We start from the raw sequence: 55027 nt of genomic DNA, 5'->3' as shown, positions 1-55027 counted from the left end.
CGATTGAATCCGTTTCAACGCGACGCGCTTTAGACATGCCGGTCCCGTAATACGGCGGCTTCTCTCGGGCAAGTGCAGGCATTGGCGATTTATCAATCCCTAAAATGTTAAGGTTCCGCGCAAGCCGGCTTCAATGTGCCGGCGCTAAGGTGCGGGTTTGATCCGGGTTGCGGGCTGGGAGTTGCTGTGATGCGTTTGCTTGGAGCGTTCGGTATCGGCCTTTTGGCCATGCACGGCATAGCGCATGCTTCGTCGATCATCGTGCTTGGCCCCTCGACCTCGACGCCGTCGGTGATCCGGCTGAACGCGATCGAGCCGGCCAAATTGTCCGCGGCCACGACGCCATCGGTGATAGCGCTGGGCGATCCGATGCCCGCCGTCACCGACGAAAAGGTCGCGGCAATTCCCGAAAAGTTCGGACGCCAACTGGCTCCGATGATCATTCGCGGCGGGGTCGTCGGCGGCGCTTTCGCAACGCCCGCGGCGACCGCGGCGGCCAAGCCCCAGACCCCCGCGGCAAGCGCGCCGGCCGACGGCACTTCGCCGGCAACGCCCGCCAACGGCACCGCGTCGGCTTCGAACAGCAACGGCAAAGCCGCCAGCCAGCCGGGCGCGACGGCGACCGCGCAGGCTGGAGCGCAGCCACAGGCGCAGCGGCAGACCACCACTCCGCCGCCGCGCGTCGGCAAGGCGATGTAGTTCACATTGAACGCCGCCCCTCCATGCTAGGCGCCTGATCTCTGTCCGATTTCCGTCATCCGGATCGGGCACGATGGATGAGGCGTTTCAAAAGGGGGTTTCCATGACTGTTTCAAAAGCAATCGCCGTTGCCGGCCTGATGGCGGCGACGATGCTGGGCGCGGGTCCGGCGCGGGCCGATGACATGCTCGGCTCTTACACGGCGCGTATCTCGGACCGCGACCATCGCGCCAGCGACGGCTATCCGCTGTCCAGCGCGGCGCAGATGGTGCGGCAGGACCGCGCCAACTGGCACAAGTTCCACCGGCGCGACAGCGACGACCAGGGCGATCCCTGGTTCCGCAGCGACGGCTCGCGCGCCGACCTGCAGCGCATGCTGGAACGCGGCGGCGCCATGAGCAGCGCGACAAGGCGCGCCATCGTCAACGGCGAGCCGCTGATCGAGGTCGATGTCTATTCCGACAGCGTTCGGGTCAGCATCGTGGAAGATTGAGGCGTCAATCTTCCCGATTGACCGATCAATCTTCCCGGAAGATTGAAACGCTGATGAGAAAGGGCGGCGCCTTACGCGCCGCCCGACATTTTTCAGACGATGGGAAACGGCTCAGGCCGCCTCTTCCTTGTCGTCATCGTCGGACTCGTCTTCGTCCTCGGCGTCTTCATCTTCGTCGTCGGATTCGTCATCACCCGAGGCTTTGGCTTCTTCGCCGGCGTCGTCTTCATCCTCGTCGTCCGACTCGTCGTCGGCCGAGGCAGTGGTTTCCTCGTCGCCGTCTTCTTCGTCGCCATCTTCCTCGTCGTCGTCGGACGGATCGGCGGCTTCGACAGCCGCGGCGGCGGCGTGGTCGAGGACGTCTTCGGAAGCGGATTCGGAGGCCTCGGCGGCGGCCGGGGTCTCTTCAATCAGGTCGATATCGTCAACGGAATTCATGGCATGCCTCCGTGGTTGGGGAACGGATCAGTTCTCCCATGCGGAGGTCATCGTCATATGACTGTAAGCCGGCTCCCGCGCATTAAATTTCGGGCGCCAAATTGTTCAAACCTGTCCGCGTCCTAGCGAATTCGAGCAGTGCCGAACGCGCGGTTTTTTTGAGCCGTCAGCCGACGATTTTTGAAAAATCCGCGACCTGATCGGTCGCCGCGCGGATGCGGGCAAGCAGCGCCAGGCGATTGGCGCGCACGGCCTGGTCCTCATCATTCACGAGAACACGCTCAAAGAATGAATCAACCGGTTCGCGCAAAACGCTAAGCGCCAGCATGGCGGTGGAAAAATCTTCGTTTTGAATTGCTTGGCCGGCTTCCTTCTCGGCCTGATTCACCGCGGCATAGAGCTTCTTTTCCGCATCCTCGCGGAACAGAGCCGGCTCAACGGTCTCGGCGACGAGCGTTTTCTTCTTCTCCTCGGCGGCCAGGATGTTGGCCGCGCGCTTGGCGCCGGCGAGCAGGTTCTTGCCATCCTCGGTATCGAGGAAGGAGCCCAGCGCCTCGACGCGGCGCACGATCTGCAAGAGGTCGTCGGACTGCGGCGTGATGACGGCATCGATCAAATCGTACCGCGCGCCCTGGTCGCGGAGGTAGACTTTCAGGCGGTCGTGGAAGAAGGCGAGGAGATCGGACGACTGATCCACTCCGCCTTTGAAGCTGACGAAGGCCTTGGCGAAAACAGACGTCAGCGCCAAACGGATGCGGTTCTCAATGAGAATCCTGACCACGCCAAGCGCAGCCCGGCGCAGAGCGAACGGGTCCTTGCTGCCGGTCGGCTTTTCGTCGATGGCCCAGAAGCCGGTGAGCGTGTCGAGCTTGTCGGCGAGCGCGACGGCTACCGATACCGGATCGGTCGGCACGCGGTCGGACGGGCCTTGCGGCTTATAGTGCTCCTCGGCAGCCGCGGCGACGGATGCATGCTCGCCCTGCAGCAGCGCGTATTTGCGGCCCATGGCGCCCTGCAATTCCGGGAACTCGCCGACCACCTCGGTCTGCAGATCGGCTTTGGCGAGCACTGCGGCGCGAGCGACGAGCGCGGTAATCTCCCCCCTTGAGGGGGAGATGTCGCCGAAGGCGACAGAGGGGGTCGCCTCACGTAGATCGCCGACGCTCCTTGCCGCGGAAGACGCTGGCGCTTCACGCGCGGCGACCCCCTCTGGCCTGCCGGCCATCTCCCCCTCAACGGGGGAGATCGATTTCGCGACCGTCGGCGCCAGTTCCTCAGCTAGCCGTTTGATTCGCTCAACCCGCGCGCCTTGCGTGCCGAGCTTGGCATGGAAGGTGACGTTCAGGTGGTCGAGCCGCGCCATGCGCTGGTCGAGCGGCTTCTTCAAATCGAGGCCGAACTTCGCCGCCGATTCCGCAAGCTGGTCGAGATCCGGCAGATCGCCCTGGTCGGTTTTCCAGAAATACAGCGCGTCGGACAGGCGCGCGCGCACCACCTTGCCATTGCCGCGCGCGATCTCCCTGCCTCCGTCGCTCGCCTCGATGTTGGCGATGAGGATGAAGCGGTTCGAAAGGTCCTCGCCCGCGCTCTGCGGGCGGGTCACAAAACACTTCTGATTAGCCCGGATGGTGAGCCGGATGACCTCGCCCGGAATGGTGAGGAAATCGCGCTCGAATTCGCCCATCAGCACGACCGGCCATTCGACCAGGCCGGAGACCTCCTCCAGCAGGCCTTCATCCTCGACGAGGTCGAGACCGTTGGCGAAGGCGATGTTGCGGGCGTCGGCGAGGATGATTTCCTTGCGCCGGTCGGCATCGAGCACGACCCTGGCAACCTCGAGCTTCGACACATAATCGTCGAAGCGGCGCACGGTGATGGCGCCCGGCGCGTGGAAGCGGTGGCCATAGGTAACGTTGCCGGAGCGAATGCCGTCGATCTCGAGATCGACCACCACCGGCTCCTCGGTCTCGGGGCCGAAGGTGCAGACGATGGACTGCAGCGGCCGCACCCAGCGCAGCGAGCCGGGCTTGGCCGAGGCCGGCCCCCAGCGCATCGACTTCGGCCAGGGAAAGCTCTTGATGATGCCCGGCACCAGCTCGGCGATAATTTCCTCCGCCGCCCGGCCCGGCTTCGAGATGTGGGCAACGTAGAAATCGCCCTTCTTCGGGTCGGAATGAACATGCGCCTCGGCAATCGATGACAGGCCGGCCTTGCGCAGGAAACCCTGCACCGCCTGCTCGGGCGCGGTGGTCGAGGGACCCTTGATCTCCTCACGGATGTCCTTGGAGCGCGCGGTCAGGCGGCGGATGTCGAGCGCCAGGCGGCGCGGCGTCCAATATTCGCGCGCCGCCTCATAGGTGAGACCCGCCTCGACCAGACCGTCGGTCAGCATCTTCCTGAGGTCGCCGGCAGCCTTGCGCTGCATGCGGGCGGGAATCTCTTCCGAGCGAAGTTCTAGCAGTAGGTCAGGCATGATTAGGCTCCCACCCTCCCCTTGATGGGGAGGGCCGGCGCGTCAGCGCCGTAATGAATGGGCGGGAAATAGCAACTCGGCCGGCCGCTGTCACCCCGCAAGCAGATCGCCTCTTCAAGCGATTTCACGGAATTTTCAGGTCCTCTGTCGGGACGCAGCGAAGTCCGTCGTCCTTGGAGCAGAATTTCCCATGAACCGAACGCGGCGCTGAAGCGACACACGCTCAGGCAGAGACCTATTGGCTGAACGACGATGAAAACGGCATCGAGAATCCTGCAGATCCTGGCGCTCAGCGCCTGCTTCGCCGCCCAGATGGACGGCGTGATCACGATGCCGGGGGTGAGGCAGGCCATGCGCACGATGGACGGCGCAACGGTGCAGACCGTGTTTCCGGCCGACGCCGCCGCCGAGACCGTGAAAACCGTAGCGGCTTAAGCCGCCGCCAGCCCGCCCGCCCGCGTCTTCAGGAACGCCTCGCCGCATGCCTTGGCGAGATTGCGCACGCGCAGGATATAGCTCTGGCGCTCGGTGACCGAGATCACGCCGCGCGCGTCGAGCAGGTTGAAGACATGGCTTGCCTTGATGCACTGGTCGTAGGCCGGGAAGACCATGCGGTGCATGGCCAGATCGTCGGTGGGCTTCGGGGTGCCGGCATCGAGCAGCGCCTTGCACTCGGCCTCCGCATCCTCGAAATGCCTCAGCAACATCGCGGTGTTGGCGAATTCGAAGTTATGGCGCGAATATTCTTGCTCGGCCTGCAGGAAGACGTCGCCGTAAGTGACCTTCTCGGCGCCCTCGCGGCCGTTGAAGTTCAGGTCGTAGACATTGTCGACGCCCTGCACATACATGGCGAGCCGCTCCAGTCCGTAGGTCAACTCGCCCGCCACCGGCGCGCATTCGATGCCGCAGACCTGCTGGAAATAGGTGAACTGCGAGACTTCCATGCCGTCGCACCAGCACTCCCAGCCGAGGCCCCAGGCGCCCAGCGTCGGGCTTTCCCAGTCGTCCTCGACGAAGCGGATGTCATGCAGCAGCGGATCGACGCCGATGGCTTCCAGCGAGCCGAGATAGAGCTCCTGCAGGTTCGGCGGATTGGGCTTCAGGATCACCTGGTACTGATAGTAATGCTGCAGGCGGTTCGGGTTCTCGCCATAGCGGCCGTCCTTCGGCCGGCGCGAGGGCTGGACGTAAGCGGCGTTCCAGCGCAGCGGGCCAAGCGCACGCAATGTGGTGGCCGGATGGAAGGTGCCGGCGCCGACTTCCATGTCGTAGGGCTGCAGGATGAGGCAACCATAGTCGGCCCAGTAACTATGCAAGGTCAGGATCAGCCCCTGGAAGGAGCGGCTGGGATGCATATGGGCAGGGATATCGATGGTCACGGCGGCCTCGGCAAGCGCAGGATGACGCTTCCCTAGTTGCCGGGCCGGCAAGCGTCAAGGCGGCGCCCCACATCCGGCGAGGTTGAACGCTTTGGGCCGGCTGGCCCATTGTCGACACGCGGCCGTGATCCTTTGCTCGGTCGAGCTTCACGACAACGAAGGTTAAGCCATGTCCGGCCAACTCACCGTCCGACCCGTCACAAGGCAGGATTACGAGCAATGGCTGCCGCTATGGGATGGCTACAACGCGTTCTACGGACGCTCCGGCCGGGCGGCGCTTGCCGGCGAGATCACCCAGATGACCTGGTCGCGCTTCTTCGACGCCTATGAGCCGGTGCATGCTCTGGTGGCCGAGCGCGAGGGCAATCTGCTCGGTCTCGTCCACTATCTCTACCATCGGTCGACGACATCGGTCGCGCCGAGTTGCTATCTGCAGGATCTGTTCACCACGCAGGCCGCGCGCGGCCAGGGCGTCGGAAGGGCGCTGATCGAAGGCGTCTATGAGCGCGCCGGGCAAGCAGGCTCGAACCGCGTCTACTGGCTGACGCATGAGACGAACCACACCGCGATGCAGCTCTACGACAAAATCGGCGATCGATCCGGCTTCGTCGTCTACAGAAAGATGTTCTGAAAGTGCCGCGGGGCCCTGAAGGGGCCCCGCCAGAAAATCAACAGCGCAACGCTCAGCCCTTCGGCGCGGGCGTCGGGTCCGGCTTGACCTTCGGGGTTTCCTGCGCGGTGTTGGATTCGATCGGCGGCAGGCCCTTGAGCAGCTTCTGCTGCAGGGTAGCGAGCACATCCGGATCCGGCTTCAAGTCGCGCGCCTGTGTCCACTGATAGGTGGCCTCGAGCTTGCGGCCGACGCGCCAGTAGGCATCGCCCAGATGGTCATTGAGGACCGGATCCTCCGGCTTCAGCGACACTGCGCGCTCCATCTCGCGCACGGCGTCGTCGAAGCGGCCCATACGGTAATAGGCCCAGCCCAGCGAATCGACGATGTAGCCGTCGTTCGGCCTGAGATCCACGGCCTTCTGGATCATCGCCAGGCCTTCCTTGAGGTTCATGTTCATGTCGACCCAGGAATAGCCGAGATAGTTCATGACCTGCGGCTGGTCGGGCTGCAGTTCCAGTGCCTTGCGGAAATTGGGTTCGGCCTTCGGCCATTCCTTCAGCCGCTCATAGGCGATGCCGCGCTGGTAGAAGATGTTCCAGTTGGCGGCGGTCGGCGCTTTCAGCTGCTCGACGGCCTTGTCGTAGAGATTGGCGGCCGAGCGGAAATCTTCCTTTGAGCCATAGACGCCGCCAAGCGCCAGATAGGCGCGCATGTCGTCCGGGTGCTTGTCGAGATAGGCCTTGAGGTGCGAAATCGCCTCGTCATGCTTGTCGAGATCGGCAAGGTTGAGGCCGATCTGCAGATCGGAGAGCTCTTTCAGCGGCGAGGATGCCGGAATGCGGCGGTAGAGCGCGACGGCGCCTTCGCCATCCTTCAGCTGCTCGGCAACGGCGGCAAGCTGCACAAGGGCGGCGTCGCTGTCCGGCTTCAGCGCCAGGGCGTATTGCAGGTAGAGCCGCACGAAGGGCTCGCCGCCGCCGCGGTTGAGCGCGGTGGCAAGGTCGAGCAGGATTTCGGACGCGCCGTCGGCCGGGCTGGCAACCAGCGGCTCGATCTTGTCGCCCTTGGCGATGCGGTCGCGCAGCGTGGTGATTTCGAGCTTGCCCGGCGCGAAGGCCTCGGCCTGGTTCAACACCGCCTGAGCCTTCGCCTTGTCGCCTTTGCGCGCGAGGAAGGAGGCATAGGCCTGGGCGTTGCGCATCCAGGTCTCGGGTGCGGAGCCGCCGGCCGCAGTGTCGGCCATAGTGGCGGCGTAGATTGCATCGGCCTTGTCGTTGAGGCCGGCGGCGTCGGCGATCAGCGCACGGTGGAACGACTTGAACAGGCCGAACCAATCCGGGCCCTTCAGCTTGTCGATGGAATCCATGGCCTCGGACGCGTTGCCGGCGCCCTCCTTGGCCCAGCCGTCCATGACGCCGGAGAGCAGCCGGTCGAGGTCGGATTCGAGCGACAGCTTCAGCCAGTACTGCGCCTTGGCGTAGTCCTTCTTGTGGAAGGAATCGACCGCCAGCGCCAGGCGCGAGAAGCGCTCGACATCGGGCACTTCCTTCAGCTTGTCGGCATAGACCAGCGACTCCTCGAAACGGCCCTGCGAGACCAGCGCCAGCATCAGGCTCTGCTGAAGTTCCTTGTCGTTCGGGGCAAAGGCGAGCGCCTGCTTGTAATAGGCGATCGCGTCGTCGAGATCGTTGTCGCTTTCGGCGATATGGGCCGCAAGATAGGCGCCCGAGAAAGACGTGATCTGCAGCGGTTTGGCTTCTTCCTTGGCCTGGACCGGCAGCACCCAAAGCGCCACCCCGGTCAAAAATGCCAGCCTCGTCAGCCAGCGTGCACGTCCTTGCCGCATCGTATCCCTTTCAGCCAGATGCGATCCCGCCCTTGGAGGACCGCCCCACAGACTCGAACTTTTCCGGTCAAAGCATGGCCTTTTTGCGGTCAGGCTTCAATCGGCAAGCGAATCACAATCCAATCATCCCGCTTAACAAACGATGCCAGTCAGCGAAAATATGCGGCGCGACGGCCGAATTTCGACATAAGCGGTCTAAAGCGCGTTCCGCGAAAGCCTTCAGCGGCGACCACGCCGCATAGCTCGAACCACTCGCAGCCCGGGCACGCCTTGCGCGTCAGGCCGGACGAAAACGCCTTGCGCATCCGCGCGAGCGTCGAGGCATCAAGCTCGAGCCGGGCGCCGGCCGGGAGCGGCCGGCCGAGGAGATCGGCGACGTCCTGCGCCGCGACGTCGTCCCGCACGGCAGCGCTTTCGCCCAGGCAGTGCGGCTCGGATTCATCCAGCAGCGGGGCGCAGATGTCGTCCGGCCCGGAAAGGATCAGGATATCCTCGCCGCCGGCCAGGCGCTCCACCACAACGTCGTAGTTGGCGGTGAAGGCCGGCGAGTAGCCCTTGCCGACATAGGTCAGCAGGCAAAGCAGATGATGGGCGCGGAGCCTGACGGTCATCTGTTTCCCGAGATCGCTTGGCGGCTTACCGGGGATCGGCCGTGCGGCTGCCCGAAAACAGCTTCAGCGTCGCCGCGCCCAGCGCCGACTTGAGCAGGCCGCCGACGATGAAAGGCGTGAAGCCGAAGGTGATGGCCTTTTCGGTGCCGATCATAACGGCAAGCCAGGCGGTGCCCAGAACCAGGCAGAGCAGGTTGCCGATCAGCATGGCGGCGAAGGCAAGCAGGACGCGGTTGCCGTTCCAGCCGCGCTCGGCCAGCCAGCCAACGACGGCGCCGACGACCGGGAACGAGAAGAGATAGCCGCCGGTCGGGCCGACGAAATGCTGGAGGCCGGCCGCCCCGCCCGCCAGCACCGGGAAGCCAGCCGCGCCTTCAACCAGCCAGGCAGCAATGGTGAGCGCGCCGAAGCGCCAGCCGTAAAGCGCGCCGACCAGCGTGACGGCGAAGGTCTGCATGGTCACCGGGACCGGCACCATCGGCACCTCGATATAGGAAGACAGCGCCAGGAACAGTGAGCCGAGAATGACGGCGCCGATCTGCCAGGCGAGCGAACGGCTGTGCAGCCGCAGCGGGCTGAAGGAGGGCTTGTAGGTCGAAATGGTTGCGTTGGTCACGGTGTCTTCCCTGGTTCGCGTGAAATTATAGATAATTTTTCGACTTCATCTATTATCGAATCCATATTTTCGCGGAGATGGCAAGCCCGACTGCGACACGGCGCTCGATAAGGCGGCGGATACAGACCATGCAGGTCGTACCGGATGGCGCCGAGGCGGGCATAATGACGAGGAGTGAACGCCGATGCGGTGCCGTCTGCTACCCCACGATGGCGAAGGCGTCGCGGGTCCTGCCGGAGGCGGTCTTGACCGGCTTCTGGCCGATCCATTGGACGTGGCGACCGAGCGTCGCGGCGGCCGATTCGGTGTTGCCTTGCCTAAGCGCGCTCAGGATCGCGCGGTGGTCCTGGTCGGTGCGGATTTCCCACTCGGAACGCCAGGCCGCGAACAGGAAGCGGGCGCTGGCCGCATGCAGGTCGTCGATGGTGGAGAGCAGGCGCGGCATGTTGCAGGGCGCCAGGATCAGCCGGTGGAAGGTGCGGTTGGCCTCCTCCCAGGAGCGAACGTCGCGGGATTTGTCGCCGGCCTTGGTCGCTTCCTCGGCCTGGTCGAGGATCGACGCTGTCAGATGCGGCGCTGCATGGCGCAGCGCCAGGACTTCGAGCGCGGCGCGCATCTCGGCCACTTCCCTGACCTCGCCGAGATCGAAGGAGGCGACGCGCACACCGCGCCTAGGCTCGCTGATTGCCAACCCTTGAGCCTCGAGGCGGCGAAAGGCTTCGCGCACCGGGACATGACTGGTGTTGAATTCCTCGGCGACATGGTCCTGGCGCAGCCGCGATCCGGGCTCGATCGCGCCCGAAATGATGCGGTCCGCCAGTTCCTTGCTGATGCGGACGGCGATCGTGTCTTCTGTGCTGGCCATATTTTATAGATAATTTGCCGGGCCACCCTTTGTCGAGACGATCGGACCGGGATTCACAAGCGCCCTGCCCCAGCGCTCATTGGGCAGGCATTTGGATCCAGGGGCTCAGTTCACCCGGCTGATGCAGAAATCGATGACGTCGATCAGCGCCGACTTCTGGGGCGTCGCCTCCAACGGCGCCAGCGCATCGCGGGCGATCTCGCCGAAATGGCGCGCGCGGCCGATCGTGTCGGCGATGGCGCCGTGGCGGGCCATCAGGCCGATCGCCTTTTCGAGCCCGGCATCGTCGGTGACGTTGTCCTCGATGGCGCGCTTCCAGAAGGTGCGTTCGGCCTTGGTGCCGCGCCGGTAGGCGAGGATCACGGGCAGTGTCACCTTGCCCTCGCGGAAATCGTCGCCGACATTCTTGCCGAGGTCCTTGCTGGAGCCGCCATAATCGAGCGCGTCGTCGATCAGCTGGAAGGCAAGGCCGAGATTCATACCGTAGGAGCGCAGTGCGGCGCGATCGGTGCGCGAGGCCTGGGCGATGATCGGCCCGACCTCGGCGGCGGCCGAGAACAGCGCTGCGGTCTTGGCCTTGATGACGGCGAAATGCTCGTCCTCGGTGGTTTCGAGGTTTTTCGCCGCGGCGAGCTGCATCACCTCACCCTCGGCGATGATGGAGGCGGCGGCCGACAGGATGTCCAACGCTTCCAGCGAACCGACCTCGACCATCATGCGGAAAGCCTGGCCGAGCAGGAAATCGCCGACCAGCACGCTTGCCTGGTTGCCCCAGATCATGCGCGCGGTCTTCTTGCCGCGGCGCAGCGCGCTCTCGTCCACCACGTCGTCATGCAGAAGCGTCGCCGTGTGCATGAACTCGACCGCGGTGGCGAGCTTGACATGGCCTTCGCCGGAATAGCCGAACATCTGCGCCGCGGCGAGGGTGAGCATTGGCCGCAGACGCTTGCCGCCGGAGGAGATCAGGTGGTTGGCGATCTCCGGGATCATCTCGACGTCGGAGCCGGCCTTGGACAGGATGAGCTCGTTGACGCGCCCCATATCGGCGGCCGTCAGATCGATCAGATCCTTGATGGAAGCGGGTTCCCGCTTGCCTTCGATGTTGAGAACGACTCCCACCACAATCACTCCCGTCTCAATTGACGCGCACGACGGCACCCTTAATCCCAACTCGACTCTAGGGCGGCACAACCGGGCACGGCAAGAGGCGAATTGGCGCGGCTTGGCCGACGCTGTGTCCACCCGCACGTTTACACGAACGCCGCAACCTGCGATTTTCATTCCATGATCGAGCTTGTCCGCACCAACGACGCCGTCGTCATCTCCTTTGTCGAATCGCTGATGCGCGACGCCGGCATCGCCTGTTTCGTCGCCGACCAGAATATGAGCGTGCTCGAAGGGTCGATCGGCCTTTTGCAGAAGCGTGTCATGGTCGACGCCGACAAGGCCGACGCGGCGCGCCGCATCCTCAAGGATGCCGGCATCGAGAACGAGATCCGCCAGAAATAATGGCAGTCAGCCCCGCCCCCGTCCCGGATACGCCGGCGCACACGGTCGATGCCTTCCATCGCGGCCGTTTCTGGCTGGTGCAGCCGAGCCGGGGCGGTCATCGCGCCGGCATGGACGCCATGATGCTGGCGGCCGCGGTGCCGTCCGGCTTTTCCGGGCGGCTTGCCGATTTCGGCGCCGGCGCCGGCGCCGCCGCCCTTGCCGTGCTGTCGCGCTGTCCGTCGGCCCAAGCCGTGCTGGTCGAGCGCGCCGCCGAAATGGCGGGGTTCGCGGCTGCCACGCTTTCGCATCCCGGCAACGCGCATCTCGGCGACCGCGCTTCGGTGCTGACGGCCGACGTCACGCTTTCCGGCCGGGCGCGGGCTGAAGCCGGGCTTGCCGACAATTCCTTCGACTTCGTCATCATGAATCCGCCTTTCAATGCCGCCGAGGATCGCTCGACGCCGGATGCGCTGCGCCGGCAGGCGCATGTGACGGAGGACGGGCTGTTCGAGCGCTGGATCAGGAGCGCGGCCGCCGTCGTCAGGCCGCATGGCGGGCTGGCCATCATCGCCAGGCCCGAGCAGCTTATCGCCATCCTCGATGCGATGGAGGGGCGCTTCGGCGATGCCGAGATGCTGTGCGTGCATCCGCGTCCGGACGCGGCGGCGATCCGCATCGTCGTCAGGGCGGTGCTCGGCGCGCGCGGAAAACTGTCGATCCGCCCGCCGCTCACCTTGCACGGACCATCCGGCAATGAGCCGACGGAGCGGACGGAAATGATCAATAACGGGCTCTCATCGCTGTTCGGCGATTGATCATGGCCGCACGATGCGGCATTGCCGTTGGCCGGCGAATTCCTACATGCCAAAGCAAGATGACATCGCCCCAGACTTTACCAACTCAATAGATCTCATCTTGCTTCTTTGCATTCCACCGGAGACATTCCCTCGTGAGACGCCTCTTCAACCGCCTGCTGCCGAAATCCTGGCGCTCGACTGTCGTCACCATTCCGGTCATCCGGCTGCAAGGTGCCATCATGGCCGGCGGCGGCCAGTTCCGGCCGAGCCTGTCGCTCGCCTCGACGGCCGGCCTGATCGAAAAGGCGTTCGGCTTCGACGCGCCGGCGGTCGCCATCTCGATCAATTCGCCGGGCGGCTCGCCGGTGCAGTCGCGGCTGATCTTCAAGCGCATTCGCGACCTGGCGGTGGAAAAGAACAAGAAGGTGCTGGTCTTCGTCGAGGATGTCGCGGCTTCCGGAGGCTACATGATCGCGGTCGCCGGCGACGAGATCTTCGCCGACCCGTCATCGATCGTCGGTTCGATCGGCGTGGTCTCGGCCTCGTTTGGTTTCCCCGAGCTGATGAAGAAGATCGGCGTCGAACGGCGCGTCCACACCGCCGGGCAGAACAAGGCGGTGCTCGATCCGTTCCAGCCCGAGAAGACGGAGGACGTGGAGCGGCTGAAGGCGCTGCAGCTCGAAGTGCACGAGACCTTCATCGACCTCGTCAAGGAGCGGCGCGGCTCGAAGCTGAAAGACGACCCCGACCTGTTCACCGGCCTATTCTGGACGGCGAAGAAGGGCCTGGAACTCGGCTTGGTCGATGCGCTGGGCGATATGCGCAGCGTGCTCAGGACGCGTTTCGGCGACAAGACTCAGCTCAAGCTGATCACCGCGCCGCGCGGCCTGTTTGGCCGTTTCGGCCTGTTCGGCTCGCACTTCGCAGCGCCCGATATCGCTGCCGCTGCCGCAAACGGCATCCTTGATGCGGCGGAAGAGCGCGCGCTGTGGGCACGCTTCGGGCTTTGAAAAAGCCATGATTGCGGATAGCATGATCGCTTGACCGAGCCCATCCGGCCGGCCTTGCCGCGAGAACGCGGGAGGAGTTTTAGATGCCGCAGATCATTTTCTTCGCTGCTGTCGGCGCCGCCGCTTATTTCGGCTACCGCGCTTTCGTGCGTGAGGCCGAGCGCGTGACGGCCAAGATCCGGCGCACCGAGAAACAGGCGGCGAACGGCACGATGGGCACGCTGGTCAAGGATCCGAAGACCGGCGAATATCGTCTCGCCAAGGACTAATCCCATCTCGCCAGCAGCCGACATTGTGGAGCCCGGCACAGAGGTCCGGACGTGGCTTGCGCCTGCCAAGATCAATCTTGCACTGCATGTCACCGGACAGCGCGCCGACGGCTATCATCTCATCGACAGCCTTGCCGTGTTCACCCGCTTCGGCGACCGGCTCGAGATCGAGCCGGCGGAGCACGACCAATTCTCGGTATCCGGCCGCTATGCCGCCGGCCTGCCGCTGGACGGCGGCAACCTGGTGGTGAAGGCGCGCGATGCTTTGCGCCGGGAAGCCGGCGCGCAACATGCGCCGCCGGTCGCCATCCGGCTGGAAAAGAACCTGCCGATCGCCTCGGGCGTCGGCGGCGGCTCTAGCGATGCGGCGGCCGCGCTCAATGCTCTGGCGCGGCTCTGGAAGCTCGCTATCGATGACACTTCGCTGGCCCGGATCGGGCTTTCGCTCGGCGCCGACGTGCCGATGTGCCTGAAGTCAAAACCGCTGGTCGCGCGCGGCATCGGCGACGAGGTGTTACCGCTCTCCGCGTTCCCGGCGCTCGGCCTGGTACTGGTCAATCCGGGCGTCGCCGTCGCGACGCCGGACGTGTTCAAGGCGCTCTCCCGTCGCGACAAGGAGGCGCTGCCGGCGCTGCCGAAGCGGCTCGACTTCCACGCCGTCCGCAACTGGCTGGAGACGACGCGTAACGATCTCGAGCCCCCTGCCCAATCGATCCAACCAGCGATCGGCGAAGCGCTGAAGGCACTCAAGCGTGCCGATGCTGCGTTTGCGCGCATGTCGGGCTCCGGCGCCACATGCTTCGGCCTGTTCGAGACCGGCAATGTCGCTAAGCGCGCGGCGATCGAGATCCGCGCCCGTCACCCCGACTGGTTCGTCGCGGCAACGCGCAGCATGGAGGTGAGCGATGGCGAAGCTTGACGAGAGCCGGCCTTTCATTTCGGTGCGCATCGCGGTGCTGACCGTGTCAGACACGCGCAGCCTTGCCGACGACAAATCGGGCCAGACGCTGGCCGACCGCATCGCGCAAGCCGGCCATACGCTTGCCGCGCGTGACATCGTGACCGACGACCGCGACAAAATCCGCGACAAGGTTCTCGGCTGGTCGAGGGACGAGAATATCGATGTCGTCATCACCACCGGCGGCACCGGCTTCACCGGCCGCGACGTGACGCCGGAGGCGCTGGAACCGATCTTCGAAAAGCGCATGGATGGCTTTTCCGAGGTCTTCCACCGTATCTCCTACGACAAGATCGGCACCTCGACGATCCAGAGCCGGGCGACCGGCGGCGTCGTCAACGCCACTTTCGTCTTCGTGCTGCCGGGCTCGCCCGGCGCCTGCAAGGATGCCTGGGACGGCATCATCGAGGCGCAGCTCGACTATCGCCACATGCCCTGCAACTTCGTCGAGATCATGCCGCGGCTGGACGAGCATCTCAGGCGCGGCGGCAAGCCTGGCTCGTAAGGGAGCGCAGGCTTCACTTCGGCGGCGCGACCCAAATCTCCGCATTCAGCCTTCTGGCGGCAAGGCCACGCGCCAGGGCTTCGGCGTTGCGCGCGCTTTTCGCCAGAGCCGCGGCCTGACGCTTGCTGATGACCAGGCCTTCGGCCAGCGCGCGGCTGCCTGAAAAGACGCGGGCCAGGAAAGGCGCGCGATCGGCGCGGGCGCGCGAGAAACGCGCCGGCATGGTCTGTTTTGCCGTATGCGCGACGACTTCGTCGATCCAGCCTTCGGATAGCCGCGCGCCGGGTTCCAGAAGCAGCAGCCAGTCGCCCTTCGCCTGGCCGATGCCGGCACCGATGCCGCTGGTCACATAGTGGCAGCCGGCATGCTCGGCGACGCGGTGCGTCTGGTCGGTCGAGCCGGAATCGCAGACAATGACGTCGCGCACCACGCCCTCGACCGCGCCACCGACCAAGGAGGCGAGCGTGCGGGCAAGCCCCTCTTCGTCGTTGCGGGTCTCGATGAGGACGCTGATCATTCTTAGCCGAATAGCGGAAAGCCACGACTTGCGCCAGTTGCGCTTTTCGGCCGAAAAAGTTCTTGCTTTGTTCTCATCGCCAAAATAGGAATAGTTTCATGAACAGAGCGATTCGACAGCCTGCCGACAGTCCCTGGGAGAGGGCGAAGATGGAACAGATCGTGCGCGCCGACATTGCCGCTTTCGGAGCAGGCAGAGCCGAGATGGCGAACGCGATGATCGAGCAGAGCGGCATGCGCGTGCGGCCCGACCGCAATCGCGGCCGCTCGGCCGGCATTAACCCGTCCGGCCGCTTCGAGCCGGTCAGCCGGCACGTGTTCGACGACGGCTGGAACTCGCTGGAGGAGCTGCCGCCGTTCAAGACGGAAGTGCAGGTCGAGAAGCCGCGCACCATCATCACCCGCAACGAGTCGCCCGACATTTCCTTCGACCGTTCGATCAACCCCTATCGCGGCTGCGAGCATGGCTGCGTCTACTGCTTCGCCAGGCCCACACATGCCTTCATGGGCCTGTCGCCGGGGCTCGATTTCGAATCGAAGCTATTCGCCAAGCCGGATGCGGCGCGCATGCTGGACCGGGAATTGTCCAAGCCGGGTTATCAGCCGCGCACCATCGCCATCGGCACCAACACCGATCCCTACCAGCCGATCGAGAAGCAATACCGGATCATGCGCGAGATCCTGGAGGTGCTGGAAGCGCGGGGTCATCCCGTCGGCATCGTGACGAAGTCGGCGCTGGTGACGCGCGACATCGACATCCTATCGCGCATGGCCGAGCGCGGTCTTGCCAAGGTGGCGCTGTCGGTGACGACGATGGACCGCATGCTGGCCAGAACGATGGAACCACGCGCGTCGACGCCGACGAAGCGGCTGGAGGCAATCCGCCAGCTCTCCGATGCCGGCATCCCGGCCTCGGTGATGGTGGCGCCGATCATCCCAGGCCTGACCGATCCGGAGATGGAGCGCATCCTCGATTCGGCCAGAGCCGCCGGCGCGCGGGAGGCCGGATACGTCATCCTGCGCCTGCCGCTCGAAGTGGCGCCGATCTTCAAGGACTGGCTGTTGCGCCATTATCCGGACCGCTACCGGCATGTGATGTCGCTGATCCGCTCCATGCGCGACGGCAAGGACTACGATAGCGAATGGGGCAAGCGCATGAAGGGCGCCGGTCCCTATGCCTGGCAGATCGGCCGCCGCTTCGAGATCGCCGCCAAGCGGCTCGGCCTCAATGTCGAGCGACGGCAGCTCCGCACCGACCAATTCGTCGCAGGCGCTGGCGCCGGCGAGCAGTTGATGCTGCTTTAACCCCGGTGCCGGCGATGACCAGCCGGCGCCAAGCAGTTCCAGGCACAGCGATTTTCCGCCTGGGATTGCGGTCCCTTTAAGAATCCCGTCCGGCCACTGTCCCCGGCCGCGAGACAGTGTCCCTGTTTTGTTCTGGTCAAAAGCTTAGCAGGAGCGGGTTCGTCCTCATTCACAGCCTGCGCGGCCTGACGATCTGCAGGGAATTCAACCGCTGGCGCCTGATGGCCGCGCCATAGTTCCAGACGCGACGATCCTGACACGAATTGTCACCTGGGGAGCGGCGCCCCGGTGGCGGACGCATGATCGGTTCCTACTTGAAGTCTGGTCCAAACCGTGGAGGAAATCATGACCACTGCCGACATTGCCAAGGGTTTTACCGAACTTCTCAAGAAGGGCGACAGCCACGGCGCCGCCGCGAAATACAATGCCGACGACATCGTCAGCTACGAGGCGATGGAAGGGCCGATGGCCGTCTGCAATGGCAAGGAGGCCGTCAAGCAGAAGAGTGAATGGTGGGAAGCGAACCACGAGGTTCACGGCGGCTCGGTCGAGGGTCCCTATGTCAATGGTGACCAGTTCGCCTTGCGCTTCAGCTTCGACGTAACGCCCAAATCCACCGGCGAGCGCGTCAAGATGGACGAGGTCGGCCTCTACACCGTCAAGAACGGCAAGATCAGCGAAGAACGTTTCTATTATTGAAGCTGATCGGCTCGAGGCGCCTCGCTTCTCTGCCATACGGTTCGAAAATCAGAGATGGCGACCGGGCCGATATTCCGGTCGCCATCGCGAGCGTTAAATCGCCTTCGCGTAGTCACGCTGGCAAAGCGGACAGGGCGAGCCTAGGCTCCGGTCAGATTCGCGACCCATCCAACCGAGGCCTGAATTGACCATCACCATGTACGGCATCACCACCTGCGACACGATCAGGAAGGCACGCGTCTGGCTGGAGAGCCGCGGCGTGCCCTATCGTTTCCACGACTACCGGGCCGAGGGGATCGAGGCTGACAAACTGAACGGCTGGGTCGGCAAGGTCGGTTGGGAAAAGCTGCTCAACAAGGGCAGCACGACTTTTCGCGAGCTGCCGGAGAAGGACAAGGAAGGGCTCGACGAGAAGAAGGCCAAGAAGCTGATGCTCGCCAAACCGACCATGATCAAGCGGCCGGTGCTGGAGGTGGGGGATCGGATTTTGGTGGGGTTCAGACCGGAGGTTTATGGCGAGGCGGTGAGCGGAGAATAGGCGCGACATCTCAGCAATCAGCTTCGGTTTTCCAAATACCCCGCCAGCGCCACCGCATTGTTGTGCGCTTCGTCATGCGCGCCGTAGAGCAGCGTCACCTTGCCGTCGCGCAACAGACCACGCAGCTGCGCCACCGCTTCCTGATTTGCGTCAAGCTCGGCCCGGTATCGCTTCTGAAACTCCGCCCAGCGCTCCGGCTCGTGCCCGAACCATTTGCGCAGATCGTCGCTCGGCCCGATCTCCTTCAGCCAGAGCGTCAGCGCGGCGTCCTTCTTGGCGACGCCGCGCGGCCAGATGCGGTCGACCAGCACCCGCTGGCCGTCGGCTTTCGCCGGCGGCTCATAAACACGCTTCACCGCAATGTCGAAGGCCATCACACCTCCGCCGGCGAGCAGCTTACGCCCACTCGCCCTTGCGCATCACCGGCACGCGGCTGCCGTCCTTGGCGACGCCGTCGATGTCGATCTTGTCGGAGCCGATCATCCAGTCGATATGGATGAAGCTCTTGTTGCCGCCGCGCTCCGCGATCTCCTCCTGGCTGAGCGAAGCGCCGTTGACGAAGCACTTCGAATAGCACTGCCCGAGCGCGATGTGGCAGGCGGCGTTCTCGTCGAACAACGTGTTGAAGAACAAAAGCCCGCTCTTCGAGATCGGCGAGGAATGCGGCACCAGCGCCACTTCGCCGAGCCGCCGCGCGCCCTCGTCGGTGTCGAGCACTTTCTTCAAGACGTCCTCGCCCTTCGAGGCCTTGGCCTCGACGATCCGCCCGCCCTCGAAGCGCACCGAAATCTCGTCGATCAGCGTGCCCTGGTAGGATAGCGGCTTGGTAGAGGAGACATGGCCCTCGACGCGCCTTGCATGCGGCGTGGTGAAGACTTCCTCGGTCGGGATGTTCGGGTTGCAGGTGACGCCGTTCTTGGCCGTCGAGGCGCCGCCCATCCATTCATGGCCTTCCGCCAGTCCGACCGTCAGGTCGGTGCCCGGGCCGGTGAAATGCAGCGCGTGGAAATTATGCTCGTTCAACCATTTCGTGCGCTCGGCCAAGGCTGCGTTATGCGCCTTCCAATTGCCGATCGGATCCTCGACATCGACCCGCGAGGCCGAGAAGATCGCGTCGGCGAGCTTGACCACAGCGACATCGTCAGGCTCGCCCGGAAAAACCTGCTTTGCCCAGGCAAGGTCGGGATAGGCGACGATGTTCCAGTTGATGTCGAAGCCGGTGATCTTCTCCAGCGCCGGCTGGTAGGCCATCGAGTTCGCCTTGTTGGCGCGCGCCACCTTGGCTGGATCCTGCGAAGAAAGCAGCGACGGGTCTTCGCCGCGCACCGCGAGCCGCGCGGCATTGTTCGAGAAGGCTTTCGCCATGCCCTCGTAAAGCCAGCCGGCGGCGCGGTCGAAACCGGCATCGGCGCCGTAGCGGAAGCGCGCCAGCGTGATCTCGTCGTCGTTGAAGATCGGCGTAACCAGCCCGGCGCCCGCCTTGTAGGCGTGCTCAACGATGCGCCGCGTCAGCGGCAGCGCCGCTATCGAGGACGTCAGCACCAGATCCTGTCCGGGCTGCAACTGCAGCCCGACCTTGATGGCGACTTCCGCCAGCCTGTCGAGCTTCACCGGGTCGATGGTTGCCGAGACGCCGCTCGAATGTGTGGTCATGATCCTGCCTGCCGTATGTTGGGGTTCTCATCCTTACATAGACCGCTGCGGTTGGCCTTTCCACCGCGATCGACTAGGCCCGCTCTCAAGCATGAAGGACCGCGAAGTGCACAGCTTTTATGCGGCGCTGTCCAGCGCCCGGAACTGTGCCATGGTCGCCTCGATCTCCTCGCGGATCCAGGCCTTGAAGTCGCGCACCTTGCGGCTTTCGCTCTTGGTCGCCGAGGTCACCAGCCAGTAGCCCAGCCCGCTCGCGGCCCTGATGCCGAAGGGCGCGACCAGCCGGCCGTCGGCCAGCGCGTCGGCGGTCAGCAACTGCCAGGCGAGCATCACGCCATGGCCGGCGATTGCCGATTCCAGGCACAGCATCGGATCGGTGAAACGCGCGCCCTTCTGGAAGGTGACCGGCTCGACTCCGGCCGCCTCGAACCAGCTGTCCCAGCTGAACATCGCCCGCTCGTCGGTTATGGCGCAGGTCTGCGCCAGATCCTCGATCGAGTGCAGCCTGGCCGCGATCGACGGCGCGCAGACCGGAAACACTTCCTGGGCAAGCAGAAGCTCGCTGCGCCCGCCCGGCCATTTGCCGTCGCCAAGCCGGATGGCGATATCGATGTCGGAGCGGTCGAGATCGGCGATCCTGGCCGAGGCGTCGATGCGCAAAAGTACATTGGGGTGCCGGGCGAAGTGTCGCGATAGACGGGGCAGCAGCCATTTCGAAGCGAAGGCCGGCGCCACCGAGACGACCAGCGTGCAGTCATTGGCCTCGTCGGCCAGCGCCACCGCTTGCGCGAGCTCGCGGAAGCCGGCGCTGAGCCGTGCCGTGAAGGCGGCGCCGAACTCGGTCGGCACGAGCCCGCCCGGCGTGCGTTCGAACAGCGCCTGCCCCAGCTGCTTCTCGGTGCGTTTGACCTGCTGGCTGACGGCGCTGACCGAGACGTTCAGTTCAGCCGCCGCCGCGGCAAGCGATCCCAGCCGGGCAACGGTTTCCACGGCGCGCAGGCCGTTGAGATGGACGCGGTTCAGCATAGCCATTCAGTTTTTCTAAAGTGCGCGGGCCAAAATCTCAATTGAAACCCGACGGTAAGAGGCAGAATTTAACAGGAATAGCCTTGAAGCAGGAGCTTGTCCCATGAAGATTTTATCTTTGTTGAAAGGGTTCTCCAGCACCCAGGCCAGGCCGAGCGATGAGGGAGAAATCGCCCGTTGGGTAATCGATCCGCTGTCGCATCCCGTGCTCGACACCATGTCGGAGCGCGAACTCGGCGACATGCCCTTCCGGCTGACGGCTCGCCGCACGGCATACGAGACGATAGGCGCGGTTGGCCGCTGAAAGATCGAACGGAAGCGGCAAGTCACCACTTCGATACTGTCGCAGACCTTGTACGCAGTTCTGCGAGCCTTGTACGCAGTTCTGCGAGTGTCGGCGCCGCCCCTCATCTGGCTGCCGCCATCTTCTCCCCGTGAACGGGAAGAAGGGCGCTTCCGCCGGCGGTTTCGCCAATCGCCGGCGTTGCAGGAGGGGCGCCAGCGCTGCGGCCAGCCCCTTCCCCCCGTCACTATACGGGCAGAAGTGCCCGGCAGGGCGATGAGGGCAGCGCAAACGCTGAGAGGCTTCCGGCAGCGGAGGCCTTGAGGCGGCAGGCACCCGTCCCCGCTTCTGGCCCAACGCAAGCGCATTGTTTCGCTGGCGCACACACTTATTGTGCGCCGCAATGAACGCCTCGCCATCTCCCTTGCGTCTCGCCTTTGCCGGCATGACAGCGCTTGCCGTCGCCATGGGCATCGGCCGCTTCGTCTACACGCCGATCCTGCCCGGCATGATGGAGGCGTTGCATCTGACGCCGGCCGATGCCGGCTGGATCGCCTCCGCCAATTACCTCGGCTATCTCGTCGGCGCGCTGGCTGCCGCAGGCGGCTGGGCGCATGGCCGCGAACGCATGCTGATGTTCGCCAGCCTCGCTGCCAGCGCCTTGCTTGCCGGTCTGATGGGCCTGAACGAGACGATGGCCGCCTTTCTCCTCATCCGTTTCCTTGCCGGCCTCGGAAGCGCCTTCGTCATGGTGTTCATGTCCTCGATCGTCTTCAGCCATCTCGCGGAGGCCGGCCGCGGCGATCTGCAGGCGCTGCATTTCGGCGGCGTCGGCCTGGGCATCGCGGCGTCCTCGGCGCTGCTGGCCGTCCTGGTCACCGAGCGTGCCGATTGGAGCGCGGGCTGGCTCTGGTCGGGAGCGATCTCGCTGGCCGGCCTGCTTCTGGTCGCGCTGCTCGCCGGCGCCGCCAGGCCCGCCAACGGCGTCGATGGCCCCGAGCCGGCGCTGCCGAGGGACAGGTCCCTGGCGAAGATGATCGTCGCCTACGGGCTGTTCGGCTTTGGCTATGTGGTGACCGCGACATTCCTGATCGCCATTGTACGCCAGGGCGGCGGCAGCCGCGTCTTCGAGGCCTCCGTCTGGATGGTTGCCGGACTCGCCGGCTTTCCGTCGACCTGGTTGTGGCAAAAGCTGGCCGGGCGGATCGGGCTCTATGCCGCCTATGCGGTCACCTGCCTGATCGAGGTGGTCGGCGTCACCGCTAGCGTCGTCGTCAAAGGCGCCGCCGGACCGCTGATCGCCGGCGTCCTGCTCGGCGGCACCTTCATCGCCATCACGGCGCTGGGGATACAGATGGGCAGACAGCTCGCACCGCGCGCGCCGCGCCGCGTCTTCGCGGTGATGACGGCCGCCTTCGGCCTCGGCCAGATCGTCGGCCCGGTCGCCGCCGGCCTGCTCGCCCAGGCCTCGGGCAATTATACCCTTGCCTCGATCATGGCGGCGGCAGCTCTGTTGCTCTCCGGCGTCATTGCCTGGTCGGCCGCGCCAAAATCGCCATGATTTGCGGCCTTGTTCGATGCCGGGCATCGGGCAGGGCATTTTCTTTCCCCCTAATGTGTGACCTTATGCCCGCCGAACAGCAACGCCGCTGATTTGCGGTCAGACCGAGGAAACCCGCCACAGTGTTCGTATCTTTCTTCCCGCAGCCGAAGCTCTTCTTCACCTCGGCCGCCCTCTGGAGCCTTGCGGCGATCCTGTTCTGGTTTTTCGGCGGTGAACAACTGGGCGCGGTATTCGGATTGCCGCCGGCGGCGGCGGGTGCCCCGCCCATCATCGGCATCGCGGTGCTGTGGTCGAAGCCGTTCCTGTGGTTCTATATCTACTTCGTGGCCTGCGTGGCGATCTTCTACGCCTTCTGGAGCTGGTATTCACCACATCCGTGGCAAAACTGGTCGATCCTGATGACCGCCGTCATCCTGTTCTTCATCTATTTCAATGTTCAGGTCAGCGTTGCCGTCAACAATTGGTATGGTCCGTTCTTCGACTACGTGCAGGGCCTGATGTCGGGCACGGGGAAGTCAACCGACTCGGAATTTTATATAGGATTGGCCGATTTCTCCTGGCTGGCGCTGGTCGGCATGAACGTGCAGGTGGTCAATGCCTTCATCGTCAGTCACTGGATCTTCCGCTGGCGCACCGCGATGAACGATTACTTCATGGCGAACTGGGGCCGGCTGCGCCACATCGAAGGCGCTTCACAGCGTATCCAGGAAGACACGATGCGCTTCTCGCAGATCATGGAAGATCTCGGCTCGACCTTCGTCCAGTCGATCATGACCCTGATCGCCTTTCTGCCGGTCCTGATTCAATTGCAGGCTCATATTACCGAGCTGCCGATCGTCGGTGCGGTCCCGCAGCCTTTGGTTATCGCCGCATTGGGCTGGTGCTTGTTCGGGACGATCTCCGTCATGGTGGCGGGTCTCAAGCTGCCGGGCCTGCAGTTCCGCAACCAGCGCGTCGAGGCAGCCTATCGCAAGGAACTCGTCTACGGCGAAGATCACGCCGACCGGGCTCAGCCGGCGACGACTACCCAATTGTTCGCCAATGTTCGCCGCAATTATTTCAAGCTCTATTTCCACTACATCTATTTCAACGTCGTTCGTTACACCTACCTACAGGCCGACAACATCTTCTCATTGCTTATCCTCGGGCCCTCGCTGGTTGCGCATAAGATCACCTTCGGCGCCCTGAACCAGATATCGAACGCGTTCGGCAAGGTGACGAATTCGCTGCAATTCCTGCTGAATTCCTGGTCGACGATTGTCGAACTGCAGTCGGTGCACAAACGTTTGCGTGCCTTCGAGGCGACGCTGCAGGGCGAACAGCTTCCGGTTATCGATCAGCACTATCTGGAACGCGAGCAAGCTGGCATGCGCCCCGAAGATCAGCCGGCAAGTTAGGGCGCGGCTAGGTCCTAGTCAGCCGCCCACGCTCGCCTGAGCCTGTCCGGCGCGCTGCCTCGCGACATAATCGCGGAAACTGATGCACTCGACATCAGCCTTGACGCAGACCTCGCCGGCGAAGCGCTCAAGCGCATTCCAATAGGCGCCGTCGTTCATCAGCGTGAAGTGGAAGCCGAGCTCCAGCGGCATCCGCTTGCCGTTATACTCGGTATCGAAGGCGGCGTGGAACGCCTGATAGGCGCGCTCGGTGAATTCGTCCGCCATGGCCGGCTTCTCGATGCCGCCTGAGTGGCGGACATAAAGATTGTAGTCCATGGCGACCACCGGCTTCGCCTTCGGACCCTCCGGGATGAGCGGCAGGGCAAAGTGCGTTATGCCGTTCCGCGTTGGAGGCAACTCCGGCTCGTTCGAGACGCCGCTCGCGTCATATTGGAAGCCGGCCTCGGGCAGCGCTTCGTAAAGCGGTTTGTCGGTCGAAAGGTATGGCGCGCGGAAACCGGTCACGGCATGACGGGCGAAATCGCGCCAGCCGGGCGGTTCGGGCGAGATGCTGTTGATCGCATAGGCGTTTTCAAAGATGCGCCGGACGGAGGCGAATTCGGTCAGCCAGTCGGCCTTGCTCCAGTCCTTGCCGTCGAAATGGCCGCAGGCATGGCTGCCGATGTCGTGACCTTCGGCTGCGGCTAGCCGGACCTGTTCAAGACGCTCCGCGACGTCCTGTTTCGACGCACCGAAGCCGACATTGGATTTGCCGGCGGCCTTGCCGGGGCCGGCATAGTCCTGCCGCGTTTCCGGCGAGAGCAGGAAGACGCAAGACAAAAAATAGGTGAAATGCGCGCCCGTGCGCTTTGCCAGCGCGCGGCTGCGTTCCCACTGCGAGATATCGCGCGCGGCGTCGAACGAGATCAGCACGACCTGCTTGGGTTTGGCCGGCGACACGGTTTGCGGTTTCGGCGGATCGGCAAAGGCGGCATTGACGCAGCCGAGCAAGGCGAGACTGGATGCAAGGACGCGGTAAGAACGAAGCATTGGCAACCTTCTGGCAGGGCCCTTTCGGCCGATCGCAAGCCGGCTATCGCGCAAATGTGGCGTCGATGCGGTCCGGCGAGCCCCTTGTGGGGCGTCTGCCGTTCTCAGCCGATTTTCCGGCCCGCCCCCTTCCATGCCGACAAATTTTCGCTAAAACGCGGGCTCAAGAAGCGCCCCGCATGGGGCAACAATGGTTTTGATTGATGTCGGACGACAGTTTTATCCGCGAAGTCAACGAAGAGATTCGTCGCGAGCAGGCGCAGGCGCTGTGGGATCGTTTTGGCCCGGCCGTGCTCGGCATCGCCATCCTGATCGTGCTGGGCACCGCCGCCGTCGTCGGCTACCGCTATTGGGACGAGAGCCGCGCCAATCGTTCGGGCGACGCCTTCTCGGCCGCGCTCAAGCTCGCCAATGACGGCAAGAACGACGAGGCCATCGCCGCGCTGGACCAGCTGGAGAAGGACGGTTACGGCGCCTATCCGCTGCTCGCCCGCATGCGCGCCGCGACCGTCAAGGCCGACAAGGGCGACGCCGACGGCGCCGTCAAGGATTTCGACGAGGTCGCCGCCGACAACGCCATCCCCGGCGGCATCCGCGACATCGCGCGGCTGAGGGCAGCACTGCTGCTCGTCGACCACGGCTCTTACGCCGATGTCGCCAGCCGCGTCGAGGCACTTACCGCCGACACCAATCCGCTGCGCCACTCGGCGCGCGAGGCGCTCGGCCTCGCCGCCTGGAAGGACGGCAAGTCGGCGGATGCGCTCAAACTGTTCGACCAGATCTCCTCGGATGAGGCTGCCCCGCGCAATGTGCGCCAGCGGGCGCAGCTGATGTCCGAGCTGATCCGTGGGTCGGGCAACGCCTCGTGACCTCGGATGGGCTTCAAAGTCGCCATCATCGGCCGGCCTAACGTCGGCAAGTCGACTCTTTTCAATCGGCTGGTCGGAAAGAAGCTGGCGCTTGTCGACGACACGCCGGGCGTGACGCGCGACCGTCGTGTCCATGCGGCAAAACTCTACGATCTTTATTTCGATGTCATCGACACCGCCGGCTTCGAGGATGCGGCGGCTTCGACGCTGCCCGGCCGCATGCGCCAGCAGACCGAGATCGCGATCCGCGAGGCCGACCTGATCTTCTTCACGGTGGATGCCAAGTCGGGGCTGATGCCGGACGACCGCACCTTCGCCGACGTCGTGCGCAAATCCGGCAAGCCGGTGGTGCTTGTCGCCAACAAGGCCGAGGCGCGCGGCGCGCAAGGGGGGATGCTGGAGGCCTGGGAGCTCGGCCTTGGCGAGCCCATCCCGGTCTCGGCCGAGCACGGCCAGGGCATGCCCGACCTGCGCGACGCGGTGGTCGCCGCACTCGGCGAGGAACGCGCTTTCGGCGAGGACGACGAAGAAGACAGCGACGAGATCGCCGCCAGCGAGGTGCTGATCGGCGAGGACATCGCCGACCCGGACGCTGAAGCACCCTATGACGACACCAAGCCGCTGCGCATCGCCGTCGTCGGCCGCCCGAACGCCGGCAAGTCGACGCTGATCAATGCGCTGATCGGCGAGGAGCGCCTGCTCACCGGCCCGGAAGCCGGCATCACCCGCGATTCGATTTCGGTCGACTGGGACTGGCGCGGCCGCCGCATAAAGCTCTTCGACACCGCCGGCATGCGGCGCAAGTCGAAGGTGCAGGAGAAGCTGGAAAAGCTCTCGGTGCAGGACGGCCTGCGCGCCATCCGCTTCGCCGAGATCGTCATCATCGTGCTCGACGCCACCATTCCCTTCGAGAAGCAGGACCTGCAGATCGCCGACCTCATCATCCGCGAGGGCCGAGCGCCGGTGATCGCCTTCAACAAATGGGACCTGATCGACAATCCGCAGGAGCTTTTGTCCGAGCTGCGTGAGAAGACCGAGCGGCTCCTGCCGCAGGTGCGCGGCATCCAGGCGGTGACGGTTTCGGCCGAGACCGGACGCGGCCTCGACAAGCTAATGGAAAGCATCATCAAGACGCACAAGGTCTGGAACAGCCGCGTCTCGACCGGCAAGCTCAACCGCTGGCTGGAAGGCATCCTTGCGCACCATCCGCCGCCCGCCGTCGCCGGCCGCCGGCTGAAGATCAAATACGTCACCCAGGCAAAAACCCGGCCGCCGGGCTTCGTCGTCTCGTGCTCGCGGCCGGACGCGATGCCGCAATCCTATGTCCGCTACCTGACCAACAGCCTGCGCGAGGCCTTCGACATGCCCGGCGTGCCGATCCGCATGGCGCTGCGCACCTCGGACAATCCGTTTGCCGGCAGGGCGAAGAAGAGGTGAGGTTTGTTTGCCGTCGCGAGGTGAAATCCTCGCAACGCTGGCGGGACCGCACCCCCCTCTGCCCTGCCGGGCATCTCCCCCGCAAGGGGGGAGATTGGCAGCTTCGGCGCCCCGCCCTTCTTACAACGTGGGAGAGTAGCGAAAGCCTGCGCGACATCTGATCTCCCCCCTTGCGGGGGAGATGTCCGGCAGGACAGAGGGGGGTGTGACGGAACGCGACGCCGGGTATTTCGATCTGCAGCGCTTCCTGTTCGAAAAGCTAGGCGACCCTTCGCAACCTCTCCTTGGCCTGCGCTCCCTCCGGCAGCGTCTCCAGCGCCGCCTGCAAAAGAATCTCCGCCAATCTCGACGCGACCGGGTCGAGCTCGGCGTCCTTCTGGTGCAGATGCAGCGCCATCATCGGCAGGGCCGGAAGCCCGAGCACGCCCGGCGCGATTGCCCTGACATTGGCGGGCAGGCCGATATCGGTGCGGATCGTCAGACCGAGGCCCGCCGCCACCGCCGCCCAGATGCCGCCCAGGCTCGGGCTCGAGAAAGCCATGCGCCAGGGCAGGCCCGCGCGATCGAGCGTTCCGGTCGCCACCGTGCGCAAGAGACATGGCGCCTCGAACACCACCAGCGGCAGCGCCTCGCCTTTGCGCGGACCTGCCTCGATAGGCTTCGCCGGACCGATCCAGCGCGCCTGCACGTCGGCAATATGGCGGCTGTAGGGAAGCGTCGTGCCGTCATGCCAGGCGAGCGCGATGTCGAGATTTCCTGACAGGACGCGGTCGGCTAGGTCGTGGCTGCGTCCGATCCGCGCCTCGATGCGCACCTTGGGATGCGCGCGGGCGAAACGGCCGAGCACCTCGGGCAGCACCGCCTCGCCGAAATCCTCCTGCAGCCCAAGCCGCACCCAGCCTTCCAGCTCGACGCCCCGGATGGCGGAGGCCGCTTCGTCATTGAGCTCGATCAGCCGCCGCGCATAGCCGAGCATCGTCTCGCCGGCTTCGGTCAATGCCAGGCCGCGCCCCGCTTTGCGGAAAATCGGCGTATCCGCCTGCTCTTCGAGCTTCTTCAATTGCGCGCTGACGGCTGACGTCGAGCGCCCCAGCCGCTCGGCCGCCTTGGCGAAACTGCCCAGCTCCATGCCGGTGACGAAGGTTCTGAGGACATCGAGATCGAACGTGACACGGCGCATGGGATTGTCCTGATTCTCAGGAGTATCGATCAAAAACTTCCTGATTTTATGGATGAAGCTATGGCGCTAAATCCTGTGCGTCAAGGCCGCCTGCCGGTCGTCACGGGAATGAATTCATGTCTGCCATCGTCACACGCAACGACTGCCAGCCGCCCGAAGGAGGCGTCGCGGGCAACCCCGCCCGCCGCGCCTTCGGCCCCAGCCATCGCTGGAAGGTGCTGGGCATCGGGGTCGCCGCCAATGCCGGCTTTTCCGCCACCTTCTCGGGCATTCCGGCAACTGCGGTGATGATGCGGCGGGGCTACCATCTCGACAATGCCTCTCTCGGCCTGGCGCTCGGGCTTCTCGGTCTCGGCGTGGCGCTCAGCGAACTGCCCTGGGGCGTGCTCACCGACCGCTGGGGCGACCGCCGCGTGCTCCTGACCGGGCTCGGCGCGACGGCGGCATGGCTCTTCATCATGGCTATGCTTGTGGTGCCGACAAAAGCCGTCACCCCAGGCGTTGCGCTGCTGTCGGCCAGCCTGCTCGTCGCCGGCCTGCTCGGCGGCAGCGTCAACGGCTCCAGCGGGCGCGCCATCATGGGCTGGTTCGGCGAGGGCGAGCGCGGCTTTGCCATGAGTATCCGCCAGACGGCGGTGCCGCTCGGCGGCGGGCTCGGCGCGCTCGTCCTGCCGTCGCTGGCGCTGGCCGTGGGCTTCGCCGCCGTCTTCGGCCTGCTTGCGGCCGTCTCCGCTGCCTCGGCCTATTTTGCCTGGCGCTGGCTGCACGAGCCGCCGGTGGAACACAGCGCTCACGTCGCCGCCGCGACAAGCGGCCCGGCGCCGCTGCGCAACATCGAGGTGTGGCGCATCTCGAGCGCGATCGGCCTGCTCTGCTTTCCGCAGGTCGCGGTGCTGACCTTCGCTTCGGTCTTCCTGCACGACTTTGCCGGCATGGGCACCTTTGTGATCAGTGCAACCCTTGCCGCCGTGCAGACCGGCGCCATGGTGATGCGCGTCTGGAGCGGACGCTGCACCGACCGCCACGGCAACCGCCGCCCCTTCCTGAAAGTTTGCAGCGCGCTGAGCGCATTTGCCTTCCTGGTGCTGTGGCTGCTGGTGATCGGCGCCGCCGGAGCGCCGTGGCTGGTGCCGCTGCTTCCGCTGATGGTCGTCATCGCCGGCATATCGGTCTCGGCCTGGCACGGCGTCGCCTATACCGAGCTTGCCACGCTTGCCGGCGCCGGCCATGTCGGCACGGCGCTCAGCCTCGCCAACAGCTTCGTCTTCATCGGCTTCTGCCTGGTGCCGATCGCCATCCCGTGGATTTTGCTGCTCTTTGCCTGGCCCGGCGTGTGGCTGGCGGCCGCGATCTGCGCGGCGGTTGCTTGCCCGATCTTCCTGCGCTCCGCCTGATTCATCCAATCCTGATCCACACCCATCCAGACCTGATTCTTCAGCGGCTTGCTGTGGAAACGGCGAGCCGGCCTGCCTCAAACATGAAAAGAACATGATCGATGTCGTTAACCCCGCATCAAGGTTAATGCTTCATTTTGGCTCTCCGGGGTCAGTAGCGTTCTGGAGAGTTCCGTGCATCGACGCGTTTCATTGCGGCTTGCCGCCGCCGCCGTTGCGAAAAAACGTTCCTTCCTTCCTCCTTTGGTGCTCGGGCTCGGTATCTGGATCGGCTTTCCGTCGGTCGTCGCCTATCAGGACATGGCGAGCCTGATTTCAGGCCTGGAATCGTCCAATGCCCGCTGGAACGCCTATATCGAGAAATCCGCCGCCGGCTCGGTGCATGCCGCCGAAATGCCGTTCGTCGATTCCGTCACCACCGGCTCGCTCTCCGGCTCCGGTGTCGACCTGCCGGGCGTCGGCATCGTGGCCTTCCGCGGCAAGGGCAATGTCGCCGGCGCAACGCCTGATGAAGACCGCGTCATGCGCGCCGACAAGAAGGGCCGCCTGGTCAAGGTGGCGCCGGTCGCACCGCCCAAGAATTTCAGCGCCGGCTCGATCTTCGAGCGCACCTCCTCGCTGCTTCGTCCCTCGATGGACAGCAACCTGAAGCTCACCTTCGCCAAGCCCGGCATCAAGGGCAAGGAAGTCCAGATCGCTCAGGCTTTCCACATCCGCGAGGACAAGAAGCCCGATCCCGAGCTGCCGGCAGCACTTGTCGCCCTCGTCAACAACGACAAGCCGGATATCCTCGCCACCGCTTACGCCCAGTCGGCGCCGGACTACGCCAAGTCTTCGCCCTTCGAGGCGCTGCTGCAGGACGATCCGAACAATGGCCGCTTCATCCCGCCGATGGGCAAGGGCGATCATGCCTGGATGCAGAACCCGCTGCCGGCGAGCGTCTTTTCCAAGCCCGAGCAGGCCTGCCTGGCCAAGGGCATCTATTTCGAGGCGCGCAGCGAACCCGTGCGCGGCCAGGCGGCGGTCGCCCAGGTGATCCTGAACCGCGTCCGCAACCCGGCCTATCCGAAGACGATCTGCGGCGTCGTCTATCAGAACGATGACTGGTTCAACCGCTGCCAGTTCTCCTTCGCCTGCGACGGCCGGAAGAAGACGATCACCGACCAGGCTTCCTACAAGACCGCCCAGGAGGTCGCCATGGCGGTGACCGCCGGCAAGATCTTCATTCCCGAGGTCGGCTCCTCGACACATTATTATGCCAACTACGTCCATCCCGGCTGGGCGCGCGCCATGCAGCGCATGACCAGGATCGGCCTGCATATCTTCTACCGCACCTATGGCGGCGGCTGGAGCTGAGCTGTTAGACGGCTCCAGTTGAGCCGATTGCGCGAGGTCTTCCGCGAGCCTTCCTCCGGCACCCGGCGCGCCCCCGCGGACGCGGCTTGTCGCGCGGATTCGCGTCGAGTCCTCACGCGGGCGTGAAGGGCACGATGTCGCACCTCTATAAATCATTGATTTAACTAGCAAAAATACATCGCTTCGAAGTTCGGCCCGTGGCTTGACGGGGGCGGACCCTCTAACTATGTTGCCGGCGACTTTAGAAGCGGACGGACGGCAATCGTCTGCCCGGGCAGGGGGGTTGCGATGGCCGACAAAACCGGGCCAGACGGAACCGGAGAAACCGGCCGCGGCAGGCAGCCAGAAGCCACCATCCGCGACGACGAACTTGAGCGCCGCCGGCGCGAACTCGAAGCATCGCTCGCGACGAGACGCACGGACCGGCTCGAGGGGAAAGACGAAGCGAAAGCTGCGACCGGTTACGGTCAGGCACTGAAACTGTCCAGCGAGTTCATCGCCGGAGTGGTGGTCGGTGTCGGCTTGGGCTGGTTCATCGACCGCGTGGCGGGAACAGCGCCGTGGGGTCTGATCGTGGGCCTTTTGCTGGGCTTCGGCGCAGGTATACTCAATGTCCTGCGTTCGGCGGGACTGGCATCGGAATTCGGCCAGAGCGGCAAGCCGCACGAACCGAAGAAATGAAACAGGCGCCGTCAGGCGCCAAAGAAACTTAAAAAGCCGGTTGTGGCTTTGACGGGGATAAAAAGTGGCTGCTGCTGACAAGGTCGACCCGATCCACCAGTTCCAGATCCATCCGATCATCCCGCTGCATATCGGCGGCTACGACGTCTCGTTCACCAATTCCGCTCTGTTCATGGTCGTGACGGTCCTCGTCGCTTCCGCCTTCCTCTATATGAGCACCGCCAGCCGCGCCCTGATCCCGGGCCGCCTGCAGTCTGTCTCTGAAATGGCCTACGAGTTCGTCGGCAACATGCTGCGCGACGCCGCCGGCAAGCAGGGCATGCAGTTCTTCCCGCTGGTGTTTTCGCTGTTCATGTTCGTGCTGGTCGCCAATCTGATCGGCCTGTTTCCGTACTTCTTCACCGTCACCAGCCACATCATCGTCACCTTCACGCTTGCCGCGCTGGTGATCGGCACCGTCATCGTCTACGGCTTCGCCAAGCATGGCCTTGGCTTCCTCAAGCTGTTCGTGCCGCATGGCGTGCCGGGCTATCTCCTGCCGCTGGTGGTGGCGATCGAAGTCATTTCCTTCGTCTCGCGCCCGGTCAGCCTTTCGGTTCGTCTTTTTGCCAACATGCTGGCCGGCCACATCACGCTGAAAGTGTTCTCGGGCTTCGTCGTCAGCCTCAGCGCGCTTGGCGCTGTCGGTATTGCCGGCTCGGTGCTGCCGCTCGCCATGGCGGTCGCCTTAACGGCGCTCGAACTGCTGGTCGCCTTCCTGCAGGCCTACGTCTTCGCGGTGCTGACCTGCATGTATCTCAACGACGCGCTGCACCCGAGCCACTGATCGATTTTTACCGGCGCCCCGGCGCCAGCATACCCAACGTACCAACTGCAACGAACAAGCAACCACAGGAGTTTTGAAATGGACGCAACTGCAGCAGCTGCTATCGGCGCTGGTATCGCCTGCATCGGCATGGGCGGCGCGGGCATCGGCCTCGGCAACATCTTCGGCAGCTACCTCTCGGGTGCGCTCCGCAACCCGTCGGCTGCTGACGGCCAGTTCGGCCGCCTGATCTTCGGCTTCGCCGTGACCGAAGCTCTGGGCATCTTCTCGCTCCTGATCGCTCTGCTCCTGGTCTTCAAGTAAGAGCCAGAGCTGACGAAAGGGGCCGCATGGTGCGGCCCCGCTGAATGGACAGGGGAATGAGATGTTCGTGACATCTGCCTATGCGCAAGAAACAGCGCCGGCCGCGGCCGAGGGCGATACGCATGCGGGCACCGCGGTGCCTGCCGCGGAGCATGAAACCTTCCCGCCGTTCAATGCCGCGACCTTCCCGTCGCAGATCCTGTGGCTGGTCATCACCTTCGGGCTCTTCTATCTGTTCCTGAAGCGGGTTGTGATGCCGCGTCTTGGCGGCATCATCGATGTCCGCAACGACCGCATCACCCAGGATCTCGACCATGCCGCAAGGCTGAAGGGCGAGGCGGACGCCGCCGTTGCTGCCTATGAGCAGGAACTGGCGGAGGCCAAGGCCAACGCCAACAAGATCGGCCAACAGGCGAACGACGCAGCCAAGGCCGAGGCCGAGGGCACGCGCAAGAAGCTCGAGGCCGAGCTTGAGAAGAAGCTTGGCGAGGCCGAGGCGAGCATCGCCTCGATCAAGGCCAAGGCGATGAAGGAAGTCGGCACGATCGCCGAGGACACCACGTCGGCCATCGTCGAAGCGCTTGTCGGCGGCAAGGCCGACAAGTCCGAGGTCGCGGCCGCGGTCAAATCCGCGAGCCGGTGAGGAGCGGGATCATGGACGCCACATCACTCGCCACGCTCTGGGCCGCTATCGCCCTATTCATCTTCCTCGGTGCCGTCATCTATCTGAAGGTGCCGGGCATGCTGACCAAGTCGCTCGACGCCCGCGCGGCCAAGATCAGCAGCGAACTTGAAGAGGCCCGCCGCCTTCGCGAAGAGGCCCAGCAGCTGCTCGGCCAGTATCAGCAGAAGCGCAAGGAAGCCGAGAAGGAGGCCGCCGACATTGTCGCCGCGGCCAAGCGCGAGGCTGAACTGCTTGCCTCCGAGGCGCACAAGAAGACGGAGGACTACGTCGCCCGCCGCACCGCTCTTGCCGAGCAGAAGATCAGCCAAGCCGAGCGTGAAGCCGTCAGCGAAGTGCGCGCCAGCGCCGTCGACATCGCCGTCGAGGCCGCCCGCGCGCTGCTCGCCGCCAAGGTCGACGCCAAGGCCGGCGCGGACCTGTTCAAGTCGGCGCTGGACGACGTGAAGGCCAAGCTGAACTGAGCTGATCGCAGTTACGAATCAAAAAGCCGCCTGGGCAACCCGGCGGCTTTTTTGTTGGGCGGGGATAGTCTCCCCCCTCGAGGGGGAGATGTCGCCGAAGACGACAGAGGGGGGTCGTCTCACGTAGAGCGCCGACTTCATTTGCTGTCGCGGAAGGCGTCGGCGCTTTACGCGCAGCGACCCCCTCTGCCTGCCGGCCATCTCCCGCTCAAGGGGGGAGATTATGTTACTCCAACCCGGCGAAGCCCTCTTCTTCCTCAACCACCTCGGCGCCACCCAACCGGAACGGCGCGAACGACGCGCGGTGCAGCCTTGCCACCGGCCCGTGCATCTCGATGGCGGTGCGGTGCCGGACCGTCGCATAGCCCATATGGACCTCGAAGCCGTAATGCGCGTGGTGTCCTCCGCAGCCACACATCATGCGGTCGCGCATCACCTTGGCGACGATCGATGCGGCGGCGATCGACTGCGAGCGCTGGTCGCCCTTGATCAGTGCCCGGCCCTCGCAGGCGAGGCCGGGCGGAACGTCGCGGCCATCGGCCAAGGCAAGCTTCGGCTGTAGCGACAGGCCGCCGGCGGCGCGGCGCATCGCTTCCAGGCTGGCTTTGAGGATGTTGCTGTTGTCGATGCCTTCGGCGCTGATCGAGGCCATCGAGACACTGAGCGCGGAGCCGAGAATCTTGAGAAACAGCGCCTCGCGCTGCAAATGAGTCAGGCGCTTGGAATCGTCGAGACCCTCGGGAATATTGGCGGGGTCGAGCACCACCGCTGCGGCCACCACGGGCCCGGCGAGCGGACCGCGGCCAGCCTCGTCCATGCCGGCTACCGGCCACAGCCCGTCGGCCATCGCCTTGGTCTCGATCGAGAAGTCGGGCTTTTCGACCATTTCAAAGAGAAGAGGAGAATCGGAACGCGCGCGAGCCATGGTGCGGCGAGGTTCGCATCGGCTCCGTTTCTCCGCAAGTCCTTCCGGGTCGGATGGGGCGTCGGACCGGGAAGGCAGGTAGGAGTCAAGGGCGGACGATCTTCGTGTCTATGAAGTCAATAACACCCGCGCTCGATCGCCAGGCGCCGCACCAACGCCAGCACGCCGTCGATGGTCGGCGTCGGCTGGCCGGTCAGGCGCCCGAGCTCCTGCACGGCGGTAACCAGCGCGTCGATCTCCATCGGGCGGCCGCGCTCGAGGTCCTGCAGCATCGAGGTCTTGTGCTCGCCGACACCGCCGGCTCCTTTGATGCGGCGGTCGACGGGAATGAGGAAGCGCACGCCGAGACTTTCGCCGATCGCCTGCGCCTCCAGCATCATGGCGCGGGCGACGGCGCGCGTGCCTTCGTCGGCGACGATCACCGCAAGCGTGGCGCCGGTCAGCGCCGAAATGGGGTTGAAGGAGAGATTGCCCCAGAGTTTCACCCAGATCTCCGAGCGGACGTCCTCGCGCACCGGCGCCTGCAGCCCGGCCTTGACCATTTCGCGCGCCAGCGCGGTGGCTCGCTCGCTCTTCTCACCGGAAGGTTCGCCCAGCGAAAAGCGCGTGCCTTCGATATGTCGAATCAGGCCCGGCGCATCGACCTCGACGGCCGGATAGACGACGGAACCGATGACGCGCTCCGGTCGGATGCGCTGCCAGATCACCCCGCCCGGATCGACCGCGTTGAGCCGCGTGCCTTCGAGCGCGCCGCCCGCCTTGTGGAAATACCACCAGGGCACGCCGTTCTGCATGGTGACGACGGCGGTCCCCTCGCCCAGCAGCGGCGCGATCTCTCCGAGCGCCGGCGCTAGTGAATGCGCCTTCAGCGCCAGCACGACATAGTCCTGCACGCCGAGGTCCTCGGAGCGCGCAGCCGCCCTCACCCGCGCGACTGTCTCGTTGCCGTCTTCGACCAGGCGAAGCCCATCGGCCTTGATCGCCTCCAGATGCGCGCCGCGCGCCACGATCGACAGATCGACGGAGCCGGCGATCGCCAGCTTGGCGGCAAGGTAGCCGCCGATGGCGCCGGCGCCAAAGACTGTAACGCGCATCAGCCGAGCCCGAGCTTCGCGGAGAGGCCTATGCGCTGCAGCTTGCCGGTGGCGCCCTTCGGAATCTCATCGAGGATCACGACCTTGCGCGGTACCTTGAAATCGGCGAGCCGCGTCGCGGCAAAACCCCGAATGTCGGCTTCGCTGGCGCTCTGGCCTTCGCGCAACACGACAGCGGACGCCACCTCTTCACCCAGTTTGTCGTGCGGCATGGCGAAGGTGACGACCTGCGCCACCGCCGGATGGTCCATCAGCACTTCGTCGACCTCGAGCGGCGAGATCTTTTCGCCGCCGCGGTTGATGATCTCCTTCAACCGGCCGGTGACGCGGAGGTAATTGTCCTCGTCGAGCACGCCCTGGTCGCCGGTGTGGAACCAGCCATGGGCGAAGGCGCTGGCATTGGCCTCCGGGTTCTTCTCATAGCCCGCGGTGACGTTCGGGCCGCGAATGACGATCTCGCCGATCTCGCCAGATTTGAGCAGCCGTCCGTCCGGCGCCATGACGGCGACTTCCGGTCCGGCCGACGCGCCGACGCTGCCGGGCTTGCGCAGTCCGGGCGGTAGGCGATTGGACGCCATCTGATGCGCGGCCTCGGTCATGCCGTAGGATTCGATCACCGGGCAGCCGAAGGTCGCTTCCAGTTCGGCCATCACTTGCGCCGGGAGCGATGCAGACGACGAACGGATGAAGCGCAATTTCGCCTCAGCGAGCTGCTCCGGATTGCGGGCGGCGCGCGGCAGGATCGCCTGATGCATGGTCGGCACGGCGGTGTACCAGGTCGGTTTGGCTTCGGAGAGCCACTGGAAGAAACGCAGCGCGTTAAAGCCCGGTGTGCAGAAAACGCTGCCGCCGGCAGCAAGCGAGGACAGCACCGCCGCGATCAGGCCATGGATGTGGAACAACGGCATGATGTTGAGGCAGCGATCTGCCGGCGTCAGGCCGAGCGTGGCGCCTATATGCGTCGCGGATGCGGCGAGATTGGCGTGGCTCAGCGGCACAAGTTTCGGACGCGAGGTGGTGCCTGAGGTGTGCAGAAGGAGCGCAATGTCGCCGCCCTCGGCCAGGCCGGACGCGACCGGCGAACCGACCGGGTCGCCCGCGATTGTGAAGACACCGGCGGGCGATCCCTCCGGCACGACCAGACGAAGCACCGGGATGCCGAGGCGTTCTGCAACCTCGACCGACGGACCTGCCTCACCCTCGCCGACGAGGATTGCCTTGACGCCGATGTCGCTCAGATAAAAATCGAGCTCGTCGGCCCGGTAGGCAGGATTGAGCGGCGCGGTGGACGCGGCCGCCGCCACGGCGATGAAAGCCGTCGCCATCTCCGGGCCGTTCGGCAACACGATGGCGACGCGGTCGCCACGGCCGATGCCCAGAGCGTTGAGCCGTGCCACGGTATCGCGGATCAGCCGGCGCAGCCCGCCATGCGAGAGGGTTGTCCGTTCGGGCGCGGCGACGGCCGGCGCGTCTTCCGCGCCGGGCGCGAGGCGATAAGCGAGATCAGTGGCGTTTTCGCTGTTTGTCATGGTTCCAGACTATGTTTCGAAGGATCGGCCGATGTCCAGCGCTGCTCAATATCCGAGCGCCAGCCCGTCCTTGCGCGGATCGGAGGCGCCGGTCAGTGTGCCCTTTTCCCAATCGATCAGCACCGCCTGCCCGCCGCCCAGCGGATGATCGGGTTCCACCACACGATGACCACGCCGACGCAGACCTTCAACGGCATCGGGACACACGCTTCGCTCGGCCTCGACGACGTCGTGGTTGTAGAACACGCGGGCCGCGTCGATCGCCTGCTGCGGGTCCATGCCGAAGTCGATCATGTTGGTCAAAAGATGCACATGGCCGAAGGGCTGGTAGCCACCGCCCATGACGCCGAACGGCATCACCGCACGGCCGCCCTTGGTCATCATGCCCGGCATGATCGTGTGCATCGGCCGCTTGCCGGGCGCTATCGCATTCGGATGCTTCGGGTCGAGGCGAAAGCTGGAGCCACGGTTCTGCAACACGACGCCGGTCTTGGGGCCGACGATGCCGCTGCCGAAGGAATAGTAGGTCGAGTTGATGAAGCTCACCGCATTGCGGTCGCGGTCGACGACGCTGATATAGACCGTGTCGCTGCGGGGAGGATCGAGACGCGGCAGATGGGTCATGGCGCGCTCGGGATCGATCGCGGCGCGCAAGCTGTCGGCATAGGCGCCGGAGAGCAGCGCTTTGACCGGCACGTCGACGTGATCCTGGTCGGCGAAAAACGCGTCGCGGTCCTGGTAAGCGAGACGCCCTGTCTCGATCTCCAGATGCAGGCGCTCGGCACCCTCGGGATCGAGCCTGCCGAGGTCGAAGCCCGAAAGCACGTTCAGCATCAGAAGCGCGGTCAGGCCCTGGTTGTTCGGTGGCATCTGGTGGATGTCGTGACCGCGATAGGAGGTGCTGACCGGAGTCCGGTAATCGCCCTTCGTGGCGGCGAAGTCTTCCAGCGTGTGCAGCCCGCCGAGCGCGAGAAGCCGTCCGACCAAATCGTCCGCGACCGCGCCTTCATAGAATCCGGCGCGGCCTTTTTTGGCGATGATGCGCAAGGTCTCCGCCAGTTCCGGCTGGCGATGGATGTCACCCGCCTTTGGGGGCTTGCCGCCCGGCAGGAAGATGCGCGTTGCCACCTCGTCCGCCGACAGGTCGGTCTCGGGGTCGTGCCAGTCGAAAGCGACGCGGTCGTGCACGACATAGCCTTCTTCCGCATAGCGAATGGCGGGAGCGAGCGCGTCGGCGATGCCCTTGCGGCCATGATCTTCTAGCAACCGGCACCAGGCATCGACGGCGCCGGGAACCGTGACCGCGTGCGGGCCCTGCTTCGGCAGCTCGTTGAACCCCTTGTCGAGGTACCACTCGACCGTTGCGGCGCCGGGGGCACGACCCGAGCCGTTGAAGGCGATCACCTCGCCCTGCCCTTTCGGGCAATAGAGCACAAAGCAGTCGCCGCCGATGCCGGTGGACTGCGGCTCGACCACGGCCTGCACCGCAGCCGCACAGACTGCGGCGTCCATGGCGTTGCCGCCGGAGCGCAGCATGTCGATGGCGGCCAAGGTGGAAAGCGGATGCGAGGTCGCGGCCATCGCTTCGGTGGCGCGGACCGGCGAGCGGCCGGGAAACTGAAAGTCACGCATGCTGGTTTTGGTGTCCCTCAAATCAACGTCCGCGGCCGAAAAGCTGGGCGGCGGACAACAAGACGATCGATAGCACGATCAGGCAAGTCGAAATGGCGGCGATCGTCGGATCGATCTGGTCGCGCAGCGCATTGAACATGCGCCGCGTCAGCGTCGTGGTCTCGCCGCCGGAGATAAACAGCGACACCACCACCTCGTCGAAGGAGGTGATGAAGGCAAACAGCGCGCCCGAGACCATCGAGAATCTTATTTGTGGCATCGTCACCTGGAAGAAGGCTGAGAACCGACCGGCGCCGAGGCTGCGCGCCACCATCTCCTGGTTCATGTCGTAGGAACGCAAGCCGGAAAGCACGGTGAGCACGACCAGCGGCAACGCCTGCACGGTATGGGCGATCACGAGGCCGGTCAGCGTGTTGTTGAGGCCGATGCGGGCATAGAGGAAGAAGGTGCCGATGCCGATCAGGATGACCGGGATGATCAGCGATGCCGTGAGCAGCGCGTTGATTGCGCTGGTCAGCCGCAGCGTGCGGGCGTTGATGGCGTAGGCGGCTGCGGTGCCGAGCAAGGTTGCAACGATCGCCGTCATCACCGCCACCTTGACCGAGACAATGGTGGCGTCGCGCCATTCGACCGAGCCGAAATAGCTTTCATACCAGCGCAGCGACCATTCCTGCGGCGGGAACTCTAGGAGCGTGGAGTCGGAGAACGACATGATGACGATGATCACCGACGGGGCGATCAGGAACAGCATGACAAGGCCGCCGAGCGCGTAGAGCCAGAGGCGTTGCCGATGCGAGATCGGCAGGGCGTTTTCCATGCTCATCGCCGGCTCCAGACCCCGGTGGCGCGGGCGCCGAGCAGCCAGTGGAAGAGGCCGAGCAGTGCCAGCGTGACGGCGAGGAGCACGACCCCTAGCGCCGCGCCCGCGCCCCAGTTGGAATAGAGGCTGGTGGTCTGCTCCATGCGCATCGCCCACATAATCACCTTGCCGCCGCCCATCAGCGCCGGCGTGACGAAGAAGCCGAGACAAAGCACGAAGACGATGACCACGCCCGAAGCCAAACCCGGCAGCGACAGCGGGAAGAATATCTGCCGGAAGGTGGCGGCCGGGCTGGCGCCGAGATTCATGCCGGCGCGCAGGCAATCGACATCGATGGTCTTCATCGAGGCGTAGAGCGGCAGCACCAGGAAGGGCAGCATGATGTGGGTCATGCCGATGACGACGCCGGCGAAATTGTTGGCGAGCGGCAGCGGCTGGCCGATCACGCCGAGATCCATAAGCCACGTGTTGACCAGCCCCTTGCGCTGCAAGATCACCAGCCAGGCATAGGTGCGCACCAGCACCGAGGTCCAGAAGGGCAGGATGACGAAGATCAGGCAAATCGACGCCGCGCGGCGCGGCAGCTGCGACAGCATATAGGCCAGCGGATAGCCGAACAGCACGCAGGCGCCGGTCACGATGAAGGCCACCTTGAAGGTGGTCACGAAGGTCTTGATATACGAGGCCTGCTCGAAGAAGCGCGCGTAATTGGCGGCGCTGAGCTGACCGCTCTCATCGAACAGCGAGAGCCAGAACAGCCAGCCGATCGGCACGATGATGACGGCGAAGACAAGAAACAACCCCGGCGATAAGAGCGCGAACAGGCCGCGCGCTTCCCGCCTCGCGTCGGCGTTGAGCGCATCGCCATTGAGCGCGCCATCGGGCCCGCCGGCATGGTCGAGGCTGGCGGACACGATGCTCATTGATCCGCCACCAGCACGACATCCTGCGCATCGATGCCGAGCGTGATCGGCTCGCCTGGCGCTGGCAATTTCGCCAGCACGTCGGAGCGGCAATAGTCGCGCAAAGTCACCTGGCGACCGTCCTTGAGCGTCGCGTAGCAGACGAAGCTGTCGCCTTGATAGATGACGTCGCCGACGGTCGCCGGCAGCAGGTTGACGCCGCCGGTCTCGTCGGCATCGGCGACCAGGCGCAGCTTTTCCGGCCGCACCACCATCAGATGCCGTCCAGTGGATGGTGCCGCATCGTTCATGCGCAACTTCCTGTCCTCGTACCAGACGCTGCCATTGCGACACTCGACGGGAACGAAGTTGGACTCGCCGATGAAGCCGGCAACGAACTTCGTCCGCGGCCTGGCGTAAAGAACTTCGGGCTGGTCGATCTGCTCGATGCGCCCGGCATTCATGACGGCGATGCGGTCCGACATGGTGATGGCCTCGCGCTGGTCATGCGTGACGTAGACCGTCGTCATGCCAAGCCTGCGATGCAGGTTGCGCAGCTCGATCTGCATATGCTCGCGCAGGCTCTTGTCGAGCGCCGACAGCGGCTCGTCCATCAAGACGATGCGCGGCTCGAAGACGATGGCGCGGGCCAGGGCCACGCGCTGGCGCTGGCCGCCGGAGAGCTGGTCGACACGGCGCTCGCCAAGGCCTTTCAACTGCACCAGGTCCAATGCCCGTTCGACGCGTTCAGCCGTTTCGGCCGCCGATACGCGGCGTTGCTTCAGCGGAAAGGCGATGTTGTGGAAGACGTTCATATGCGGGAACAGCGCATAGTTCTGGAACACCATGCCGATGTTGCGCTTGTGCGGCGGCATGGTGATGATCTCCTCACCGCCGACCTTGATCGATCCCGCATTGGCCCGCACGAAGCCGGCCAGGATCATCAAGAGCGTCGTCTTTCCCGAGCCGGACGGCCCGAGCAGCGTCAGGAATTCGCCCGCAGCGACATCGAGGCTGAGATCGCTGAGGATGGAGACAGCACCGAAGCGCTTCTCGATACCGCTTATGCCGATTGGCAGCGCGGACTGCGCGAGAGACAAGAGCATCTCCTTCAACTCCGGATCATTTTTGCGAAACGATGCGGAGCGGCGCCGCGAGAACGCCGCTCCAGTACGATCGTCATTGCTGGATCAGGTTGTTGAATTTCTCCGTCGCCTCGACGAGGGTGTCGCGCCAGAAGGCGGGATCCTGCAGCACCTGCTTCTTGACGTTCTCGGGCGCGGAATTGATGTCCTTGATGCGCTCGGGCGGGATCTTGCCGGTCTCGAACGCCTTCTCGTTGGCCGGGCCGTTGTCGACATAGAGCGGCAGGTTTGCCTGGAGATCGGGGCTGACGAATTTGGCCAGCGCCTTCATGGCGATGTCCTTGTTCTTCGAGCCCTTCGGTATGACCATGCAGTCGGCGGTGAGCACGCCCTGATCGAAGGAGAAGCTGACCGGGGCACCGCTCTTCTTCAGCGTGCCGGCGCGGCCGTTCCAGATGCTCGCCATGTCGACCTCGCCATCCTTGACGAGCTGCATGGCCTGCGCGCCGGAGGTCCACCAGGCATCGATATGGCCCTTGACCTTGTCGACGGACTGCAGCGCGCCGTCGATATCGACCGGATAGACCTTGTCGATCGGAATGCCCTTGGCCAAAGCCGCGACGCTCAGCGTTTCCGTCGCCTGGCTGCCGGAGAGCGCGCGGCGGCCGGGGAATTTTTGCACATCCCAGAAATCAGCCCAGGTCTTCGGCCCTTTGTCGCCGAAAACATCGGTGCGGTAGATAAGCACCACCGAGGTGTAGGAGATGCCGACCCAGTCGTCATGCACGAGCTTGGGGTTGATGCCGCTCTTGTCGATGACGTTGTAGTCGAGTTTCTCGAACAAGCCTTCCTTGGAACCGCGAGCGCATTCGTCGGCGCCAAGCTCGGTGATGTCCCATTTGACGGCATTGCCGGTGACTTGCAGGCGCACGTCGTCGAGGCCGTTGGTAGTGTCCTGCTTGATGGTGATGCCGAGATCCTTGGCCGTCGGATCGAAGAAGGCCTTAGTCTCCGCTTCCTGATAGGTGCCACCCCATGAGGCGACGGTGATTGTGTCGGCAGCCGACGCCGGAACGGCGACGGAAGCCAGCAGGCCGGCGGCGACCAGGCCGTGAATGCAAAGTCTCTTCGTCATTTTCGCTTCTCCAACCGGTGTTCCCATTATCGTTGATTTGGTATGCGAATTTGTATACAATTTTGAGTGTAATTCTTGGTAAGCCGATGTCAACATGGGCTTTGGGATTTTTTGGCGGTGGAGAACCAGGGCGGTTCGAAGCGGCCCCGCGCCGCGACATGGGTCTGTTCAAGCAGGCGCCAAAAGGCACTAGACTGCGATTCTATGACTGACCGTTGGAGGCGGGACGATTGAGCAAGGAGAAAAAGAACACGCTGCGCGACTCGGTGTTCGAGGCGCTGAAGGCGTTGATCATCACCGGCCAGATCCCGCCGGGCGGCCGCGTGACCGAAAACGAGATCGCCGAGCGCCTCAAGGTCAGCCGCACGCCGGTGCGCGAGGCTTTCAACCGGCTGGAGCGCGACGGCCTGGTGATCGGCCGGCCGCGCCAGGGTTATGTCGTGGCTGAATTCAACATCACCATGTTTCGCGAGGCATTCGAAATCCGCGAAATGCTTGACGGGCGTGCGACCGAGTTGGCGGCAGCCAACGCGACCGCAGCCGACAAGGCGAAACTGCACGAGATGCTCGCCGAGTGCGAGCGGTTGGCGGCGATCCCGGACCGCAGCACGCGAGAAAAATTCGAGGAGCTGCAAGTCGGCATCGACCTGCACCGGGTGATCGCCGAAATTGGCGGCAACGAGATGCTTTACGGCATGCTCTGCGGCATCCTAGACAAATGCCAGCAATATGTCTGGGCGGAGCTTCTGTGGCTGGGCGAATGGAAGCTCACCCGCGAGGAGCACGCCGGCATCGTCGAGGCGATCTGCGCCGGCGACGTCGCTCTGGCCGGCGAGCGCGCTCGCGCGCATGTGCGCGCCTCACGCGAAAACATCCTGCGGCTGCTGCAGGCCAAGTCCGACTATCAGGGATTCTTCGCCAAAGCGTCGTGAGCCGGCGCTCTCAGTTCGAGAGCACAGGGCAATTGGCGCCGCGCCGCAGGCTGACATGCGCCACGTCGCCGACGCTGAATTGAGAACCGTCGGCGCGACGCGGGGCATCGATGACGATCGATGTCCCCTGCTCCAGCTCGGCATGAAGGCGCAGCGTGCGGCCGTGGAAGACGACGCCGCTGACCCGCGCCGGCACGGTTCCTTCCGCGGCTTCGCTGGCGGCGAGAAGATCTTCCGGGCGCACGCCGATGGTGCGGGTATCGCCGGCTGCCGGCATCTCGCCACTGTCGGAGGTGGCCTCCAGCGGCAGCTCGCCGGCGGCGAAGCGCAGGCGCTCGCCGTCGCGGCCGACAAAGCGTGATTGCAGAAGGTTCATCGTGCCGATGAAGGAAGCGACGAAGCGCGTCGCGGGGCGGTCGTAGAGCGTGGCCGGCGCGGCGGTCTGCTCAATGCGGCCCTTGTTCATGACGACGATGCGGTCGGAGATCGACAGCGCCTCGGTCTGGTCGTGCGTGACCATGACGAAGGTTGTTCCGAGCCGCGATTGCAGCCGCTTCAGCTCGACCTGCATCTGCTCGCGCAGGTGCGCGTCGAGCGCCGACAGCGGCTCGTCGAGCAGAAGCACGCGCGGCTCGCAGACGATGGCGCGGGCCAAAGCGACGCGCTGGCGCTGGCCGCCGGAAAGCTCCGAGACGCGGGCGCGCAGCTTGTCGGCCAGACCAACCATGTCGAGCGCATCGCGGACGCGTTTGGTCTGCTCGGCGCCGGACATTTTGCGCAGCGACAGGCCGAAGCCGACATTGGCCGCGACATCCATATGCGGGAACAGCGCATAGTCCTGGAAGACGGTGTTGACCGGACGGTCGAAGGGCCTCAAGCCGGTAATGTCGCGGCCTTCGAGCAGGACATTGCCGCCGGTCGGGCTTTCGAAGCCGGCAATGACCCGCAGGCTGGTCGTCTTGCCGCAGCCGGAAGGGCCAAGGAGGGTCAGGAACTCGCCGGAAGCAATGTCGAGATCGACGGTATCAAGGCCAACAATGCCACCCGGAAAAACCTTTGAAACCTTCTGCAGTCTTACGAGCGCGTCAGGCGCCATCGCGCACCTCGGACGGTTTTGTCGTGTTGACCCAGAGGATCTGGCAGCGCTCGGCGCCGGGGTTGCGGAAGGCATGCAGCAGCGTGCTCTTGAAGGCAAAGCTGTCACCGGCTTTCAACACATAGGTCGTGGCGTCGACCACCAGCTCGACCTCGCCGGTCATGACGAAGCCGAATTCGTGGCCGGCATGGGCGTAGGCCTCCGCCGTGCCGCCGCCGGCCTCGACCGTGACCAGCATGCCGGTGAGCGTGGCGGCGGGCGGCGACAGCAGAGCCTTGGCGATGCCTTCGGATTTGACCGGGATCTGCCGCCGCTTGTCGGCGCGCACGCAATAGAGATCGTTGACCGCCTCGTTGCCGTCGGCGATCAGCGCCGACGGTTCGATGTCGAGTGCGGCCGCCAGCGGCCAGATCACCTTGACGCGCAGCGATGACATGCCGCGCTCGATCTGGCTCAGCGCGCCGATGGAGATGCCGGCCTTGGCGGCTAGGTCGGCCAGCGAGAGGTTACGCTCGAGCCTAAGCGCCCGCACGCGCCGGCCGACGCGGATGTCGGCATCGTCCTTCGGTTTTGTTGCCGCTTCGTCGAAAGCATCCATGCAATGGTCCTCGTTCAGTCTCTTCATTGGCGCGGCGCAGCGCCGCCAGGCTCCCCCTTCTCTCCTTGTGGGAGAAGGTGTCGCCGAAGGCGACGGATGAGGGGTGTTCCAGGGAATGCTAACGTCTCATTCCTTCCAACACCCCTCATCCGTCTCGGCGCTGCGCGTCGATCCACCTTCTCCCACAAGGGGAGAAGGGGAGTCCGCGCCCCACTCACCCTCCGGCTTTCACTTTCTCGAACATCTTCGCCACATCGTCATTCTGCTTCATCGGGCCGGTGAAGATGGTGGTCTTCAGCATCACGTCCGGATCCGCCGGCAGCTGCAGCTTCTCTAGTTCGTCCTTCGAGACGCCAGCGAAGGCGGTCGAGAGTGAGCTGCCATAGCCGTAGGACTGGATGAGGAACTTGCCGGAATCCGCATCGAGCCGGCTGTTGATAAAGTCATAGGCGAGATCGACGTTCTTGGCGTCCTTGAGCATGACGAAGCCGCAGGACCAGGTCAGCATGCCCTCCTTCGGCTTCATGAACTCGACCGGCACGCCCTGCTTCTTGAGCGAGGTGGCCGACGCGTTCCAGGTCATGGCGGCGACCAGCTGGCCGCTCGCCAGCGCCTGCTCCACCGAGGTCATGTCGGTGGTGTAGCTCGACATAAGCGGCCGCTGCTCGCGCAGTTTTTCGGCCACCTTGTCCATCTGCTCCGGCGTCATGTCGAAGGGGTTCACGCCGGCGAGCAGCGCCGCGACGATCGGCGTGTCGTGCACGGCGTCGATGGTCGCCATGCGGCCAGCATATTGCTTGTCCCACAGAAGCTTCCAGCTCGCCTCGGGGTTCTTCACCAGATCGGTGCGGTAGAGGATCGAGGTGTTGCCCCAGTCCCACGGCACCATCCACACCTTGCCGTCGCCTGCCTGGATGTCGGGCAGGTTCTTGAACACCGGGAAGATCGAATCCCAGTTCTTGATGCGCTTGGTGTCGATCGGCTGCAGCAGACCTTCCTTGTTCCAGCGCGCCACCTTGTCGTAGCAGGGATGCGCGATGTCGGGCCGGAAGCCGGCCTTGACCTTGGTGAAGGCATCGTCGTCGTCGCCGAAGATCGTCGCCTCGACGCCGTCGGGATGCGCGGTGAGGAAGCTCTTGTTGAAGTCGGGCAATTCATAGCCCGACCAGGTGAAATATTGCAGCTTGTCGGCGGCAAAAGCGACTGTCGACGACAACGCCATGGCGAGGGCTGCAAGACCCGCCAGGGCCTTGCGGCCGGTTATCGATTTCAGGTGCATAGTCATTTTCGTTCTCCTCTTCTTTGTTGTGCTTCAGGCTGGATTGTGGCGCGCGGCGCCGAGGCCGCGATGGCGCAGGATTTCGGCGGTGCCGGCGATGATGAAAGAGATAGTGAGGATCACCGTTCCCAGCGCCATCACGGTCGGCAGCGAGCGCGGGAAGCGCAGCTGGCTCCAGATGTAGAGCGGCAGCGTCGGCTCGGTGCCGGCGAGGAAGAAGACGACGATGAACTCGTCGAAGGAAATCAGGAAAGAGAGCATGAAGGCCGACAGCACGGCCGGCGCGCTCAGCGGCAGCATGACACGCCGGAATGTCGTCCAGTCGGAAGCGCCGAGATCGAGCGCGGCCTCGCGGATCGTCTTCGGAATGGCGGCGAAGCGGCTGCGCATCACCACCACCGTCGTCGGCAACGCGACAAGCATATGGCCGAGAACGATCGAGATGCGCGACGGGCCGAGGCCGATGAGGTTGACCAGGATCAGCAGCGAAATGCCGACGATGACGCCGGGGATCAGGATCGGCAGCCGGGCGATGGCGCTGATCGTGGCGGCGAGCGGCGAGCGGCCGTAGAGGTCCATATAGGAGATGGTGATGCCGCAGAGCGTCGCCCCTAAGGCGGCGATGACGCCGATGATCAGACTGTTGGCCAATGCGCCGGAGAGCGCCGGATTGCCGTAGAGCGTGCGGTACCAGTCCAGCGTAAAACCCTGCAGCGGAAACGCCGCCTGGATGGAGTTGTTGAAGGAAAACAGCGGGATCAAAAGCACCGGCAGATAGAGGAAGACGAGATAGCCGAGCACATAGAGGCCGAGCCAGCCGCCGCCTGCATTGGTGTCGGTCCGCGCGCTCATATGCGGCTGCCAAACCGGCGGTCGGCGCCGCGCCCGAGAAGCACCACGCACAGGATGACCAGCATGACGCAGACCGAAAGTGCGGCGCCGAACGGCCAGTCATTGGCCTTGCCGAACTGCGACTGGATCAACGTGCCGATCATGGTGCTGGCCGGACCACCGACCATGGCCGGCGTGACATAGTCGCCGACCGTCGGCACGAAGACGACGAGCGCGGCGGCCAGCACGCCCGGCATGGAATTCGGCAGCACGACGCGGCGGAACGAGGTGAAAGGCCGCGCGCCGAGATCGGACGCGGCTTCGAGCAGCGATTTCGGGATCGTGTCCAGCGCCACATAGATCGGCAGGATGGCGAAAGGTGCGTAAGCGTGGGCGAGCGTCACCACCACCGCGGCCGGCGTGTTGAGGAAGGCAAGCGTCGGCTCCTTCCAAAGGCCGCTTTCGATGAAGGCCGAGTTGAGCACGCCATTATAGGCAAGCACGATCTTCCAGGCGAAGACGCGCAAGAGGTAGCTGGTCCAGAACGGCAGCGTGACCAGGAAAAGCAAAAGGTTCCGGCGGCGGCCGGCATGGAAGGCGAGGTAGTAGGCGACCGGATAGGCGGTAACGACGGTCGCGAGCGTCACCAGGCCGGCAATGACCAGCGAGCGCAGCGTCACTGTCCAGTAAAGCGGATCGGTGGCGACGGTGAGAAAATTCTCCGCCGTCAGGCCGACGCCGAGCAGCGAGCCGTCATTGCCCCTGAAGGCGAGGAAGACCACAAGGCCGAGCGCGAACAGGATGAGGAAGAAGGTGACCAGCCCGCCCGGCAGCAGCATGGCGAAGCGGAACACCGGCGAGATGCGGTTTTCCGGCAAGGGCCTTGTTGCAACGATGGTCGAAGACATCGAACTGCCCATCGGAATTCTGAAATTCCCTAATGCTTTTTCATATTCATGAAACTGTCAAGCTGAATCGCTTGTGCACCGCACGCGTTCGGCGTCAGCGCTCGAACGCGTCGAGCATGCGGTACCAGGTGATTGCCGCGGCAACACCGACCTGGCGGAAAGCGTGGAACGGAATCGGCCGGATCGGCGACAGCGGGAACGGCAATTGCCTGGCATCGCCGCTCGCGAGGTAGTTCGCCATGCGCTTGCCCAGCGCGCTCATCAGGCCGACGCCCCTGCCCTGGCAGCCGACAACGGCGAGCAGGCCCTTTTCCGGTTCGTGCAGATGCGGGAGATGATCCGGCGTTAGCGCCACGCGGCCGAACCAGCGCTTTTCGATGGCGATGCCGGCAAGGGCCGGATAGAGGCGGATGAGCGCGCGCTCGCAATGCGCCCAGTCGGCGGCGCTCGAAGGTAGCGCCATGCGCCCGCGGCCGCCCAGCACCATGCGGCCATCGGGGCTTTTGCGGTAGTAGACGAGGATGCGGCGGGAATCGGAAACGGCTTGCCCGCCGGGCAGGATGCTGGCGGCAAGGTCCGCTGGCAGCGGCGCGGTCGCGATCTGGAAGGAATGCAGCGGCACGATCGTTTGCGCGAGACCAGGCAGCAGGCCATCCGTATAGGCATTGGTGGCGAGCACGACCGACTTCGCTCGCAATTCGATGCCGCTCTGCGTCGAAACCCTCCAGAAGCCGGGCTCCTTGACGAGCTTCACCACCCGTTGCTGCTCGGCTATCCTCGCACCCGCGGCCGCCGCCACGCGGGCCAGTTCGAGCGTATAGGACAGCGGATCGATGACGCCGGCGCGGCGGTCGAGCCAGCCGCCGAGATAACCCCTGGCGCCGGTCATCGCCGCGATCCCGGCCCCGTCGAGCAGCTCGACGTCGGCGCCGCGCGAGCGCCATTGGCGATCACGGTTGGCCGCCGCCTTCAGCGCGGTTTCGGTGTGCGCGGCCTGGATCCAGCCATTGCGCGTGAACGGCACGGCCAGTTTCTCGTCGCGGATCACATCGAACACCGCGTCGGCCGTCGAGGCGGCGAACGCGACCAGGGCTTCGCCGCGTTCCTTGCCGAAATGCCTGAGCAGCCAGTCCGGATCATATTTGAGGCCGGGAATGACCTGGCCGCCATTGAGGCCGGACGCCCCCTGCCCGATAGCGCCGGCGTCCAGCACCTGGACCGACAGACCGACGCGCGCCGCATGCAAAGCCGTCGACAGCCCCATGATGCCGCCGCCGACAACGATCGTGTCCAACGTGCCGCCGGATGACAGCTCGGACCGGAACGCCGGCGCCGCTTGGGGTTTTTGCCAGACCGGATCGGAGAAGGCTGCGGGCAAAGATTACCTCGGCGCTGGAGCTGCGTGAAAATTCTATTGGCGATTTCATGAATTTGAAAGAGCGTTTCGATGGGCCAGATCGCCGTGGCTGTGAGCTAGCAAGCCAATTGGCCCCATAGACTGCACCAGCAACGGGATAGACGTTTGGGCAAAATGCGGGGAAAGTGCCGCCCTGCAAAATCGAGAGGACAGTGCCATGACCGACCCGACCCGCCTGCCCGCCGACGGACTTTTCGTCGGCCGCGCGAGGACCAGCGAAGCCGCCCATCCGCTGGTGGTGACGGTGCGGAACGGCGAGGTGATCGACGTCACCTCGAGCGCGGCGCCGACGGTGCGCGATCTTTGCGAGTTGAAAGATCCGGCCGACTACCTGCGTTCGGCCAAGGGCAAGGCGATCGGCGCGCTCGCCGACATCGCGGCGAACAGTTTTGAGGCCAAACGAGACGCCAAGAAGCCGATCCTGCTTTCGCCTGTCGACCTACAGGCGGTGAAGGCTTCGGGCGTCACCTTCGTCGTCAGCCTGCTCGAGCGCGTCATTGAGGAGCAGGCGCGCGGCTCGGCGGAAAAGGCCGACGCCATCCGCGCCGACATTGCCGGACTCATCGGTCACGATTTGTCGAAGCTCAAGCCAGGCTCGCCGGAAGCGATGGAAATCAAGGCCAAGCTGATTTCGCGCGGCGCCTGGTCGCAATATCTGGAAGTGGGCATCGGCCCGGATGCCGAAATCTTCACCAAAAGCCAGCCGATGGCCTCGGTGGGCTTCGGCGCCGATGTTGGGCTTCATCCCGTCTCCACCTGGAACAACCCGGAGCCGGAGATCGCCATGATCGCCGACAGCTCGGGGCGCATCGTCGGCGCCACGCTCGGCAACGATGTCAATCTGCGCGATGTGGAGGGACGCTCGGCGCTGCTTCTCGGCAAGGCCAAGGACAACAATGCATCCGCCTCGCTCGGGCCGTTCATCCGCCTGTTCGACGAGACCTTCTCGATTGCCGACGTGAAGCGCGCCACGGTGCGGCTCAGTGTCGAGGGCGAGGACGGCTTCTCGCTGGAAGGCGCGAGCTCGATGGCGGAAATCAGCCGCTCGCCGGAAGAGCTGGTCAAGGCGGCAATGGGACCGCACCACCAGTATCCCGACGGGCTGGCGCTCTATCTCGGCACCATGTTCGTGCCCTCGAAGGATCGCGGCGAGAAGGGCAAGGGCTTCACCCACAAGGTCGGCGACATCGTCACCATTTCGTCGGAAAAGCTCGGCGCACTCACCAACCGCGTGCGCCTGTCGCCGGACTGTCCGCATTGGACCTACGGCGCCAGCCACCTCATGCGCGACCTGGCCAAGGCAGATTTGATCTAGCGGCGGGAGATGCTTGTGCTCATCGCCGCGGGGTGACGGAGCGCAACGCTGGCGGTTGCCCGCAAATAATCACCGCAGCTGATGCAATCTGATGGGATTGCTGATGGCGTGCGCGCCTCGCCCAACATCCATTGGCGATGGAGGCTTGCCATCGCCCGAAAAAGGGAATGCTCTGGACGTTCCGGTCGGCGCTGGCAGGAGATGCGGTCCCTGGCGATTGCATTGCGCTTGATGCGGAGGAGAGTTTCAACATGGGAGGAAATCGAATGCTTTCGCGGCTAAGACTGCTCGTGCTTGGCTTGATCGCGCTCATCGCCATTCCGGCGATGGCTGAGGCCAAGACATTCTACTGGATTTCGCATGGCGGCCCGGCCGACCCGGTCTGGACCTATTTCCTGGCCGGCGCCAAGCAATGGGCAAGCGACACCGGCAACAAGGTGAACACGTCCTTCCACAATGGCGACGTTGCCTCGCAGCAGGAGGCGATCCGCGCCGCCATCTCGGCCAAGGCCGACGGCATCGTGACCACCAGCCCCGATCCGGGCAGCCTGATCGAGCTGGCCAAGGAGGCGCGCGCGGCCAACATCCCGATCATCAACTTCAACACGCCCGACCCGAAAGCCAACTTCAACGCCTATGTCGGCGGCGACAACGTCACCTTCGGCAAGCACTGGGCGCAGTATCTGGTCGACAAGGGGCTGGTGAAGAAGGGCGATTTCGTCTGGATGCCGGTCGAGGTCCCCGGCGCCACCTATGGCGTGCAGGAAGAGGAAGGCATCAAGAGCGTGTTCGGGCCGGCCGGCATCACCTACGAGATCACCGAAGCCACGCTCGACCAGGCCGAGGTGATCAGCCGCATGGCCGACTACCTCACCGCGCACAAGGGCAAGGTGAAGGCGATCATCGGCCTGGGCGACCTCGTCACCGGATCGATCAAGCGCGTGTTCGACCAAGTCGGCGTCAAGCCGGGCGAAATCCCGGTCGTCGGGTGGGGCAACTCGCTCGACACCACGCAGGAAGTGCTGAACGGCTATGTCAATGCCGCGCAGTGGCAGGACCCGCAGGCGACCAGCTATGTGGCGCTTTCGCTGGCCAACATGGCCGCCAGCGGCATTCCTCCGGGCTTCAACGTCATCACCGGCGCGCTGTACGAGAAGGACACCGCCGGCGTCTACGACAAGATCCTGTCCGGCAAATAAGTCCCCGCGCGATTGACCAGCGCCGTGCTTTCCACCTGAAGCGCGGCGCTGGATGCTACCGCCGCCGGAGCCCGCTGCCATACGCGGTGCGTAATCCGGCCAGTTTCAATCATGTCGCGGGTATTTCGTGGAAAATCGTTCCTTCATCCAGCGCCTGATCGGCAGGTCGGAATTCGGCCCCCTCGTCCTGCTCTTCGTCGAGCTGGTCGTGTTCTGGGCCATCAATCCCGACTTCCTGTCGCCGCAGAACATCTCCAACATCCTGGCCTTCACCGTCGAGCTCGGCCTGATCGCGCTGGCCATGACGCTGCTGATGACATCGGGCGAATTCGACCTCTCAGTCGGCTCGCTGTTCGGCTTCTCGCCGGTGCTGATGTGGACGCTCTTCAACAGTGGCGTTACCTCGCTCGAAGTGGGTCTGCTGATCGCGCTGGTGGTGGCGGCCCTGATCGGCCTGGTCAATGGCTGGTTCGTCACCCAGCTCAAAATCCCGTCCTTCCTGGTCACGCTCGGGATGCTGCTCGTCGTACGCGGCACGGCGCTGTTCGTCACCGACGGTTTTCCGCAGCGGACCTGGAGCGCCGAAGGCAGCTGGCTGGCGAACATCCTGGTCGGCGATTTCTATGTCGGGCCGTTCCGCATCTATGCCTCGCTGTTCTGGTTCATAGGTGCTGCGATCGTGCTCGGCTATGTGCTGACACAGAGCCGCACCGGCAACTGGATCCAGGCCGCCGGCGGCAATCCCAATGCGGCACGGGCGCGCGGCGTCAACGTCAACCGCGTCAAGGTCGGCCTGTTCATCCTGTCGGCGTTGATGGCCTCGCTGGCCGGCGTGATCTCGTCGCTGCGCACGTCCGCGGCCAACCCGAACAGCGGCACAGGCTACGAGCTCGAGGTCATCGCCATGGTGGTGATCGGCGGCACGGCGCTGACCGGCGGGCGCGGCACTATCATCGGCACCGTGCTCGGCATCCTGATCCTGCGCGTCATGCGCAACGGCATCGTGCTGATCGGCGTGCCGGGGCTTGCCTACAACATCTTCATCGGCGCTATCATCCTCGGCATGATGGCGCTGCATTCATGGCTCGAACGCCGGCATCAGGCAGGAACGTGAACCCATGGCCGAACCGCTGATCCGCATGGAAAATATCCGCAAGTCCTACGGGCGCGTGCAGGCGCTGGTGGATGCCAATTTCCACGTCAACGAAAAGGAGATCGTCGGCCTGCTCGGCGACAACGGCGCCGGCAAGTCTACATTGATCAAGGTGCTGTCGGGCGCCGTGCCGCTGACCAGCGGCGATATCTTCGTGCGCGGCAAGAAGGTCAATTTCCGCAGCACCAGCGATGCAATCGCTGAGGGCATCGAGACGATCTACCAGGACTCGGCGCTGGTCACGCAGCTGTCGATCGCGCGCAACCTGTTCCTCGGGCGCGAGCCGATCAAGGCGCCGCGCTTCCTGAACCGCATGGACCAGGAGGCGATGAATTCGGCGGCGCGCGATCTTCTGCGGCAAGTCGGGATCACCAAGAACATCCCTCCGACGACGCCGATCGGCTCGCTGTCGGGCGGCGAGCGGCAAGCGGTGGCGATCGCGCGCGCCATGCATTTCGACAGCGACCTCATCATCCTCGACGAGCCGACCAACAATCTGGGCGTCGCCGAGACGCAAGGGGTGCTGAGCTTCGTGCGCAGCGCCCGCGACTCCGGCCATTCCTGCATCTTCATCGCCCACAACATCCACCACGTCTTCCAGGTGGTCGACCGCATCGTCGTCATGCGCCGGGGCAAGGTGGTGGCCGACGACATCGATCCGAAGAAGACGACCGTCGCCGAGGTCGAGCGCGTCATCACCGGCATGTCGGACAAGGAAATCCGCGACGCCATCGCCGACGGTCCAAAGCAGCATGGTTGATTTCGGCTGACTTTGATCTGGCCTAGCTGTGAGCTTTCGGGAGGTTGTCCATTCGGACCGGACCGAGGAGACTGGAGTTACCACGCTTCAGCATCCATCGGAGGATCCGAATGAACATCCATAAGAATGCCCGTCTCACACCGCTGCGT

The 55027-nt window shown here is 64.5% G+C and carries 58 protein-coding genes; 30 read left to right on the top strand and 28 right to left on the bottom strand.

Annotated elements, in window-relative coordinates; translation table 11 throughout:
* The first annotated feature begins 189 nt into the window (after nucleotides 1-189).
* A complete protein-coding gene (locus EN869_RS00295; RefSeq protein WP_189341265.1) occupies nucleotides 190-699 on the top strand; it encodes a hypothetical protein in 510 nt (169 codons plus the stop codon).
* Between the two features lie 103 nt (nucleotides 700-802).
* On the top strand, nucleotides 803-1192 hold the full coding sequence (locus EN869_RS00290) for a hypothetical protein (RefSeq protein WP_127229560.1): 390 nt from the start codon (nucleotides 803-805) through the stop codon (nucleotides 1190-1192).
* Nucleotides 1193-1303: 111 nt separating this feature from the next.
* On the opposite strand, the gene EN869_RS00285 is transcribed toward EN869_RS00290, so the two are convergent.
* Together EN869_RS00285 and glyS are read right to left on the bottom strand one after the other, a co-directional pair.
* Nucleotides 1304-1630, bottom strand: a complete 327-nt coding sequence (locus tag EN869_RS00285; RefSeq protein WP_127229561.1) for an ATPase — start codon at nucleotides 1628-1630, stop codon at nucleotides 1304-1306.
* A 166-nt stretch (nucleotides 1631-1796) separates the two neighbouring features.
* Nucleotides 1797-4103: a glycine--tRNA ligase subunit beta gene (glyS, locus tag EN869_RS00280; RefSeq protein ID WP_127229562.1), complete on the bottom strand. Its 2307-nt coding sequence runs from the start codon at nucleotides 4101-4103 to the stop codon at nucleotides 1797-1799.
* Nucleotides 4104-4355: 252 nt separating this feature from the next.
* On the opposite strand from glyS, the gene EN869_RS00275 reads away from it, so the two are divergent.
* Nucleotides 4356-4538, top strand: coding sequence for a hypothetical protein (locus EN869_RS00275; RefSeq protein WP_127229563.1), 183 nt, complete (start codon nucleotides 4356-4358; stop codon nucleotides 4536-4538).
* Here EN869_RS00275 and EN869_RS00270 read toward each other — a convergent pair.
* Complete coding sequence (locus tag EN869_RS00270; protein WP_189341268.1) at nucleotides 4535-5458, bottom strand: glycine--tRNA ligase subunit alpha; 924 nt, start codon at nucleotides 5456-5458, stop codon at nucleotides 4535-4537. The two genes, EN869_RS00275 and EN869_RS00270, sit on opposite strands and share 4 nt — an antisense overlap.
* A 193-nt stretch (nucleotides 5459-5651) precedes the next feature.
* On the opposite strand from EN869_RS00270, the gene EN869_RS00265 reads away from it, so the two are divergent.
* Nucleotides 5652-6113: a GNAT family N-acetyltransferase gene (locus EN869_RS00265; RefSeq protein ID WP_127229565.1), complete on the top strand. Its 462-nt coding sequence runs from the start codon at nucleotides 5652-5654 to the stop codon at nucleotides 6111-6113.
* Between the two features lie 52 nt (nucleotides 6114-6165).
* On the opposite strand, the gene EN869_RS00260 is transcribed toward EN869_RS00265, so the two are convergent.
* From EN869_RS00260 to EN869_RS00240, 5 genes are all read right to left on the bottom strand, one after another.
* A complete protein-coding gene (locus EN869_RS00260) occupies nucleotides 6166-7941 on the bottom strand; it encodes a tetratricopeptide repeat protein (protein ID WP_127229566.1) in 1776 nt (591 codons plus the stop codon).
* A 149-nt stretch (nucleotides 7942-8090) separates the two neighbouring features.
* Nucleotides 8091-8552, bottom strand: coding sequence for a DUF1284 domain-containing protein (locus EN869_RS00255; protein WP_127229567.1), 462 nt, complete (start codon nucleotides 8550-8552; stop codon nucleotides 8091-8093).
* A 25-nt stretch (nucleotides 8553-8577) separates the two neighbouring features.
* Entirely contained in the window at nucleotides 8578-9168 is a 591-nt protein-coding gene (locus tag EN869_RS00250; protein ID WP_127229568.1) for a biotin transporter BioY, read from the bottom strand.
* 199 nt (nucleotides 9169-9367) lie between these two features.
* Complete coding sequence (locus EN869_RS00245; protein ID WP_127229569.1) at nucleotides 9368-10033, bottom strand: GntR family transcriptional regulator; 666 nt, start codon at nucleotides 10031-10033, stop codon at nucleotides 9368-9370.
* A gap of 105 nt (nucleotides 10034-10138) precedes the next feature.
* Complete coding sequence (locus tag EN869_RS00240; RefSeq protein ID WP_127229570.1) at nucleotides 10139-11152, bottom strand: polyprenyl synthetase family protein; 1014 nt, start codon at nucleotides 11150-11152, stop codon at nucleotides 10139-10141.
* Between the two features lie 165 nt (nucleotides 11153-11317).
* Between EN869_RS00240 and EN869_RS00235 the strand changes: the two genes are divergently transcribed.
* From EN869_RS00235 to moaB, 6 genes are all read left to right on the top strand, one after another.
* On the top strand, nucleotides 11318-11542 hold the full coding sequence (locus EN869_RS00235; RefSeq protein WP_127229571.1) for a DUF2007 domain-containing protein: 225 nt from the start codon (nucleotides 11318-11320) through the stop codon (nucleotides 11540-11542).
* Entirely contained in the window at nucleotides 11542-12339 is a 798-nt protein-coding gene (locus EN869_RS00230) for a methyltransferase (protein ID WP_127229572.1), read from the top strand. The genes EN869_RS00235 and EN869_RS00230 overlap by 1 nt, the downstream gene beginning before the upstream one ends.
* Nucleotides 12340-12473: 134 nt before the next feature.
* On the top strand, nucleotides 12474-13331 hold the full coding sequence (locus EN869_RS00225) for a S49 family peptidase (protein WP_127229573.1): 858 nt from the start codon (nucleotides 12474-12476) through the stop codon (nucleotides 13329-13331).
* 83 nt (nucleotides 13332-13414) lie between these two features.
* Nucleotides 13415-13600, top strand: a complete 186-nt coding sequence (locus EN869_RS00220) for a hypothetical protein (protein WP_127229574.1) — start codon at nucleotides 13415-13417, stop codon at nucleotides 13598-13600.
* Nucleotides 13601-13625: 25 nt separating this feature from the next.
* Nucleotides 13626-14519 carry a 4-(cytidine 5'-diphospho)-2-C-methyl-D-erythritol kinase gene (locus EN869_RS00215; protein WP_127229575.1) on the top strand — a complete coding sequence of 298 codons (894 nt, stop codon included), beginning with the start codon at nucleotides 13626-13628 and terminating at the stop codon, nucleotides 14517-14519.
* On the top strand, nucleotides 14506-15063 hold the full coding sequence (moaB, locus tag EN869_RS00210; RefSeq protein ID WP_127229576.1) for a molybdenum cofactor biosynthesis protein B: 558 nt from the start codon (nucleotides 14506-14508) through the stop codon (nucleotides 15061-15063). The genes EN869_RS00215 and moaB overlap by 14 nt, the downstream gene beginning before the upstream one ends.
* 13 nt (nucleotides 15064-15076) lie before the next feature.
* Here moaB and EN869_RS00205 read toward each other — a convergent pair whose 3' ends face one another.
* The gene (locus EN869_RS00205) at nucleotides 15077-15580 is read right to left on the bottom strand and encodes a glycosyltransferase (RefSeq protein ID WP_127229577.1); all 504 of its coding nucleotides are present in this window, start codon (nucleotides 15578-15580) and stop codon (nucleotides 15077-15079) included.
* Nucleotides 15581-15729: 149 nt separating this feature from the next.
* Here EN869_RS00205 and EN869_RS00200 point away from each other — a divergent pair, with 149 nt between their 5' ends.
* From EN869_RS00200 to EN869_RS00190, 3 genes are all read left to right on the top strand, one after another.
* A complete protein-coding gene (locus EN869_RS00200) occupies nucleotides 15730-16884 on the top strand; it encodes a PA0069 family radical SAM protein (RefSeq protein WP_127229615.1) in 1155 nt (384 codons plus the stop codon).
* Between the two features lie 345 nt (nucleotides 16885-17229).
* Nucleotides 17230-17583 (top strand): SnoaL-like domain-containing protein, encoded by a 354-nt coding sequence (locus EN869_RS00195; RefSeq protein ID WP_127229578.1) that lies wholly within the window; start codon nucleotides 17230-17232, stop codon nucleotides 17581-17583.
* A gap of 196 nt (nucleotides 17584-17779) precedes the next feature.
* Complete coding sequence (locus tag EN869_RS00190; protein ID WP_167498745.1) at nucleotides 17780-18121, top strand: ArsC family reductase; 342 nt, start codon at nucleotides 17780-17782, stop codon at nucleotides 18119-18121.
* Between the two features lie 17 nt (nucleotides 18122-18138).
* On the opposite strand, the gene EN869_RS00185 is transcribed toward EN869_RS00190, so the two are convergent.
* The 3 genes from EN869_RS00185 to EN869_RS00175 form a co-directional block, all read right to left on the bottom strand.
* Nucleotides 18139-18495 (bottom strand): DUF488 domain-containing protein, encoded by a 357-nt coding sequence (locus EN869_RS00185; RefSeq protein ID WP_127229580.1) that lies wholly within the window; start codon nucleotides 18493-18495, stop codon nucleotides 18139-18141.
* 22 nt (nucleotides 18496-18517) lie between these two features.
* A complete protein-coding gene (locus EN869_RS00180; protein ID WP_127229581.1) occupies nucleotides 18518-19774 on the bottom strand; it encodes an aminopeptidase in 1257 nt (418 codons plus the stop codon).
* A 117-nt stretch (nucleotides 19775-19891) separates the two neighbouring features.
* The gene (locus EN869_RS00175; protein WP_127229582.1) at nucleotides 19892-20806 is read right to left on the bottom strand and encodes a LysR substrate-binding domain-containing protein; all 915 of its coding nucleotides are present in this window, start codon (nucleotides 20804-20806) and stop codon (nucleotides 19892-19894) included.
* Between the two features lie 97 nt (nucleotides 20807-20903).
* Here EN869_RS00175 and EN869_RS00170 point away from each other — a divergent pair, with 97 nt between their 5' ends.
* The 3 genes from EN869_RS00170 (at nucleotide 20904) to sbmA (ending at nucleotide 24044) form a co-directional block, all read left to right on the top strand.
* A complete protein-coding gene (locus EN869_RS00170) occupies nucleotides 20904-21104 on the top strand; it encodes a hypothetical protein (protein ID WP_127229583.1) in 201 nt (66 codons plus the stop codon).
* Between the two features lie 382 nt (nucleotides 21105-21486).
* Complete coding sequence (locus EN869_RS00160; RefSeq protein WP_245489565.1) at nucleotides 21487-22644, top strand: YbfB/YjiJ family MFS transporter; 1158 nt, start codon at nucleotides 21487-21489, stop codon at nucleotides 22642-22644.
* Between the two features lie 122 nt (nucleotides 22645-22766).
* Nucleotides 22767-24044 carry a peptide antibiotic transporter SbmA gene (gene sbmA / locus EN869_RS00155; RefSeq protein WP_127229584.1) on the top strand — a complete coding sequence of 426 codons (1278 nt, stop codon included), beginning with the start codon at nucleotides 22767-22769 and terminating at the stop codon, nucleotides 24042-24044.
* Nucleotides 24045-24062: 18 nt separating this feature from the next.
* On the opposite strand, the gene EN869_RS00150 is transcribed toward sbmA, so the two are convergent.
* Nucleotides 24063-25076, bottom strand: a complete 1014-nt coding sequence (locus EN869_RS00150) for a polysaccharide deacetylase family protein (RefSeq protein WP_127229585.1) — start codon at nucleotides 25074-25076, stop codon at nucleotides 24063-24065.
* A 203-nt stretch (nucleotides 25077-25279) separates the two neighbouring features.
* On the opposite strand from EN869_RS00150, the gene EN869_RS00145 reads away from it, so the two are divergent.
* Together EN869_RS00145 and der are read left to right on the top strand one after the other, a co-directional pair.
* Entirely contained in the window at nucleotides 25280-25945 is a 666-nt protein-coding gene (locus EN869_RS00145) for a tetratricopeptide repeat protein (protein WP_127229586.1), read from the top strand.
* 6 nt (nucleotides 25946-25951) lie between these two features.
* Nucleotides 25952-27382, top strand: coding sequence for a ribosome biogenesis GTPase Der (der, locus tag EN869_RS00140; protein WP_127229587.1), 1431 nt, complete (start codon nucleotides 25952-25954; stop codon nucleotides 27380-27382).
* A gap of 259 nt (nucleotides 27383-27641) precedes the next feature.
* Here the strand turns inward: der and EN869_RS00135 are convergent, their stop codons facing one another.
* Nucleotides 27642-28562, bottom strand: a complete 921-nt coding sequence (locus EN869_RS00135) for a LysR substrate-binding domain-containing protein (RefSeq protein ID WP_127229588.1) — start codon at nucleotides 28560-28562, stop codon at nucleotides 27642-27644.
* 116 nt (nucleotides 28563-28678) lie between these two features.
* Between EN869_RS00135 and EN869_RS00130 the strand changes: the two genes are divergently transcribed.
* The 7 genes from EN869_RS00130 (at nucleotide 28679) to EN869_RS00100 (ending at nucleotide 34268) form a co-directional block, all read left to right on the top strand.
* Nucleotides 28679-29956: an MFS transporter gene (locus EN869_RS00130; RefSeq protein WP_127229589.1), complete on the top strand. Its 1278-nt coding sequence runs from the start codon at nucleotides 28679-28681 to the stop codon at nucleotides 29954-29956.
* A gap of 174 nt (nucleotides 29957-30130) precedes the next feature.
* Nucleotides 30131-31312 (top strand): cell wall hydrolase, encoded by a 1182-nt coding sequence (locus EN869_RS00125; RefSeq protein WP_127229590.1) that lies wholly within the window; start codon nucleotides 30131-30133, stop codon nucleotides 31310-31312.
* Between the two features lie 288 nt (nucleotides 31313-31600).
* Nucleotides 31601-31993: an AtpZ/AtpI family protein gene (locus EN869_RS00120; RefSeq protein ID WP_127229591.1), complete on the top strand. Its 393-nt coding sequence runs from the start codon at nucleotides 31601-31603 to the stop codon at nucleotides 31991-31993.
* A gap of 64 nt (nucleotides 31994-32057) precedes the next feature.
* A complete protein-coding gene (locus tag EN869_RS00115) occupies nucleotides 32058-32819 on the top strand; it encodes a F0F1 ATP synthase subunit A (RefSeq protein WP_127229592.1) in 762 nt (253 codons plus the stop codon).
* A gap of 78 nt (nucleotides 32820-32897) precedes the next feature.
* The gene (locus EN869_RS00110) at nucleotides 32898-33122 is read left to right on the top strand and encodes a F0F1 ATP synthase subunit C (RefSeq protein ID WP_027164582.1); all 225 of its coding nucleotides are present in this window, start codon (nucleotides 32898-32900) and stop codon (nucleotides 33120-33122) included.
* A 61-nt stretch (nucleotides 33123-33183) separates the two neighbouring features.
* Complete coding sequence (locus EN869_RS00105) at nucleotides 33184-33765, top strand: F0F1 ATP synthase subunit B (RefSeq protein ID WP_127229593.1); 582 nt, start codon at nucleotides 33184-33186, stop codon at nucleotides 33763-33765.
* A gap of 11 nt (nucleotides 33766-33776) precedes the next feature.
* Nucleotides 33777-34268, top strand: coding sequence for a F0F1 ATP synthase subunit B (locus tag EN869_RS00100; protein WP_127229594.1), 492 nt, complete (start codon nucleotides 33777-33779; stop codon nucleotides 34266-34268).
* Between the two features lie 226 nt (nucleotides 34269-34494).
* On the opposite strand, the gene EN869_RS00095 is transcribed toward EN869_RS00100, so the two are convergent.
* The 8 genes from EN869_RS00095 to EN869_RS00060 form a co-directional block, all read right to left on the bottom strand.
* Complete coding sequence (locus EN869_RS00095) at nucleotides 34495-35193, bottom strand: ribonuclease HII (protein WP_127229595.1); 699 nt, start codon at nucleotides 35191-35193, stop codon at nucleotides 34495-34497.
* Nucleotides 35194-35309: 116 nt separating this feature from the next.
* The gene (locus tag EN869_RS00090) at nucleotides 35310-36287 is read right to left on the bottom strand and encodes a 2-dehydropantoate 2-reductase (RefSeq protein ID WP_127229596.1); all 978 of its coding nucleotides are present in this window, start codon (nucleotides 36285-36287) and stop codon (nucleotides 35310-35312) included.
* Complete coding sequence (locus tag EN869_RS00085) at nucleotides 36287-37816, bottom strand: acyl--CoA ligase (protein WP_127229597.1); 1530 nt, start codon at nucleotides 37814-37816, stop codon at nucleotides 36287-36289. Before EN869_RS00085 ends, EN869_RS00090 begins: the two co-directional genes overlap by 1 nt.
* 45 nt (nucleotides 37817-37861) lie before the next feature.
* The gene (gene ggt / locus EN869_RS00080; RefSeq protein WP_127229598.1) at nucleotides 37862-39448 is read right to left on the bottom strand and encodes a gamma-glutamyltransferase; all 1587 of its coding nucleotides are present in this window, start codon (nucleotides 39446-39448) and stop codon (nucleotides 37862-37864) included.
* 22 nt (nucleotides 39449-39470) lie between these two features.
* Nucleotides 39471-40271, bottom strand: coding sequence for an ABC transporter permease (locus tag EN869_RS00075; protein ID WP_127229599.1), 801 nt, complete (start codon nucleotides 40269-40271; stop codon nucleotides 39471-39473).
* Nucleotides 40268-41191, bottom strand: coding sequence for an ABC transporter permease (locus EN869_RS00070; RefSeq protein ID WP_127229600.1), 924 nt, complete (start codon nucleotides 41189-41191; stop codon nucleotides 40268-40270). Before EN869_RS00070 ends, EN869_RS00075 begins: the two co-directional genes overlap by 4 nt.
* Complete coding sequence (locus tag EN869_RS00065) at nucleotides 41188-42270, bottom strand: ABC transporter ATP-binding protein (RefSeq protein WP_127229601.1); 1083 nt, start codon at nucleotides 42268-42270, stop codon at nucleotides 41188-41190. Before EN869_RS00065 ends, EN869_RS00070 begins: the two co-directional genes overlap by 4 nt.
* A 79-nt stretch (nucleotides 42271-42349) precedes the next feature.
* Nucleotides 42350-43390 carry an ABC transporter substrate-binding protein gene (locus tag EN869_RS00060; RefSeq protein ID WP_127229602.1) on the bottom strand — a complete coding sequence of 347 codons (1041 nt, stop codon included), beginning with the start codon at nucleotides 43388-43390 and terminating at the stop codon, nucleotides 42350-42352.
* A 230-nt stretch (nucleotides 43391-43620) separates the two neighbouring features.
* On the opposite strand from EN869_RS00060, the gene EN869_RS00055 reads away from it, so the two are divergent.
* Nucleotides 43621-44322, top strand: coding sequence for a GntR family transcriptional regulator (locus EN869_RS00055; protein ID WP_167498744.1), 702 nt, complete (start codon nucleotides 43621-43623; stop codon nucleotides 44320-44322).
* A gap of 10 nt (nucleotides 44323-44332) precedes the next feature.
* On the opposite strand, the gene EN869_RS00050 is transcribed toward EN869_RS00055, so the two are convergent.
* From EN869_RS00050 to EN869_RS00025, 6 genes are all read right to left on the bottom strand, one after another.
* The gene (locus EN869_RS00050) at nucleotides 44333-45418 is read right to left on the bottom strand and encodes an ABC transporter ATP-binding protein (RefSeq protein WP_127229604.1); all 1086 of its coding nucleotides are present in this window, start codon (nucleotides 45416-45418) and stop codon (nucleotides 44333-44335) included.
* On the bottom strand, nucleotides 45408-46016 hold the full coding sequence (locus EN869_RS00045; protein ID WP_127229605.1) for a cupin domain-containing protein: 609 nt from the start codon (nucleotides 46014-46016) through the stop codon (nucleotides 45408-45410). The genes EN869_RS00050 and EN869_RS00045 overlap by 11 nt, the downstream gene beginning before the upstream one ends.
* Nucleotides 46017-46230: 214 nt before the next feature.
* Nucleotides 46231-47301, bottom strand: a complete 1071-nt coding sequence (locus tag EN869_RS00040) for an ABC transporter substrate-binding protein (RefSeq protein ID WP_127229606.1) — start codon at nucleotides 47299-47301, stop codon at nucleotides 46231-46233.
* A gap of 27 nt (nucleotides 47302-47328) precedes the next feature.
* Nucleotides 47329-48147 (bottom strand): ABC transporter permease, encoded by an 819-nt coding sequence (locus EN869_RS00035; protein ID WP_127229607.1) that lies wholly within the window; start codon nucleotides 48145-48147, stop codon nucleotides 47329-47331.
* Nucleotides 48144-49034, bottom strand: coding sequence for an ABC transporter permease (locus EN869_RS00030; protein ID WP_127229608.1), 891 nt, complete (start codon nucleotides 49032-49034; stop codon nucleotides 48144-48146). Before EN869_RS00030 ends, EN869_RS00035 begins: the two co-directional genes overlap by 4 nt.
* 94 nt (nucleotides 49035-49128) lie before the next feature.
* On the bottom strand, nucleotides 49129-50412 hold the full coding sequence (locus tag EN869_RS00025; RefSeq protein WP_127229609.1) for an FAD-dependent oxidoreductase: 1284 nt from the start codon (nucleotides 50410-50412) through the stop codon (nucleotides 49129-49131).
* Between the two features lie 196 nt (nucleotides 50413-50608).
* Between EN869_RS00025 and EN869_RS00020 the strand changes: the two genes are divergently transcribed.
* The 4 genes from EN869_RS00020 (at nucleotide 50609) to EN869_RS00005 (ending at nucleotide 54878) form a co-directional block, all read left to right on the top strand.
* Nucleotides 50609-51766, top strand: a complete 1158-nt coding sequence (locus tag EN869_RS00020) for a fumarylacetoacetate hydrolase family protein (protein ID WP_127230898.1) — start codon at nucleotides 50609-50611, stop codon at nucleotides 51764-51766.
* Nucleotides 51767-52032: 266 nt separating this feature from the next.
* Nucleotides 52033-52965, top strand: a complete 933-nt coding sequence (locus EN869_RS00015; RefSeq protein WP_127230897.1) for a substrate-binding domain-containing protein — start codon at nucleotides 52033-52035, stop codon at nucleotides 52963-52965.
* Nucleotides 52966-53092: 127 nt separating this feature from the next.
* Nucleotides 53093-54079, top strand: a complete 987-nt coding sequence (locus tag EN869_RS00010) for an ABC transporter permease (RefSeq protein ID WP_127230896.1) — start codon at nucleotides 53093-53095, stop codon at nucleotides 54077-54079.
* A gap of 4 nt (nucleotides 54080-54083) precedes the next feature.
* Entirely contained in the window at nucleotides 54084-54878 is a 795-nt protein-coding gene (locus EN869_RS00005) for an ATP-binding cassette domain-containing protein (protein ID WP_127230895.1), read from the top strand.
* The last annotated feature ends 149 nt before the right edge of the window (nucleotides 54879-55027 follow it).

It is taken from the genome of Mesorhizobium sp. M2D.F.Ca.ET.226.01.1.1, from assembly GCF_004022705.2.
Lineage (GTDB): Bacteria > Pseudomonadota > Alphaproteobacteria > Rhizobiales > Rhizobiaceae > Mesorhizobium.
The sequence above is the reverse complement of the archived record's forward strand: the minus strand, read 5'-3'. Positions and strand labels throughout refer to the sequence as shown.

Excerpts from the sequence above, each read along its gene's own strand:
- EN869_RS00005 (WP_127230895.1), top strand. The coding sequence starts at position 54,084 with ATGGCCGAACCGCTGATCCGCATGGAAAATATCCGCAAGTCCTACGGG.
- EN869_RS00150 (WP_127229585.1), bottom strand. The coding sequence starts at position 25,076 with ATGCTTCGTTCTTACCGCGTCCTTGCATCCAGTCTCGCCTTGCTCGGC.
- EN869_RS00160 (WP_245489565.1), top strand. The coding sequence starts at position 21,487 with ATGAACGCCTCGCCATCTCCCTTGCGTCTCGCCTTTGCCGGCATGACA.
- EN869_RS00205 (WP_127229577.1), bottom strand. The coding sequence starts at position 15,580 with ATGATCAGCGTCCTCATCGAGACCCGCAACGACGAAGAGGGGCTTGCC.
- EN869_RS00095 (WP_127229595.1), bottom strand. The coding sequence starts at position 35,193 with ATGGCTCGCGCGCGTTCCGATTCTCCTCTTCTCTTTGAAATGGTCGAA.
- EN869_RS00175 (WP_127229582.1), bottom strand. The coding sequence starts at position 20,806 with ATGGCTATGCTGAACCGCGTCCATCTCAACGGCCTGCGCGCCGTGGAA.
- moaB (WP_127229576.1), top strand. The coding sequence starts at position 14,506 with ATGGCGAAGCTTGACGAGAGCCGGCCTTTCATTTCGGTGCGCATCGCG.
- EN869_RS00020 (WP_127230898.1), top strand. The coding sequence starts at position 50,609 with ATGACCGACCCGACCCGCCTGCCCGCCGACGGACTTTTCGTCGGCCGC.
- EN869_RS00090 (WP_127229596.1), bottom strand. The coding sequence starts at position 36,287 with ATGCGCGTTACAGTCTTTGGCGCCGGCGCCATCGGCGGCTACCTTGCC.
- EN869_RS00130 (WP_127229589.1), top strand. The coding sequence starts at position 28,679 with ATGTCTGCCATCGTCACACGCAACGACTGCCAGCCGCCCGAAGGAGGC.
- glyS (WP_127229562.1), bottom strand. The coding sequence starts at position 4,103 with ATGCCTGACCTACTGCTAGAACTTCGCTCGGAAGAGATTCCCGCCCGC.
- EN869_RS00270 (WP_189341268.1), bottom strand. The coding sequence starts at position 5,458 with ATGCATCCCAGCCGCTCCTTCCAGGGGCTGATCCTGACCTTGCATAGT.
- EN869_RS00170 (WP_127229583.1), top strand. The coding sequence starts at position 20,904 with ATGAAGATTTTATCTTTGTTGAAAGGGTTCTCCAGCACCCAGGCCAGG.
- EN869_RS00105 (WP_127229593.1), top strand. The coding sequence starts at position 33,184 with ATGTTCGTGACATCTGCCTATGCGCAAGAAACAGCGCCGGCCGCGGCC.
- EN869_RS00285 (WP_127229561.1), bottom strand. The coding sequence starts at position 1,630 with ATGAATTCCGTTGACGATATCGACCTGATTGAAGAGACCCCGGCCGCC.
- EN869_RS00110 (WP_027164582.1), top strand. The coding sequence starts at position 32,898 with ATGGACGCAACTGCAGCAGCTGCTATCGGCGCTGGTATCGCCTGCATC.
- EN869_RS00290 (WP_127229560.1), top strand. The coding sequence starts at position 803 with ATGACTGTTTCAAAAGCAATCGCCGTTGCCGGCCTGATGGCGGCGACG.
- EN869_RS00295 (WP_189341265.1), top strand. The coding sequence starts at position 190 with ATGCGTTTGCTTGGAGCGTTCGGTATCGGCCTTTTGGCCATGCACGGC.
- der (WP_127229587.1), top strand. The coding sequence starts at position 25,952 with ATGGGCTTCAAAGTCGCCATCATCGGCCGGCCTAACGTCGGCAAGTCG.
- EN869_RS00050 (WP_127229604.1), bottom strand. The coding sequence starts at position 45,418 with ATGGCGCCTGACGCGCTCGTAAGACTGCAGAAGGTTTCAAAGGTTTTT.
- EN869_RS00275 (WP_127229563.1), top strand. The coding sequence starts at position 4,356 with ATGAAAACGGCATCGAGAATCCTGCAGATCCTGGCGCTCAGCGCCTGC.
- EN869_RS00260 (WP_127229566.1), bottom strand. The coding sequence starts at position 7,941 with ATGCGGCAAGGACGTGCACGCTGGCTGACGAGGCTGGCATTTTTGACC.
- EN869_RS00135 (WP_127229588.1), bottom strand. The coding sequence starts at position 28,562 with ATGCGCCGTGTCACGTTCGATCTCGATGTCCTCAGAACCTTCGTCACC.
- EN869_RS00145 (WP_127229586.1), top strand. The coding sequence starts at position 25,280 with ATGTCGGACGACAGTTTTATCCGCGAAGTCAACGAAGAGATTCGTCGC.
- EN869_RS00040 (WP_127229606.1), bottom strand. The coding sequence starts at position 47,301 with ATGACTATGCACCTGAAATCGATAACCGGCCGCAAGGCCCTGGCGGGT.
- EN869_RS00120 (WP_127229591.1), top strand. The coding sequence starts at position 31,601 with ATGGCCGACAAAACCGGGCCAGACGGAACCGGAGAAACCGGCCGCGGC.
- EN869_RS00200 (WP_127229615.1), top strand. The coding sequence starts at position 15,730 with ATGGAACAGATCGTGCGCGCCGACATTGCCGCTTTCGGAGCAGGCAGA.
- EN869_RS00015 (WP_127230897.1), top strand. The coding sequence starts at position 52,033 with ATGCTTTCGCGGCTAAGACTGCTCGTGCTTGGCTTGATCGCGCTCATC.
- EN869_RS00045 (WP_127229605.1), bottom strand. The coding sequence starts at position 46,016 with ATGGATGCTTTCGACGAAGCGGCAACAAAACCGAAGGACGATGCCGAC.
- EN869_RS00070 (WP_127229600.1), bottom strand. The coding sequence starts at position 41,191 with ATGAGCATCGTGTCCGCCAGCCTCGACCATGCCGGCGGGCCCGATGGC.
- EN869_RS00030 (WP_127229608.1), bottom strand. The coding sequence starts at position 49,034 with ATGTCTTCGACCATCGTTGCAACAAGGCCCTTGCCGGAAAACCGCATC.
- EN869_RS00185 (WP_127229580.1), bottom strand. The coding sequence starts at position 18,495 with ATGGCCTTCGACATTGCGGTGAAGCGTGTTTATGAGCCGCCGGCGAAA.
- EN869_RS00255 (WP_127229567.1), bottom strand. The coding sequence starts at position 8,552 with ATGACCGTCAGGCTCCGCGCCCATCATCTGCTTTGCCTGCTGACCTAT.
- EN869_RS00060 (WP_127229602.1), bottom strand. The coding sequence starts at position 43,390 with ATGACGAAGAGACTTTGCATTCACGGCCTGGTCGCCGCCGGCCTGCTG.
- EN869_RS00085 (WP_127229597.1), bottom strand. The coding sequence starts at position 37,816 with ATGACAAACAGCGAAAACGCCACTGATCTCGCTTATCGCCTCGCGCCC.
- EN869_RS00075 (WP_127229599.1), bottom strand. The coding sequence starts at position 40,271 with ATGAGCATGGAAAACGCCCTGCCGATCTCGCATCGGCAACGCCTCTGG.
- EN869_RS00035 (WP_127229607.1), bottom strand. The coding sequence starts at position 48,147 with ATGAGCGCGCGGACCGACACCAATGCAGGCGGCGGCTGGCTCGGCCTC.
- EN869_RS00190 (WP_167498745.1), top strand. The coding sequence starts at position 17,780 with ATGTACGGCATCACCACCTGCGACACGATCAGGAAGGCACGCGTCTGG.
- EN869_RS00220 (WP_127229574.1), top strand. The coding sequence starts at position 13,415 with ATGCCGCAGATCATTTTCTTCGCTGCTGTCGGCGCCGCCGCTTATTTC.
- EN869_RS00195 (WP_127229578.1), top strand. The coding sequence starts at position 17,230 with ATGACCACTGCCGACATTGCCAAGGGTTTTACCGAACTTCTCAAGAAG.
- EN869_RS00180 (WP_127229581.1), bottom strand. The coding sequence starts at position 19,774 with ATGACCACACATTCGAGCGGCGTCTCGGCAACCATCGACCCGGTGAAG.
- EN869_RS00100 (WP_127229594.1), top strand. The coding sequence starts at position 33,777 with ATGGACGCCACATCACTCGCCACGCTCTGGGCCGCTATCGCCCTATTC.
- EN869_RS00230 (WP_127229572.1), top strand. The coding sequence starts at position 11,542 with ATGGCAGTCAGCCCCGCCCCCGTCCCGGATACGCCGGCGCACACGGTC.
- EN869_RS00245 (WP_127229569.1), bottom strand. The coding sequence starts at position 10,033 with ATGGCCAGCACAGAAGACACGATCGCCGTCCGCATCAGCAAGGAACTG.
- EN869_RS00235 (WP_127229571.1), top strand. The coding sequence starts at position 11,318 with ATGATCGAGCTTGTCCGCACCAACGACGCCGTCGTCATCTCCTTTGTC.
- EN869_RS00265 (WP_127229565.1), top strand. The coding sequence starts at position 5,652 with ATGTCCGGCCAACTCACCGTCCGACCCGTCACAAGGCAGGATTACGAG.
- ggt (WP_127229598.1), bottom strand. The coding sequence starts at position 39,448 with ATGCGTGACTTTCAGTTTCCCGGCCGCTCGCCGGTCCGCGCCACCGAA.